The sequence below is a fragment of the Pseudomonas sp. GM30 genome (genome assembly GCF_000282275.2).
GTDB lineage: Bacteria > Pseudomonadota > Gammaproteobacteria > Pseudomonadales > Pseudomonadaceae > Aquipseudomonas.
In genome coordinates this window covers 1-56,361 of sequence record NZ_AKJP02000004.1, presented here as the reverse complement: position 1 = coordinate 56,361, position 56,361 = coordinate 1, and the positions used below count along the sequence as shown (strand labels likewise).

Here is a 56,361-nt window from a genome sequence, read left to right as displayed (position 1 = left end):
ATCGGCTCTTTAGCGATCTTCAATACCTTGCGGATCTTGTCCTCAGGCATTTCCATGCGTTCGCCCAGCTCTTCCGGGGTCGGTTCGCGACCCATTTCCTGCAGCATCTGGCGGGAAATGCGGTTGAGCTTGTTGATCGTCTCGATCATGTGCACCGGAATACGGATGGTGCGGGCCTGGTCGGCGATCGAGCGAGTGATCGCCTGACGGATCCACCAGGTGGCATAAGTCGAGAACTTGTAACCACGACGGTATTCGAACTTGTCCACCGCTTTCATCAGACCGATGTTGCCTTCCTGGATCAGATCGAGGAATTGCAGGCCGCGGTTGGTGTACTTCTTGGCGATCGAGATCACCAGACGCAGGTTGGCTTCAACCATCTCTTTCTTCGCGCGGCGGGCCTTGGCCTCACCGATCGACATGCGACGGTTGATGTCCTTGATTTCAGCGATGGTCAGGCCGGTCTCGGTTTCCAGCGCAATCAGCTTCTGCTGGCAACGGATGATGTCCGGCTGTACGCGACCAATGGCTTCGGCGTATTTGCTCTTGCCTTTGGCCAGGGCGTCGGACCAGCTTTCGTCGACTTCGTTGCCCGGGAACTGACGCAGGAAATCGGCGCGTGGCATACGTGCATCACGTACACACAGTTGCATGATCGCGCGCTCTTGCTGACGCAGACGATCCAGGGCACTGCGAACACGCTCGACCAGGGCTTCGAATTGCTTCGGCACCAGTTTGATCGGCATGAACAGCTCGGCCAGGGCCAGCAACTCGGCAATCGCTGCCTTGTTGTGACGACCGTGCTTTTTCAGGGCCTTGCGGGTGATTTCCATCTGATCGGACACAGCGCCGAAACGCTGGGCAGCGATGACCGGATCCGGACCGCTTTCGGCTTCTTCTTCGTCATCCGAAGCTTCGGCGTCATCGTCATCGGTATCGTCGTCAGCCTTGGCGGCTTTCGCGTCGATCGGCGGTGGCACTTCGGCGGCCGGCGGCGCAATGCCGTCGTCCGGGTCGATGTAACCGCTCAGAACGTCGGACAGGCGACCACCTTCGGTGGTGACGCGAGTGTACTCGGAGAGAATGTGGTCAACCGTGCCAGGGAAGTGCGCGATAGCGCTCATCACTTCACGGATGCCTTCTTCGATACGTTTGGCGATTTCGATTTCGCCTTCACGAGTCAGAAGCTCGACCGTACCCATTTCACGCATGTACATGCGCACTGGGTCAGTGGTGCGACCGATATCGGTCTCCACCGCTGCCAACGCGGCGGCTGCTTCTTCCGCAGCGGCCTCGTCGGTATCGGCGTCGGCCAACATAAGGGCGTCCGCATCCGGAGCACTCTCGTGTACGGGGATCCCCATGTCGTTAATCATGCGGATGATGTCTTCCACCTGCTCTGGATCTGAAATATCCTCGGGCAGGTGGTCGTTGACCTCGGCGTAAGTCAGATACTTCTGCTCACGACCCAGTTTGATCAACTCAATAATACGAGACTGCTGTTGCGCTTTTCCGGACATAACACCCTATCCACTGAAGGTCTTGGCGGGCAAAAAACAAGCCGAGGATTATACCTGAGCTATGACCTCACGCGCCAGTTGAGGTCGGGTTTGATGCGGAAACATTGCGACTTAAAAGGTCGCGCAGTTGATTTTTCTCTTCGGCGCTCAGTTCGCTTTGACGCGCTTTCCTGAGCAACTGTTCCAGATTTCGCTCGCGTTGGCGGGCTGACAAGCTAGTAATGGTGTCGAAAAACTGTTGTTCAAGGTTTTCTCCGTCAATCAGCCACTCCTTTTCCGCCAGTGCCTTGAGCAGGCGACCCTGTTCAGTGCCGTGCCATCGCGCGATCAACTGAAATGAGTTTAGCTTGGGATTCTTCTGTACGGCTTCGAGCAGTGCCACAAGCAACTGTGCGTTGGTCTGATTTTCATCCGCAATGTGCCCGGCGTCCTCGACGCGCTCGGCCAGTTGCGGGTGATGCAGCAATGTTCGTAGCGCGGTCAGGGTCGGTGACTCGACGCCAATCGGCGTGCGCGGGCGTTGTTGATCGCGATCGCCGCCACGCTTGCCATTCTTGTCCCAGGGTTTCTTGTCCCATTTTTTGCCGCCGGCGCCGGGTTTCTTCGGCGTCCACTCCTGCTGCGGCACATACATGTCCTGTGCCTGCGGCTGATGGTAGTCGCTGTAGTCCGGCATTGCGTCGTAATCGATGCCCGGATCGTACGCGGGCGGCGCTTCCTGCGGCGCGCTTTGCGCCAGCTGGCTGACGGTTTCGCTGCTCAGGCCGGTGATTTCGGTCAGGCGCTGACGCATCAGAATGCGCAGGTTCGCGCCCGGCACTTTGTCGATCAGCGGCGCGGCGAGGGTAGCCATGTGAGCCTTGCCTTCGAGCGAGCGCGGATCGGCTTCTTCGGTCAGTTGCTGGAAAAAATAGTCCGCCAGCGGCTGCGCATGTTGGTTGATTCGGGCCTTGAAGGCGTCAGTGCCTTCGGCGCGAACCAGGGTGTCCGGGTCTTCGCCTTCGGGCAGGAACAGGAAGCGTGCACGGCGCCCGTCCTGCAGGCACGGCAGTGTCGCTTCCAGCGCGCGCCATGCAGCGTTGCGGCCGGCCTGGTCACCGTCGAAGCAGAACAATACGTTCGGCACCACGCGAAACAGGCGTTTGAGGTGTTCTTCGCTGGTCGCTGTGCCCAGGGTCGCGACGGCATTGCGCAAGCCTTGCTGGGCGAGGGCGATGACGTCCATATAACCCTCGACGACGATGATTTCGTCGAGGTTGCGGTTGTTCTTGCGTGCTTCATAGAGGCCGTAGAGTTCCTGGCCTTTATGAAAGACCGGGGTTTCCGGCGAGTTCAGGTATTTCGGCTTGTCGTCACCCAGTACCCGGCCACCGAAAGCGATGATCCGGCCGCGGGTGTCGCGAATCGGGAACATCACGCGATCGCGGAAGCGGTCATAGCGTTTGCCGGTTTCGGCGTTCTCGATCAGCAGGCCGGCGTCGATCATGGCCTTCTGCTGCAAAGTGTCGCTGCTCAGGTGTTTGAACAGATTGTCCCAGCCCGGTGGCGCGAAACCGAGACCGAAGTCCCGGGCGATCTCACCGGTCAGCCCGCGGCCCTTGAGGTAATCCACCGCAGCCTTGCGCGCCGGATGGCTCTTGAGCGCCTGCCGGTAAAAATCGGCGGCGGCGGTGAGCAGCGGATACAGCGGCGAATCGGTCGGCTGCCGCGGTTTGTGCGGGCGGCCGCTTTCTTCACGCGGGATTTCCATGCCGGCGGCTTTGGCCAGATCCTCGACGGCCTGGGGGAAATCCAGGTTGTCGTGATCCATGAGAAAGCCCAGGGCGTTGCCACCGGCGCCGCAGCCGAAGCAGTAATAGAACTGCTTGTCGGGACTGACGCTGAACGACGGGGTTTTCTCTTTATGGAACGGGCAGCAGGCAGTGTAATTCTTGCCGGCCTTTTTCAGTTGCACGCGCGAGCTGACCACATCGACGATGTCGGTGCGGTTCAGGAGGTCGTCAATAAAGCTCTGGGGAATCAGCCCGGCCATGGCGTTCTCGTCTGTGCTGTAATGAGTCCGATGCGAAGGGCGGCCGGACGCAGGTCTTGAGTGAAGCGCACAAAATGGGCGGCTCGACCGGTGTCGTTTGCGTGATCGCTGTCGGGAAGTGTATCTGCCGAAAATCCACTGACGTTAGTACCAATCAGTCTTCGACTATTTGAAAGTGTTGCGCTGAATCCGCTGACGGCCGATAAATGGCCTCGGATAGCTCAATAAAGCGGGCACGCATGCAGGTGCCTTGGGCTGATCGTCGTGAGAGGAATCAGTGGGTGTGCTCGTCAGTAGCCTTGAAAGGCTCGTCAGAAAAGACGTGCACCGCTGGCAAAAGAGCCAGGTCTGACGCGTGAAGCGGATTTGTCTCGGTCGCGTGTGCGGCTTCGACGGTGAAGCATCAAGCGTTTTACGCAAATGCCATTAGCCCGGCTGAGGGCCGGGCTTAGGCAAGAAGCTTGCTACGATCGTCTGTGTATTAGTACAGACGAACGGCGCGGCGCTGTTCGCGCTGAACTTTCTTGGCGTGACGCTTAACAGCGGCTGCTGCTTTGCGCTTACGCTCAGAAGTTGGCTTCTCGTAAAATTCGCGGCTACGAACTTCAGCCAGTACACCGGCTTTTTCGCAGGAGCGCTTGAAACGACGCAGAGCTACGTCGAAGGGTTCGTTCTCTTTAACTTTGACGGCTGGCATCCAGAGCTACCTTCATTCATTACCGGGGTCAACATCCTCGCGGCAAAAGAGCACTTGAAGACGTCGGTTTTTAAGGGTTGCGGATGTTAACCCCTCATCGCTCGGAATGCAAAGCCTCTGATCGAAAACCGCTAGTCGGGGCATCGCGTGGCGACTATTATGCGCGCCTTCGAATTCAGCCTAAACAAGGCGCAAACCCATGCTAGTACTGGGATTAGAAACCTCCTGCGACGAAACCGGCGTCGCATTATACGACAGCGAACGCGGCCTGCTGGCCGACGCGCTGTTCAGCCAGATCGACCTGCACCGCGTCTATGGCGGTGTGGTGCCGGAGCTGGCCTCGCGTGACCACGTCAAACGCATGCTGCCCTTGATTCGTCAGGTGTTGGCCGAGGCTGACTGCGTGCCGACCGAGATCGACGCGATCGCCTACACCGCGGGCCCGGGCCTGGTCGGGGCGCTGCTGGTGGGAGCTTCGTGCGCCCAGGCGCTGGCGTTTGCCTGGGGCATTCCGGCGCTCGGTGTGCACCACATGGAAGGCCACTTGCTGGCACCGATGCTGGAGCCAAAACCGCCGGAATTTCCGTTCGTCGCTTTGTTGGTTTCCGGGGGGCATACGCAGCTGGTTCAGGTCGATGGCATTGGCCAATACAGCCTGCTCGGCGAGACCCTCGACGATGCCGCGGGTGAAGCGTTCGACAAAACCGCGAAAATGATGGGCCTCAATTATCCGGGCGGGCCGGAAATCGCCAAGCTGGCCGAGAAGGGCGTCGCAGGACGTTTCACCTTCCCGCGTCCGATGTGCGATCGCCCGGGCCTGGATTTCAGCTTCAGCGGCTTGAAAACCTTCGCCCTCAATACCTGGCAGCAATGCGTCAGCGCCGGGGACGACAGCGAGCAAGCCCGTTGCGACATCGCGCTGGCGTTCCAGCAGGCCGTGGTGGAGACTTTGACCATCAAGTGCAAACGCGCCCTTAAACAGGCGGGCATGAAACGCCTGGTGATCGCTGGCGGCGTCAGCGCCAACAAGGCCTTGCGCATCTCCCTTGAGAAAATGCTCGGCGACATGCAGGGCGATGTGTTCTACGCCCGTCCCGAGTTCTGCACCGACAATGGCGCGATGATCGCGTTTGCCGGTTGCCAGCGTTTGCAGGCCGGTCAGCAGGAAAGTCTGGCGATCAGCGTGCAGGCACGCTGGCCGATGGAGCAGTTGTCGGCGCTGTGATGAGCGGCGTTCACGGACGGTATTTAAAAATGCCGTTCGCGCCCGGCAAACAGGTCGCGTAAATTGCCGCGGTGGCGCCAGACGATCAGCAGTGTCAGGGCGCTCATCGGCAGCAGCGCTTCCGGCTCTTGCCAAGCCAGCAATGGCAAGGTCAGGGGCGTGGCGATCAGCGCCGCCAGCGAGCTGGTGCGGGTCAGGTAGAACGTCAGCAGCCAAGCGCACACTGCCAGCAGCGCGGCGGGTGGATACAGGCCCAGCAGCATGCCGGCCGCCGTGGCGACGCCTTTGCCGCCGCGAAAACGGAAATACAGCGGGAACAGGTGACCGATCACGGCGCACACGCCGATCCAGGCCTGATCCTGCAGCGAAAGCCCCATGGCCGCTGCGACCAGCACCGGTACAAGGCCTTTGCACAGATCACCCAGCAGGGTCAGGATCGCCAGCTTGCGACCGGCCAGGCGCAGCATGTTGGTGGCGCCGGCATTACCCGAGCCACTCATTCGCGGATCCGGGTTTCCGGTCAGGCGGCTGAGCAAAATGGCGAAGGACAGAGAGCCGAGCAGGTAGGCGAGGGTCGCCAGTAACCAAAACATGCTAACTATTCCGGGCGAGGACGCCCTGATTCTAACGGCGCATTGCGCCCTTGTCGTGCAGCGGAGAAAAGTGCTTGGACAGAGTGTTTATCGAGGGCCTGGAAGTCGACACCGTAATCGGTGCCTACGACTGGGAGCGCGACATCCGACAGTGCCTGCGTCTTGATCTGAGCTTCGCCTGGGACAATCGCCCGGCTGCGGCTGGTGATGACCTGACCCTGGCGCTCGATTACGCCAGCGTTTCGACGCGCATCCAGGCCTTTGCCGAGCAATCCCGGTATCAATTGGTAGAAACCTTTGCCGAGCGTCTGGTCGAAGTGCTGATGACCGAATTCAAGATCACCTGGATCCGCCTGAAACTGACCAAGCCTGGCGCTGTGCCGGCGGCCAAGGGTGGCGTGGGCGTGGAGATCGAGCGCGGATGTCGCTGACTCAGGTGTATCTCGGGCTCGGTAGCAATATCGAGCGCGAAACCCATTTGCGTGCCGGACTCGACGCTTTGGCGACTTTTCTGGTGGATATCCGCTGTTCGGCGGTGTTCGAGAGTCAGCCGGTAGGGATCAAAAGCGGGCCGTTCTTCAATTTCGTGGTCTCGGCGTTTACCGATCTGCCCTTGATGGAGCTGGATCGGCGCTTGAAATTCATCGAAGCCGACAATGGCCGCTATGCACCGGATCGCAAGGGGCTACCGCTGGATATCGACGTTTTGTTGTACGGCGATCTGACCGGTAATTTCGACGGCTTGATTCTTCCGCGCGCCGAAATTCTGAAAAACGCCTTTGTGCTGTGGCCGCTGTCGCTGATTGCGCCGGAGCGGGTGCATCCGGGCGTGGGAAAAAGCTTCGCGACGTTGTGGGCCGAGGCGCAGATTGATCAAGTGTTGGCGCCGGTTGGATTTGAATGGCGTGGCGAACAGCTCACGCCTTCGAACCTTTAAAGCAAAAGATCGCAGCCTGCGGCAGCTCAGGGAAATCCGAATCCCTGTGTAGGAGCTGCCGCAGGCTGCGATCTTTTGATCTTGCTTCAGCGGGCTTCCCTATACGCCTTCAACGCCTTGAGCCGCTCACGCTTGAGCGCTTCCCCAAGCTCCGGCCCTTTAAAACCCTTCTCCAGCAGCGGCTGCACCGCCACCCCGCGCGCCACATTGGCTGCTCCACGCAGATAATCGGCCTGTGGATAACTGCGCTGTTCCAGCCCCTTGCGTCCGCGCGCATCCATCTCGCACGCGACGATGAATTCCTCGAAGCGCTGCGGTCGGCGATACACATCAAAACTCTGCAGCAGCTCCAGCAAGGTCGACGCCTTCAGCTCCAGAGCGCGATGGCCATGGGTGTGATACTGGCCCACCAGCAAAGCCAGCTCCTGACAATCCTTCGGTGCCTTGAAGCGTTCGTTGACCGCCTTGATCAACTTCAACCCGGTGTGTTCATGGGCGATGTGCCGCGGCCACTCTTCTTCCGGGGTCAGGCCTTTGCCGAGGTCGTGCAGCAGGCAGGCCCAGCGTACCGTCAGCGGTTGTTTGTGCAGTGCCGATTGCTCCAGCACGCTGAGGGTGTGCAGCCCGGTATCGATTTCCGGGTGATGCGCCTCCGGTTGCGGCACACCAAAAAGCGCTTCCACTTCCGGCATCAGTACGTTCAGCGCGCCACAGTCGCGAAGCACCTGAATGAACACCTGCGGTTGATCTTCCATCAGCGCGCGGGAGATTTCTTTCCAGCTGCGCTCGGCAGTGAGCGCCTCCAGTTCGCCGGATTCGCTGAGCTGGCGCATCAGTTCCAGCGTTTCTGCTGCCACAGTGAACCCCAGTCCGGCATAGCGCGCTGCAAATCGGGCAACTCGTAGTACACGGAGCGGATCTTCTGCAAACGCCGGGGATACGTGGCGCAGAATACGTTCTTCAAGGTCGCGTTGGCCATGATAGGGATCGGTCAGATTGTGCTGATCATCCTCGGCTATCGCGTTGATCGTCAGATCGCGGCGAACAAGGTCTTCTTCAAGGGTGACGTCGGGGCTGGCGTGAAAAGTGAAGCCGCCATAGCCACGACCGCTTTTGCGTTCGGTGCGGGCGAGGGCGTATTCCTCACCGGTTTTCGGGTGAAGGAAGACTGGAAAATCCGCGCCGACCGGGCGATAGCCCCGGGCGAGCATCTCTTCGGTGGTGGCCCCGACCACCACCCAATCGACATCGGTAACCGGTAGCCCGAGCAAGCGATCACGTACCGCGCCGCCGACCTTGTAAATCTGCATAAAAAACCTCCGTTGGCCCGACAGGATAACCCTTGTGCCGGACTTTCGGAGGTCAGAACCAGATCAAAGATGAATGACGGCCAGATCAAGCCTGCCGTAATCGCCCTCACTGTGTTCACTGCGTGGCGGTACGTGGTGGGTTTTCATGATCTGGTCACCCTGCAGGGTCTCCAGATGAATGTCGAAGCCCCACAAGCGGTGCAGATGTTTCAGTACCTCGTCGGTGGAATCGCCCAAGGGTTTGCGGTCGTGTTGCTGATGACGCAGGGTCAGCGAGCGGTCGCCGCGCCGATCGATGCTGTAGATCTGCACGTTCGGTTCACGATTCCCGAGGTTGTACTGTGCGGCGAGAGTTTCACGGATGATCCGGTAACCGGTTTCGTCATGAATCGCCGGGACCAGCAAATCGTCTTTCTGATCATCATCGAGGATGCTGAACAGCTTCAGGTCGCGGATCACCTTGGGTGACAGGTACTGCAGGATAAAGCTTTCGTCCTTGAAGCTGCTCATCGCGAACTTGATCGTCGACAGCCAGTCCGAGCCAGCGATGTCCGGAAACCAGCGGCGATCCTCCTCGGTAGGTTCTTCACACATGCGGCGGATGTCGCGATACATCGCAAAGCCCAGTGCGTAAGGGTTGATCCCGCTGTAATAAGGGCTGTCGAAACCCGGCTGGAACACCACGCTGGTGTGCGAGGTGAGGAATTCCATCATGAATCCGTCGGTCACCAGGCCTTCGTCATACAGATCGTTCATCAGCGTGTAATGCCAGAACGTGGCCCAGCCTTCGTTCATCACCTGAGTCTGACGCTGTGGATAAAAATACTGGGCGATCTTGCGCACGATCCGCACGATCTCCCGTTGCCACGGCTCCAGCAACGGCGCGTGCTTCTCGATGAAATAAAGGATATTTTCCTGCGGCTCGGCCGGAAACCGGGCGTTGTCCTTGTCGCTGTACTTGTCCGCGCCTTTGGGGATGGTGCGCCACAGATCGTTGATCTGCTTTTGCATGTGTTCTTCACGATCCTTCTGCCGCCGTCGTTCTTCCTCGGCGGAAATCGGGTACGGGCGCTTGTAGCGGTCGACACCGTAGTTCATCAGCGCATGGCAGGAGTCGAGCAGGTCCTCCACCGCATCGATACCGTGGCGTTCCTCGCACTGCATGATGTACTGCTTGGCAAATACCAGGTAATCGATGATCGAACTGGCATCGGTCCAGGTGCGGAACAGGTAGTTGCCCTTGAAGAAACTGTTGTGGCCATAGCACGCGTGCGCCACCACCAGCGCCTGCATGCAGATGGTGTTTTCTTCCATCAGGTAGGCGATGCACGGGTCGGAGTTGATCACGATCTCGTAGGCCAGCCCCATCTGGCCGCGGCTGTAGGACTTCTCGGTGCTGAGGAAGTGCTTGCCGTAGGACCAGTGGTGATAGCCCAGTGGCATGCCGACCGAGGCATAGGCATCCATCATCTGCTCGGCGGTGATCACTTCGATCTGGTTGGGATAGGTGTCCAGGGCATAGCCGGCCGCGATGCGGGCGATCTCGCGGTCGTAGGCCTGGATCAGCTCGAACGTCCATTCGGAGCCGGTGGAAATGGGTTGGCGTTTCTGCTCTTTGGCGGTCATGTCACTAACCTGCGCTGGAAGAGTTCACGGAAGACCGGATAGATATCCCCGGCCGAGACCAGTTGCTGCTGGGCAAACGTGTCGGAAAAGGCTTCGGCGATGCGTTCGTATTCGTACCAGAGGGCCTGGTGTTCGCGCGGGGTGATCTCCACATAAGTGTAGTACTGCACAAACGGCATGATCTGATTGATCAGGATGTCGCGGCAGATCGGCGAGTCATCGTTCCAGTTGTCACCGTCGGAAGCCTGTGCGGCGTAGATGTTCCACTCGTTGCTCGGGTAGCGCTCGGCCATGATCTCCTGCATCAGCTTCAGGGCACTGGAGACGATGGTGCCGCCGGTTTCCCGTGAATAGAAAAACTCTTCCTCGTCCACTTCCCGGGCGCTGGTGTGGTGGCGGATGAACACGACGTCAATCTTGTCGTAGTTCCGTTTGAGGAACAGATACAACAGGATGAAAAAGCGCTTGGCGATGTCCTTGGTCGCCTGGGTCATCGAGCCGGATACGTCCATCAGGCAGAACATCACCGCTTTCGAGCTGGGGTTGGGTTGCTTGATCAACAGGTTGTATTTGAGGTCGAACGTATCGAGGAACGGCACGCGGTGGATGCGCGCGCTGAGTTTTTCGATTTCTGCTTCAAGTTCCTGGATATCGCCGAAGTTGTCCGGCTCTTCGCGCTTTAATCGCGCCAGTTCCTCTTTGGCTTCGCGCAGTTTGGCGCGGCTGCTGCCGGACAGTGCGATGCGCCGGGCGTGGGCCGAGCGCAGGGTGCGGATGATGTTGATCCGCGACGGGTTGCCCTCGTTGCTGATCCCCGCGCGCACGGTCTTGAAGGTGTCGGTGCCGCTCAGGTTGCGTTTGACCAGGTTCGGCAGTTCGAGGTCTTCGAACATGAACTCGAGGAATTCTTCCTGAGTGATCTGAAAGACGAATTCGTCCATGCCTTCGCCGGAATTGCCGGCCTTGCCTGGCCCGCGTCCGCCGCCACCACCGGGCGGCCTGGCGATGTGCTCGCCGGCGGTGAATTCCTTGTTGCCGGGATGAACCACGGTCTGCTTGCCGCCGCGGCCATGGTGAAGCACCGGTTCGTCGATATCGCGACCGGGAATGCTGATCTGTTCGCCGTGCTCCATGTCGGTAATGGAGCGGCGGCTGACCGCCTCTTCGACAGCCTTCTTGATGTGGTCACGGTAACGCCGCAGGAAGCGCTGGCGGTTCACCGTGCTCTTGTTCTTGCCATTGAGACGTCGGTCGATCACATAGCTCATACGTGGCCCTCCGGGCAGCTTCAAGTTGTGAGCTGCGAGCCGCAAGTAGAAGCACAGCGTTCACATGCCTTTTCTTGCAGCTCGTAGCTAGAAGCTTGTAGCTGTTTTACTGCGATTTCCGGACCCGTAGGTACCATTCGGACAGAAGTCTTACCTGTTTGTCGGTGTAGCCGCGTTCGACCATTCGAGTAACGAAGTCGTTGTGTTTCTGTTGATCCTCTTTGCTGGCCTTGGCGTTGAAGCTGATGACTGGCAGCAGGTCTTCGGTGTTCGAGAACATTTTCTTCTCGATGACCACCCGCAGTTTCTCGTAGCTGAGCCAGGTCGGGTTCTTGCCGTTGTTGTTGGCCCGGGCACGCAACACGAAGTTGACGATTTCGTTGCGGAAGTCCTTCGGATTGCTGATGCCGGCCGGTTTCTCGATTTTCTCCAGCTCTTCGTTCAAAGCGACGCGGTTGAGAATCTCGCCGGTTTCCGGATCGCGGTATTCCTGATCCTGAATCCAGAAGTCCGCATACAGCACGTAGCGGTCGAAGATGTTCTGCCCGTACTCGCTGTAAGACTCGAGATAAGCGGTCTGGATCTCCTTGCCGATGAATTCGATATAACGCGGCGCCAGGTACTCCTTGAGGTAGCGCAGGTAGCGCTCGCGGGTCTCGGCCTGGAACTGTTCCTGCTCGATCTGCTGCTCCAGCACGTACAGCAGGTGCACCGGGTTGGCGGCGATTTCGTGTGGATCGAAGTTGAACACCTTGGACAGGATCTTGAAGGCGAAGCGGGTCGACAGACCGTTCATGCCTTCGTCGACGCCGGCCGAGTCGCGGTATTCCTGGATCGACTTGGCCTTTGGATCGGTGTCCTTGAGGTTTTCCCCGTCGTAGACCCGCATCTTCGAATAGATGTTGGAGTTCTCCGGCTCCTTGAGGCGCGACAGCACGGTGAACTGCGCCAGCATCTTCAGGGTGTCGGGTGCGCAATGGGCCTTGGCCAGCGAACTGTTGAACAGCAATTTGTCGTAGATCTTCACCTCGTCACTGACCCGCAGGCAGTACGGCACTTTGACGATGTAGATCCGGTCGATGAACGCTTCGTTGTTCTTGTTGTTGCGGAAGGTGTGCCATTCCGATTCGTTGGAGTGCGCGAGCAGGATCCCGGTGAACGGAATCGCCCCCAGACCTTCGGTACTGTTGTAGTTGCCTTCCTGGGTGGCGGTCAGCAATGGATGCAGCACCTTGATCGGTGCCTTGAACATTTCGACGAATTCCATCAGGCCCTGGTTGGCCCGGCACAGCGCACCGGAGTAGCTGTAGGCGTCGGCGTCGTTCTGAGGATATTCCTCCAGTTTGCGGATGTCGACCTTGCCCACCAGCGCCGAGATGTCCTGGTTGTTTTCGTCGCCCGGTTCGGTCTTGGCCACGGCGATCTGGTTGAGGATCGACGGGTACAGCTTGACCACACGGAACTGACTGATGTCGCCGCCGAACTCGGCCAAGCGTTTGGTCGCCCACGGCGACATGATGGTGTTCAGGTAGCGCCGTGGGATGCCGAAGTCTTCCTCGAGGATCGCGCCATCTTCGGTGGCGTTGAACAGACCCAGAGGCGATTCGAATACCGGCGAGCCCTTGATCGCGTAGAAAGGCACTTTTTCCATCAGCTGTTTCAGCTTCTCGGCCAGGGACGATTTACCGCCACCGACGGGGCCGAGCAGGTAGAGAATCTGTTTCTTTTCTTCCAGGCCCTGAGCGGCATGGCGGAAATACGAGACGATCTGGTCGATGCATTCTTCCATCCCGTGGAAGTCTTCAAAGGCCGGATAGCGACGTATCACCTTGTTGGAGAAGATCCGCGAAAGCCGCGAGTTGGTCGACGTGTCGAGCAGCTCGGGTTCGCCAATAGCCATCAATAGACGCTCGGCGGCGGAAACGTAAGCGCTGCGATCCTTTTTGCACAGCTCCAGGTACTCCTGCAGCGAAAGTTCTTCCTGGCGTGTGGACTCGAAGCGTTGTTGGAAGTGGCTAAAGATACTCATGACGTCACCTCGCTCGATACGTGGAGCCGACGCCGGATCACTCAGTCGATGCTGGCAAGCAGCCGCGGTGGCCGCTTGTTTACCCCCCAGAACACTTTCGCGGTCGACAACCTTGAAAGTCACTCCCGATGACCCGTGCGCCGGTGTACCGGCTCTCCCCTGTTTTGGATGGCCTGGGCTTAAGGATAGTTGGGAATTCGAGAGGTAAAGGCGAGATACGTAATTAGTTGTGGCAGACCGTTCGTCTGCCCCGCGCAGGCCCACGGCAGCCGGGGCCTGCACGTGACAAAAAAATTATTCGGCGGTGCCTTGCGCGGTTTCCGACGGATAAGTCGTACGCCACAGCTCGAAGCCACCGTCCATGCTGTAGACGTCGGAGAAACCCTGACTGATCAGGTAGGCGGCCGCGCCCTGGCTGGAATTGCCGTGGTAACACACGACCACGGTCGGAGCATCGAGGTCGGCACCTTGAATGAAAGCGTGCAGCGAGTGGTTGTCCAGATGCTTCGAGCCGCTGATATGCAGGGTGGCAAAAGTTGCAGGATCACGGACATCGACGACAACGGCGCCTTGCTCACGCAGGGCCTGGGCCTGTTCCGGGGGGATACGTTTGAATTCGCTCATGGCGGGTTCCTGTAGCTCGGCAGAATGTGCAGTCTAACGCGGTGCGCTGACTGGCGAAGTTTCGGGGATAAGTGGTGCGACTGATGGTGCAAGCCCGCCGTGTTCATCGCATTTGCATGACACGCGCTCGCCGCTGTCGACGTTCATCAGGGTCAGGCTGCCGCCCCAGACACAGCCGGTGTCCAGCGCCGAGATCCCCGGTTCGTGAACATCGCCTTCCAGCGCGGCCCAGTGGCCGAAGATGATCCGCAGACCGCGGGTCTTGCGCTCTTTGTGCTGGAACCATGGCTTGTAGCCAGGCGGTGCGCTGTCGAGGTCTTCCTTGCTCTTGAGATCGAGCTTGCCGTCGGCGGTGCAGAAGCGCATGCGGGTGAAATAGTTGGTGATGACGCGCAGGCGGGTGACGCCTTTGAGATCGTTGTCCCATTTCGCCGGTTCGTTGCCGTACATGCCGTCGAGGAAGGCAGGAAACAGGTTGTCATCGCGCAATGCGGTCTCGACTTCGCCTGCGCACTTCAACGCGCGACGAAGCGACCATTGCGGCGGGATGCCGGCATGAACCATCACGACATCGCGCTGGTCATCGTAGTGCGCAAGCTTTTGCTGACGCAGCCACTCAAGCAGCTCAGGGCCATCGGGTGCTTCAAGGATTTCGCGCAACGTGTCGGACTTTTTCAGGCGCTCGACGTGCCTGCTGACAGCCAGCAAATGCAAGTCGTGGTTGCCCAGCACGCAGACCAGTGACTCGCGCATGCCATAAAGGAAGCGCAGGGTCTCAAGCGACTGCGGGCCACGGTTGACCAGATCGCCGACCAGCCACAGCCGATCGAACTTCGGGTCGAAAGCCACTTGCTTGAGCAGACATTTGAGCGGTTCGAGGCAGCCTTGCAGGTCGCCCACGGCGTACGTCGTCATCAGTGCAAGGCTCCGGGGACGGCGAGGCGGAAGGGCTTGATGATCGCGTCGAAATGTTTGCCGTCGGTAGCGACCATTTCGTAGGTGCCCTGCATGGTGCCGACTTTGGTGGTCATCACCGTGCCGCTGCTGTAGGTGTGGCTTTTGCCAACGTCGATCAACGGTTGCTGGCCGACCACGCCGGCGCCGCGAACCTCTTCGACATGCCCGTCACCGTCAGTGATCACCCAGTGTCGCGACATCAGACGGGCGGGCTGCTCGCCATTGTTGTGCACGGTGATGGTGTAGGCGAAGGCGAAGCGGTCATGTTCGGGTTGCGATTGGTCTGCCAGATAGCGGGTGACGACACTGACATCGACCTGATAACGAGGATCGGACATGCAAAAGGGCCTTAAGCAAAGCGGAACGCGAGGCGTAGCTGATGGGGAATCAGTCTAGGCAAGTATCGGGCAGTAAACCAGAGTGGCGGCCTGCCCGATAGCGTTCATCGCCGGTCAGTCGGCGGCTGGGGAGGCCGGGACTTGTATGGCGAGCTGGTCAGCCAGGCGTACGAACGCGGCCAGATCCAGTTGCTCCGGACGCAGGCTGCCATCGACACCGGCGGCTTCTATCTCGGCATTGCTGAGCAGTTGCTTGAGGGTGTTGCGCAGGGTCTTGCGGCGTTGGTTGAACGCCTCGCGCACAACACGCTCCAGCAACTTGTGATCCTTGGCTGGGTGCGGAAGCACGGCGTGCGGCACCAGGCGAACGATCGCCGAGTCGACTTTCGGCGGCGGGTTGAACGCGCCCGGGCCAACGTTGAACAAATGTTCCACGCGGCAATGGTACTGAACCATGATCGACAGACGACCCCAGTCGCCACCACCGGGGCCCGCCGCCAGCCGCTCGACCACTTCCTTTTGCAGCATGAAGTGCATGTCGCGAATGATGCCGGCGTTGTTCAGCAGGTGGAAAATCAGCGGCGTGGAGATGTTGTACGGCAGGTTGCCGACCACGCGCAGGCTGTTCGGCGCGGCGTTGAGGGTGTTGAAGTCGAACTTCAACGCATCGCCCTGATGCAGGTTGAAGTTGCTCTTGCCGGCGAACTGCTGGTTGAGGATCGGGATCAGGTCCTTGTCCAGCTCGACCACGTCGAGTTGCGCACCGGAGTTGAGAATGCCGGCGGTCAGCGCGCCCTGACCCGGTCCGATTTCCAGCATGCGGTCGTCAGGCTTGGCGCTGATGGAGCGCAGGATGCGGTCGATGACGCCGGCATCGTGCAGGAAGTTCTGGCCAAAGCGTTTGCGCGCCTTGTGTTGGTATTGCTCGGTCATAAACGGGTCTCGGCCATCTGGTAGGCGGTTTCCAGGGCGACCTGCAGGCTGCCGGTGTCGATCTTGCCGCTGCCGGCCAGATCCAGGGCGGTGCCGTGGTCAACCGAGGTGCGGATGATCGGCAGGCCGAGGGTCACGTTGACCGCAGCGCCGAAACCTTTGTACTTCAGCACGGGCAGACCCTGGTCGTGGTACATCGCCAGCACTGCGTCGCAGTGCTCCAGATATTTGGGGGTAAACAGAGTGTCGGCAGGCAGCGGGCCACGAAGGTCCATGCCCTCGCCGCGCAGGCGCTCTAATGTCGGTTCGATGATGTCGATTTCTTCATGGCCCAGGTGTCCACCTTCACCGGCGTGCGGGTTGAGTCCGCAGACCAGGATGCGTGGCCGGGCGATGCCGAATTTGTCTTGCAGGTCGGCGTGCAGAATCCGCGTGACTCGTTCCAGCCGCTCCGGCGTAATTGCATCGGCAATCTCGCGCAGGGGCAGGTGAGTGGTGACCAGTGCCACGCGCAGGCCGCGAGTAGCCAGCATCATCACCACTTGGGCGGTATGCGTCAGGTCGGCGAGGAATTCTGTGTGTCCGGAGAAAGCGATGCCCGATTCGTTGATCACACCTTTGTGTACAGGCGCGGTGATCATCCCGGCGAAGTCGCCGTTCAGGCAGCCGTTGCCGGCGCGGGTCAGGGTTTCCAGAACGAAGGCAGCGTTAGCCGTGTCCAGTTGCCCGGCAACCACGGGTGCGCTCAGCGGGGTGTCCCAGACGTACAGGCTGCCGGCGGGTGCCGGCATGTCCGGCCACTGGCCGGGTGCCACCTCCAGCAAAGTGATGGCCAGCCCCAGCTGCGCGGCCCGCTCGGTGAGCAGGTCGCGGCTGGTGATGGCAATCAGGGGATGTGGCTGGGCTTGCGAGGCGAGCAGCAGGCACAGGTCGGGACCGATGCCGGCTGGTTCGCCGGGTGTCAGCGCGAAACGCTGGGGTTTCACTGCGCTGCCTGGTCTGCACCAGGGAGTTTGATTTCTACGTAGGCTTCTTCACGAATCTGACGCAGCCAGTTTTGCAGCTCTTCATCGTATTTTTTGTTACGCAGAACGGTCATCGCTTGTTGCTCGCGAGCCTGCTCGGTGCTGTCGGTGGCGCGGCGGCCAAGGACTTCCAGCACGTGCCAGCCGTACTGGGTCTGGAACGGCTTGGACAGCTGACCTTGTGGGGTCTTGGCCATCACTTCGCGGAATTCCGGTACCAGTGCGTTCGGATCGACCCAGTTCAGGTCGCCACCGTTGAGCGCCGAACCCGGGTCTTCGGAGTAGTTCTTCGCCAGTTCAGCGAAGTCTTCGCCAGCCAGGATGCGCTCGTACAGCGATTGCACCAGGGCCTTGGTCTTGGCTTCGTCACGGATCGGGCTTGGCTTGACCAGGATGTGGCGCACATGCACCTCATCGCGCATCTGCGCTTCGCCACCGCGCTTGGCCAGCAGCTTGAGGATGATGAAACCACCCGGGGTGCGTGCAGGCTGAGTGATGTCGCCAACCGCCATGCTGCTCAGCTCGCGGTCGAACGGCGGTGGCAGTTGCGCAGCTTTACGCCAGCCCATGTCGCCGCCTTCCAGGGCGTTATCGCTGCCGGATTTGGCAACGGCCATTTGACCGAAGTCGGCGCCTTGCTTGAGCTTCTGGTAAACGTCCATCGCCTGACGGTATGCGCTCTGAATCGCATCAGAGTTGGCGCTTTCCGGCGTCGGGATCAGGATGTTGGCCAGGTGCAGTTCTTCGGACAGTTGCATCTTGCCCAGGTCGGAGGCGAGGAAGTTCTTCACTTCCTGCTCGGAGACCTGGATGCGCTCTGCCACACGGCGCTGACGTACACGGCTGATGATCATCTCGCGCTTGATCTGGTCACGGGCGTCGTCATAGGACAAACCGTCGTGTGCCAGGGCGGCGCGGAATTGATCCACGGTCATGTTGTTGCGCTGGGCGATCGTGCCGACCGCCTGGTTCAGTTCTTCATCGGTAATGCGGATGCCGGAACGCTCGCCGATCTGCAGTTGCAGGTTTTCGACGATCAGGCGCTCGAGCACCTGCTGATCCAGCACGCCTGGAGGCGGCATGCCGCCGCCACGCTTGGCGATGGTCTGCTGAACTTCGTGGACGCGCTGGTCCAGTTGGCTCTGCATGACCACGTCGTTATCAACGATCGCGACCACTTTATCGATGGACTGTACTGCGGCGTTTGCCGCAGTACCCAGGAACAGCGCGCCCAGCAGCAGCGGGCGCAGAGAATCAGAAAGCTTGGTCTTCACGTTGACGATAACCTTGGATGCCTTTGTCGAGGAAGCTCTCTACCTTGGCGCCAGTCAGGCCGCCGAGTCCCTTCAGAACAATTTGGAGGAAGACGCCGTGGTCGCCTTTTTCGTTTTGCGGAGCTTCCTGACTGAATTCGTCGTAGGAAACCCAGTAACGGTTGATCAGGCGCAGTTTCCAGCAGCAGTTGTCGTATTCGAAACCACCGAAGGCTTCCAGCGTACGGTTGCGGTTGTAGTCGTACTGCCAGCGGCTGATCGCGCTCCACTGCGGAACGATCGGCCAGATGACCGAGAAGTCATGCTGCTGGATCTTGTAGTAGTCCTTCACGTAGCCAGGTTGGCCCGGGGTGCCATAGTCGCCACCACCCACCGACCATTTACCGGTGTTCTGATCGTAACGAACCTGGTCGTTGCGATAGCGATAACCGACGTTGACCACCTTGTTCGGGTTGTCTTCAGGCTGGTAGTGGAACATTGCGCTGCCGGAGCGTGGGCTGCGGCTGTCCGGATCCCAGTTGTAGTCGGCAGTGGTACGCCAGTCGCGGTTCCAGCGGTATTCGTATTCCAGCGCGTATGGCGATACGTCGGACTGGGCGTCCTTGCGATCCTTGAACGCGATGCCTGGCAGTTGGACTTCACGATCCTTGAAGTAGTAGGCCTGACCGACGCTGATACGCTGGCGCTCGAAACCGTCGTCTTCGATCCAGCGGCTGGTCACACCCAGCGACAGTTTGTTCTCGTCGCCGACGCGGTCGGAGCCGGAGAAGCGGTTGTCACGGAACAGAGACGCGTAGTTGAAGGTGTATTCACTGGTATCGAATACCGGAATGTCTTCCTGATCAACCTTGGGTACATACAGGTAGAACAGGCGCGGTTCCAGGGTCTGGCGATAGTTCTTGCCGAAGTACGACGTGTTGCGGTCAAAGTACAGACCGCTGTCGACACTGGCGATCGGTACGCCGCGGCTCTGGTTGCTGTCGAAGGTGCCGTTGAGCTTCTGGTTTTCCGGCGACATTGCAGCAATCTGCGATTTGCCAGTGCCGTCCAGATCCAGTTGGTACTGGGTGTACTGGTACTTGAGCGACGGCTTGAGGAAACCATAGGTCCAGTTCATCGGCAGGCTGACGCCTGGCTTCAGATTCAGACGGTCGCCGTTGGCGCGGGCCAGGCCCTGTACGTTGGTGTCCAGGCGCGGCGTAACGGTGCCATCTTCATCCGTGAAGTTGCCGTTTTTCAGATCACGATCAAACCGCACGATCTCGGTCTCGTAATCGAAATTCAGACCTTCCGGGTGATACGGCAACTGACCATTGAAGGTGATCTGTGGCAGACGACCGTAAGGCGTGATGTTCGAAACGGTCGCGAGCTGGTACTGCTGAGCGTTCAACATGGCGGTATACGAGTCGCCACGATAGGTCACCGAACCCTGCTGGTTCACGAAGTCAGCGCTCTTCACACCGATCTGATCGGTGGTCAGGTCCTGGAAGTAGTACGGGTCGCTGATCTTGGTGTAGTCAACCTGAGTCATCACACGGGAGTCGAGACCGCCCTTGTGCTGCCAGTTGTACATGTAGCGATTTTTTTCGTAATCGGACTGCTTGCTGCGATCGGTATCTTCGTCGTTCAGATACGCCGCACCGAACTGGCCTTCGCTGGACTTGGTCAGGTAACGGAACTCGCCTTCGACCAGCATGCCGCGCTTGCTCATGTAACGCGGGTACAACGTGGCGTCGTAGTTCGGCGCCAGGTTGAAGTAGTACGGGGTGACCAGCATGAAGCCGGTATCGCTGCCGGTGCCGATGGTCGGCGGCAGGAAGCCCGATTGGCGACGGTCGTCGATCGGGAAGTAGATGTACGGCGTGTACAGGATCGGAATGTCCTTGACCCGCAGCGTCACGTTGGTCGCGGTACCGAAGCCGGTGGCAGGGTTCAGGGTGATGTTGTTGCCCTTGAGCTGCCAGGCGTTGCTGTTCGGTTCGCACGTGGTGTACGTGCCGTCCTTCAAGCGGATGATCGCGTTCTCGGCACGCTTGGCGTACAGCGCGTTACCGCGGATGCGCGATTTGTGCATCACGTATTCGGCGTTGTCGACCTTGGCTTCACCGGTGTCGAGCTGCACATCGGCGTGGTCGCCGACGATCAGTGCACCGTTGTCGCGAATGCGCACGTCGCCATTGAGTTCGGCGCGGCTCTCGGCCTGGTACAGGCTGGCCTCGTCGGACTCGACTTGCATGCTGCCCTGACGCAGGACCACGTCGCCGGCCAGCGTACCCACCTGATCTTCGGTGTTGTAGCGCGAGGCCTTGGCGCCGATAAAGGTCGGTGCGTCACTTTTATTCGTCTTGTCATTCATGCCAGGACGAATCGGTTCGATATAGGAACCAGAGCAGTAAGGACCGGTCTCGGCCAATTGGGCGGCGGTGAGCTTCTCGCGCGGAACCCAGTCGAGGTGACTGTAGTCTTCGCTACGGGATTTCAGACCGCGGCCTTTGGCTTCGGTGACCAGCACAGGCTTGGCGCCGGTGTCGGATGTGGAACCGTTCTGGGCCGGGGCTTCGCCTGCGGCGCTGACGGCACTGCCGTCATGCACCGGACGCGGCGGCAATGCAGCGGCCGGCGTCTTGGGCGCACACGCCCAGCCACCCGTTGCCGAGACGGCGCAGTCATACTGCTCGGCGGCAACAACGAATTGACTGGCCAGAGGTTGCATAGCCAGCAGACTGCCGGTTACCAACAACGGAAATTTTTTACGAAACGCGGGGGATTTCAATGCCATCTTATTAGTCCGGGCTTCCTGCGTGCCATCTGCCCGCGGTGTGGGCCGCACGCCTCTCGATGGTCTGAAAAAGATGCTGGATAATAAAGCATGACCCGCTTGACGGCTAGCGCCGTCGGAGACCCTTGCAATGCCTGACCAAGATGTACGCTTGCAACACCTGAAAGTTTGGCTCGATGAGCAGTTGGCAATCCTGTTTGCAGATCAGGGCTGGGGCGCCGTGCCCCCGGCCACGTTGACCGCGGCCAGCAGCGACGCTAGTTTCCGCCGGTATTTCCGTTGGGAAGGCGCGGGTCGCAGTTTCGTCGTGATGGACGCGCCGCCACCCCAGGAAAACTGCAAACCGTTCGTGGATATCGCCTTTTTGCTGGCGAAATCCGGAATTAACGTGCCGAAAATTTATGCAGAAGACCTCGAAGGCGGATTTCTTTTGCTCAATGACCTGGGCAATAAGACCTATCTCGACGTTATCGACGGCGAAAATGCCGACGCTTTGTTCAACGATGCCTTGCAGGCACTGTTGGCGTTTCAGCAATTACCGATGGTCGCACCGCTGCCGAGTTACGACGTGGCGCTGCTGCGCCGTGAACTTGAACTGTTCCCCGAATGGTACGTGAAGCGCGAACTCGGCATCGAGTTCGACGCGGCACAGCAGCAACAATGGCAAGCCGTCAGCGATCTGCTGATCGACAGCGCCCTGGCGCAGCCGAAAGTGCTGGTGCACCGCGACTACATGCCGCGCAACCTGATGCTCAGCGAGCCGAATCCCGGCGTGCTCGACTTTCAAGATGCGGTCTACGGCCCGGTCACCTACGACGTGACCTGCCTGTTCAAGGACGCCTTCCTCAGCTGGCCTGAAGAGCGCGTGCGTGGCTGGCTGGAAAGTTACTGGCAGCAAGCCTCGGCGCTGGACATTCCGGTGCAGGCAGACTTCGAAGACTTCCTGCGCGCCAGCGACCTGATGGGCGTACAACGCCACCTGAAAGTCATCGGCATTTTCGCCCGGATCTGTCATCGCGATGGCAAACCGCGCTACCTGGCCGACGTCCCGCGTTTCTTCGCCTATATAGAGGCGGTAATTGCGCGTCGTCCTGAGTTGGCGGATCTGCAGGCGTTGCTCGCCAGTTTGCGTGGCGGAGTGAGCGCATGAAGGCGATGATTCTGGCGGCAGGCAAGGGCGAGCGCATGCGCCCGCTGACCCTGACTACCCCCAAGCCGCTGGTGCGTGCCGGCGGCGTACCGTTGATCGAATACCACCTGCGCGCATTGGCCGCAGCCGGTTTCAGCGAGATCGTGATCAACCATGCCTGGCTCGGTCAGCAGATCGAGGATTACCTGGGCGACGGTTCGCAGTTCGGCGTGAGCATCCGGTACTCGCCGGAAGGTGAGCCGCTGGAAACCGGCGGCGGGATTTTCCGCGCCTTGCCGTTGCTCGGTGACGATGCGTTTCTGGTGGTCAACGGCGATATCTGGACCGATTACGACTTCAGCGTGCTGCATCAGCCGATCAACGGTCTGGCGCATCTCGTCCTGGCGGACAACCCGGCTCATCATCCGACGGGCGATTTCATCCTGACTGACGGCCGGGTGAGCGATGCTCAGCCGGGTGCGCAAACCCTGACCTACAGCGGCATCGCCGTGCTCCATCCGCAGTTGTTCGATGGCTGCGCGGACGGCGCATTCAAGCTCGCACCACTGCTGCGCAAAGCCATGGCTGACGGACAGGTCAGCGGTGAGCGTCTGAAAGGGCACTGGGTGGATGTCGGTACGCATGAGCGTCTGGCCGAAGCTGAAGCATTGATAGAAGCGAGTCGTTGATATGTTGTGGCCAGGGACTCTGATTGGAGCCGGAGCGGGTTTTGCGATCGCCAGCATTCCGGGGGCCATGCTTGGGGCATTGTTGGGACAGGCGCTGGATCGGCGTCTGCACCTGCAGAGCTGGGGACACTTGCGGGAAAAACTCGGTGGCCGGCCGATGTTGCGCAACGACGAATTGTTGTTCGTGTTGCTCGGGCGTCTGGCCAAGAGTGACGGACGGGTGACGGACGGCCATATCCAGCAGGCGCGCCATGAAATGAATGCCCTGGAAATGAGCGAGCCGGCGCGGCGGCGGGCGATTGCTGCGTTCAATCGCGGCAAATCCGGCGGCGATCGCCTGCGCGGTTATCTGCGCCGCCTGAGTGCTCAGCCGCATGCCGCCGAGGGCGTGTTGCGCGCCTGCTGGCGGATGGTCTGGGCCGACGGTCGCGCGGGCGTCAGTGAGCGTGAATTACTGGCGCAGTGGGGTAAGTGGCTGGGCTGGACAACCCAGCAGATACAGGCGCTGGCCAGTGATTACGAGCCCAACAAGCGCCCGATTGTCAGTGCGGCGGTGAGTTATCAGGAAGCGATGCGCCTGCTCGGCGTGTCGGCGACCAGCGAACCGGCACAGATCAAGCGCGCCTATCGACGGCTGCTCAGTCGTCATCACCCGGACAAGATCGCCGGCAGCGGCGCAACACCGGAGCAGGTGCGTGACGCGACCGAGAAAACCCGCGAGCTGCACAACGCGTTTACGCTGATTCGGGCGCGGCGGGATTTTCGCTGAGCTGACAAAGATGGGTTGTTGGTAGGGGCCTCATCGCGAGCAGGCTCACTCCTACAGTTGATCGATCTCCTCCAGATGGAATGCGATCAACTGTAGGAGTGAGCCTGCTCGCGATTGCGGGCGACTCGGTCTGTCAGTCAGTCTTCTGCGGATTCAACCAGCCACGCACCCGCCGGAACAGCTGTTCCTGCTCAGCCTTCTTATCCGGTAACGCCTTGAGCGCCACCTGGCTGAAGGTCGAAGTTTTCAAGCGCTTGCTGGCCTGCATGCGCTCCAGCGCCGCGTTGCGGTCCAGCGCCTTGTCCATGTAGAAAATGTCCGCAGTCGGCAACTTCAGGGTCGGCGTCAGCTCGGCCAGTTGCGGCTTGGCTTTGGTCGGTGATTGCGCATCGACCATCACCAGTTTCTCGACCTGTGCGCTCTGCCGCTCGCTGAGGAAACGCGCCGCCCAGTAAGCGCCGGTGCCGTGACCGAGGACCACGACCCGGCGAGCGCTTTGTTGCTCGGCATAGGCGATTGCCGCGTCGATCCGCGCGAAGATCCGTTCGGCATCTGCCTTGGATTGTTCTTCAGTCGTTTCGGCGACCACCTGCTCCGCCACTTCCGCTTCACCGCCCGCCGCCTGTTCGATCGGTTGCGCGGTGGTGGAATCCTTGTTGCCACTTTCCGCGGCTTTCGGCGCGGCGGCGGGCGCAATCACCCGAGGTGCGATGGCATCGCTTTGCAGATCCGGCAAGGTGATACTCAGGCTGCTCCACTCGACATCGGGCAATTTGCTGCGCAGCGGGCCGATCACTTGCGGCCAGTCAGCGGTTTCGCCGGCGCCAGGGACAATAATCACCGCACCTTTGGGTTCGGCGGTGTTGGCCGGTTTCCACAGAGCGAGGAAAGTGTCGGCGCCGGCCTGCAACTGCTGCTGTTCTTGCGCCGGGACCTTACGTTCGAGTGCTGCGGCTTCTTCCTGACTACGCTCAAGCAGTGGCTGGCGTTCGGCCGGTTTTTCGGCGGCCGGTTGCTCGGCGTTGGAGGCGGGCGCCGGATCGGCGGCTTCGACGGAAAACGCACAAGGCAGGATCAGCGACAGGCACAATGCTGGCATTGCCAGGCGGTAGACAGAGGGCATCGGTTATTCCAGGCCAGAAAAGTATCCCGGCAGCCTAATGGGTTGGTCAGAATTTGTCAGTGCAAGAGATTTCAATGATGCGTTTTTACTGCCTGTGGGTTATCGGCTGGTTGTGTTTTCCCTTGATGGGCTGGGCCGCGTCTGCGCCGGCGGCACATGCAGCGCTGTTGACGCCCGGCGAGCAGCAATGGCTGGCGCAACACCGTGAGCTGCGCGTCGGTCTGGTGTTGCAGGCGCCGTACGCGCAATACGACCGGCGCTTGCAGCGACTGTCCGGGGCCAACGTTGAATTGATGAAGGCGCTGGCCAAGACCCTGAATGTCGAGCTGAGCTGGCGCAACTTTCAGGACCTGGCGCAACTGGAAGAGGCCGCCCGCGAAGGTGAAATCGACATCGCCCCGGGCCTGACCCAGACCCCGGGTGCGCTACGCCTGTGGCTGTTTTCCGATCCCTACATGCGTGTACCGCAACTGGTGGTCAGTGACCAGAAGAGCGGCGGCGTGGTCGAGCTGGAAAAACTCGACAGCCTGTCTCGCGTTGCCGTACGCATGCCCAGCGTCACGGCCGACTATTTGCGCAGCACTTATCCCCATCTGAATCTGCAAGGCGTGCCGCTGGAGCGTCAGGCACTGCAACTGTTGTTGACTCAACAAGCGTCCTACGCCGTGGTGGATGAGGCGCAACTCGGGCGCTTGTCCGCCGAGCCGGAGTTCGCCGGGCTGGTGGTGGTTGGCGATATCGGCTTGCCGCAGCTGTTGCGGGTTGCCACGCGGCGTGACTGGCCGCAATTGGCCGGGATCATCGAAAGCGCCTTGCGGGCAATTCCGGCCAAGGATCTGGAGCGCCTGCACAACCAGTGGCTGCAACCCAAGTACCCACGGCTGACGGAATCGCCGGGGTTCTGGCAGAACCTCAGCCTGTTGTTTGCGGTGTTGCTGCTCAGTTGTGCGGCCATCATCATCTGGCAACGCCGCCAGCAACACAGCCTCGAACAGCGTCTGCTGGCCGCCCGGGAAGACATTGCCCTGCGCGCGGCCAGCGAAGAAGCCTTGCGCCTGACCCAGTTTTCCATCGACCAAAGTACCGTCGGCATTCTCTGGGTCAACTGGGACAGCCATGTGCGCTATGCCAACCGCGCGGCGGAACACATGCTCGGTTATCCACAGGGCGCGCTGATCGAGCGGCCGCTGATCGACTTCGAACCCGGTCTGCACATGGACCGCTGGCTCAACCTGTGGAAACGCGCGCGGGCCAGTGAAGAGGGGCCTTTGAGTTTTGAAACCAGTTGCGTGCGCGCCGATGGCAGCGTCCTGCCGACAGATGTCTCGCTGAGTTTTCTGCGCTTTCGCGACAGCGAGTATCTGGTGGTTTATCTCACCGACGTCACTGAGCGTCGCCGCGCCCTGGCCGCGTTGCAGGAAAGTGAAGCGCGCCTGCAAGGCATTGCCGCTAACGTACCGGGGCTGGTGTTCCGCCTGGAGCGGGCGCCAGTAACCGGGCAGATCGATTTTGCCTACATCAGCGAGGGCAGCGAGAGTCTGGTCGGCTACGCGCCGGCCGCCATTGCCCACCGCGACATGGGCTTGCGCAGTCTGGTGCATCCGGACGACAAGGCCAGTTACCACCAGACCCAGGATCAGGCGCTGGACACAGACAGTGACTGGTCCTGGCAAGGGCGGATTCTCACCCGTCAGGGCGAGCAGCGCTGGGCCGAGATCAAGGCAATCACCCGACAGCTGGAGGATGGCGCCTATGTCTGGGACGGCATCGTCTGGGACATCAGCGAAAGCAAACGTATCGAGTTGGAGCTGGCCGCCTCCCGCGAGCAACTGCGCGAATTGTCGGCGCACCTGGAAAGCGTGCGTGAAGAAGAAAAGGCGCGGATCGCCCGCGAAGTGCACGATGAGCTGGGGCAGATGCTCACGGTGCTGAAACTGGAAACCTCGATGTGCGAACTGGCCTACGCGCAACTCGACCCGGGGCTGCACGAGCGGTTGAACAGCATGAAGCGATTGATCGCCCAGTTGTTCCAGTTGGTACGCGATGTGGCGACAGCGCTGCGACCGCCGATTCTCGATGCCGGGATTGCTTCAGCGATCGAGTGGCAGGCGCGGCGGTTCGAGGCGCGCACGCAGATTCCGTGTCTGGTGCAGGTGCCGGACAATCTGCCGGCGCTCAGCGATGCCAAGGCGATCGGGTTGTTCCGCATCCTGCAGGAGGCGCTGACCAACGTCATGCGCCATGCTCAGGCGCATACTGTGGAACTGACACTGGCGCTGGAAGGCGACGAATTGTGCCTGACGGTCAGCGACGATGGCACAGGCTTTGTCGCTGCGGCGGACCGGCCGACGTCTTTTGGTTTGGTCGGTATGCGCGAGCGGGTGTTGATCATGGGCGGGCGCTTGCAACTTGAGAGTGAGCCGGGGGAGGGCACCAGTCTGCATGTGTGGGTGCCGGTGAGTGAGGTTTGAAGGTTTGTGGTGTTTGAACTGACGCTGTCGCGAGCAGGCTCGCTCCCACAGGGTTTGGTGTGTACCTGAAATCTGGAGAAAAAATTTGATCCGCGTACTTGTAGCCGAAGACCACACCATCGTCCGTGAAGGCATCAAGCAACTGATCGGCCTGGCCAAGGATCTGCAAGTGGTGGGGGAGGCGAGCAATGGCGAGCAGCTCCTCGAAACCTTGCGCAGCGTGCCGTGTGAAGTGGTGTTGCTGGACATCTCGATGCCTGGCGTCAATGGGTTGGAGGCGATTCCGCGGATTCGCGCGCTGAACAATCCTCCGGCGATTCTGGTGCTGTCGATGCACGACGAGGCGCAAATGGCCGCCCGTGCGCTGAAGGTCGGCGCCGCCGGCTATGCGACCAAGGACAGCGATCCGGCATTGCTGCTGACGGCGATTCGCAAAGTGGCGGCCGGCGGACGTTACATCGACCCGGAACTGGCCGACCGGATGGTCTTCGAAGTCGGCCTGACCGACACGCGTCCGTTGCATTCGCTGCTGTCCGAGCGTGAGTTCTCGGTGTTCGAGCGCCTGGCCCAGGGCGCCAACGTCAACGACATCGCCCAGCAACTGGCGCTGAGCAGCAAGACCATCAGCACCCACAAGGCGCGGCTGATGCAGAAGCTCAACATCACCTCGCTGGCCGAACTGGTCAAATACGCGATGGAGCACAAACTCCTCTAAAGATCACCGCAATCAAAACTGTAGGAGTGAGCCTGCTCGCGATAGCGTTCCGTCAGGCAACACTTCAGTGATTGAGCCACCGCTATCGCGAGCAGGCTCACTCCTACAGGGGTTCGGCATAGCGCCCGAAATTTCGGGCATATCCATTAGCGACAACCGCTTTTGCCTGTTCTTGCAGCTCGCAGCTGGTCACTTGCCGCTGCGTTTGCCAAAACGCGCCATCCTTGTAGGGCAATCCCTACCCCCAACCTTCCATCCGGCTGAGGCTATTCTCTCCTGCGCCCCGATTTGCGCGGCTGGCGCCAGCCACTAGGCTTAATCCACAGCAGTTACCAATAACAAAGGTGTGGGTATGAGCCAGGTCGATTCAAACGCAGGGGCCAGTGACGTGCTGGTCAGCTTTCGTGGAGTGCAGAAGAGCTACGACGGCGAGAACCTGATCGTCAAAGACCTCAACCTGGACATTCGCAAAGGCGAGTTCCTGACCCTGCTCGGGCCGTCCGGCTCGGGCAAGACCACCAGCCTGATGATGCTCGCCGGGTTCGAAACCCCGACCGCCGGCGAAATCCTCCTGGCCGGCCGCGCCATCAATAACGTACCGCCGCACAAGCGTGACATCGGTATGGTGTTCCAGAACTACGCGTTGTTCCCGCACATGACCGTGGCCGAGAACCTGGCTTTCCCGTTGACCGTGCGCGGCCTGAACAAGAGCGATGTCAGCGACAAGGTCAAGAAAGTCCTGAGCATGGTCCAGCTCGACGCCTTCGCTTCGCGCTATCCGGCGCAACTCTCCGGCGGTCAGCAGCAGCGCGTGGCACTGGCGCGGGCGCTGGTGTTCGAACCGCAACTGGTGCTGATGGACGAACCGCTGGGCGCACTCGACAAGCAATTGCGCGAACACATGCAGATGGAGATCAAGCACCTGCACCAACGCCTCGGCGTGACCGTGGTCTACGTGACCCACGATCAGGGTGAAGCGCTGACCATGTCCGATCGCGTCGCTGTGTTCCATCAGGGCGAAATCCAGCAGATCGCCCCGCCGCGCACGCTTTACGAAGAACCGAAAAACACCTTCGTCGCCAATTTCATCGGCGAGAACAACCGCCTCAACGGGCGGCTGCTCAGCCAGAGCGGCGAGCGTTGCGTGGTTGAGCTGGGGCGGGGCGAGAAGGTCGAGGCGCTGGCGGTCAACGTCGGCCAGACTGGCGAACCGGTGACCCTGTCGATTCGCCCGGAACGCGTCAGCCTCAATGGCTCGAGCGACCAATGCGTCAACCGCTTCTCAGGGAGGGTGGCGGAATTCATCTATCTGGGCGACCACGTCCGGGTGCGCCTGGAAGTCTGCGGCAAGACCGACTTCTTCGTGAAACAGCCGATTGCCGAGCTCGATCCAGCGCTCGCGGTCGGGGACGTGGTTCCGCTTGGCTGGCAGGTCGAGCACGTTCGCGCACTCGATCCTCTTCTAGAGGCGCACTAAGCGCCCCGGCAATACCAACACCAACCCTGCACGTGGAGAGAACAATAAATGTTGAGATCCCTGAAGTTCACCGCCCTGACCCTGGGCCTGATGGGTGCGGCCAGCGCGATGGCCGCCGGTCCCGATTTGACTGTGGTGTCGTTTGGCGGGGCGAACAAGGCGGCGCAAGTCAAAGCCTTCTACGCACCGTGGGAAGCGGCGGGCAATGGCAAGATCGTTGCCGGTGAGTACAACGGCGAAATGGCCAAGGTCAAAGCCATGGTCGATACCAAGAGCGTGTCGTGGGATCTGGTGGAAGTCGAATCGCCAGAGCTGTCCCGTGGTTGCGATGAAGACATGTTCGAACAACTCGACCCGGCGCTGTTCGGCAAAACCGAGGATTACGTCAAAGGCGCAATTCAGCCATGCGGCGTAGGCTTCTTCGTCTGGTCGACCGTACTCGCGTACAACGCCGACAAGCTGAAAACCGCGCCAACCAGCTGGGCCGATTTCTGGGATACCAAGAAATTCCCGGGCAAGCGTGGCCTGCGCAAGGGTGCCAAGTACACCCTTGAGTTCGCGCTGATGGCCGACGGTGTTGCACCGAAAGACGTCTACAAAGAGCTGGCGAGCAAGGGAGGGCAGGATCGCGCGTTCAAGAAGCTCGATGAGCTGAAACCGAACATCCAGTGGTGGGAGGCCGGCGCACAACCGCCGCAATACCTCGCCTCCGGTGACGTGGTCATGAGTTCGGCCTACAACGGCCGTATCGCCGCCGTGCAAAAAGAATCCAACCTGAAAGTGGTGTGGAATGGCGGCATCTACGACTTCGATGCGTGGGCCATCCCGAAAGGTCTGGACGCCAAGCGCGCCGAAGCGGCGAAGAAATTCATCGCCTACTCGGTCCAGCCGCAGCAGCAGAAGACCTACTCGGAAAACATCGCCTACGGCCCAGCCAACACTCAAGCAGTACCGCTGCTGAGCAAGGACGTCCTGAAAGACATGCCGACCACCCCGGAAAACATCGCCAACCAGGTACAGATCGACGTCAGCTTCTGGGCTGACAACGGCGAGCAACTGGAACAGCGTTTCAATTCCTGGGCTGCGAAATAACCAAAACTCCAACTTCAGGAGCGAACTGTTGTGGCGAGGGAGCTTGTGTGGTGAGGGGATTTATCCCCGATGGGTTGCGAAGCGGCCCCGAAGCCATACCCGCTCGGTGTGTCAGATAAACCGGATTCTCAGGTTTTACGACTGCTGCGCAGCCGATCGGGGATAAATCCCCTCGCCACAAAGGTTCGCTCTCTCTGGAAGGCTCGCTCCCACAGGTAGCTGTGTTTCAACACAACAGAGGTGGTTCGCCACTTCTGTAACGATCAAAGATTTGCGGAGTACGTCATGGCCATCGCCGTTCCCCTGAACGAGGGCGCCAGCCCCACCTTGAAGCAGAAGCTCAAGCGCGCCGAGCGGGTCAACCGCTGGAAGGCCCAGGCGTTGATTGCGCCGCTGGTGCTGTTTCTGTTGCTGGTGTTCCTGGTGCCGATCGTGGCGCTGCTCTACAAAAGCGTCGGCAACCCGGAAGTGGTCGGCGGCATGCCGCGCACCGTGGCGGCCATCGCCAGTTGGGACGGCCGTGGCCTGCCCGCTGAACCGGTGTACAAAGCGGCCGGCGAAGACCTCGCCGAAGCCCGCAAAAACCAGACGCTGGGCGATCTGTCCAAACGCTTGAACATGGAGTTGGCCGGCTATCGCAGCCTGCTGACCAAAACCGCCCGGGCACTGCCGTTCGCCAGCGAACCGGCCTCCTATAAAGAAGCACTCGAAGGACTCGATGAGCGTTGGGGCGATCCGGCCTACTGGCAAGCGGTCAAACGCAACACCAGCAGCATCACCCCGTTCTATCTGCTGGCAGCGGTGGATCACCGTATCGACGATCTCGGCGAACTGGCCCCGGCCACCCCGGATCAGGCGATCTACCTCGACATCTTCGCCCGCACGTTCTGGATGGGCCTGATCATCACCGTGATCTGTTTGTTCCTCGCCTATCCACTGGCTTACCTGCTGGCGAACCTGCCATCGCGGCAGAGCAACCTGCTGATGATTCTGGTGCTGCTGCCGTTCTGGACCTCGATTCTGGTGCGGGTCGCGGCGTGGATCGTGTTGCTGCAGTCGGGCGGACTGATCAACAGCGCGCTGATGGCGATGGGCATCATTGATAAGCCGCTGGAACTGGTGTTCAACCGCACCGGGGTCTACATCTCGATGGTGCACATCCTGCTGCCGTTCATGATCCTGCCGATCTACAGCGTGATGAAAGGCATCTCGCCAACCTACATGCGCGCCGCCATCTCGTTGGGCTGCCATCCCTTCGCCAGTTTCTGGCGGGTGTATTTCCCGCAGACCTACGCCGGTGTCGGCGCCGGTTGCCTGTTGGTGTTCATTCTCGCCATCGGCTACTACATCACTCCGGCGCTGCTCGGCAGCCCGAACGATCAGATGGTCAGTTACTTCGTCGCGTTCTACACCAACACCAGCATCAACTGGGGCATGGCCACTGCGCTCGGCGGCTTGCTGCTGCTGGCGACCGTGGTGCTGTATCTGATCTACAGCTGGCTGGTGGGCGCCAGTCGCCTGCGCCTGAGCTAAGGAGAATTTGAAATGCTGAGTCCTTACATGTCGCCCATCGAACGGGTGTGGTTCTACAGCTTGCGGATTCTCTGCGGCCTGATCCTGCTGTTCCTGATTCTGCCGGTGCTGGTCATCGTGCCGCTGTCGTTCAACTCGGGCAGTTTCCTGGTGTATCCGCTGCAGGGTTTCTCGCTGCACTGGTATCAGGACTTCTTCGCCTCGGCCGAATGGATGCGCTCGCTGAAGAACAGCATCATCGTCGCCCCCGCCGCGACGGTGCTGGCGATGGTCTTCGGCACACTGGCCGCCATCGGCCTGACCCGTGGCGACTTCCCCGGCAAATCGCTGGTGATGGCGCTGGTGATTTCGCCGATGGTGGTGCCGGTGGTGATCATTGGTGTGGCGAGTTATCTGTTCTTCGCACCGCTGGGACTGGGCAACAGCTTCTTCTCGTTGATCGTGGTGCACGCGGTGCTCGGTGTGCCGTTCGTGATCATCACCGTGTCGGCGACGTTGCAGGGGTTCAACCACAATCTGGTGCGGGCGGCGGCCAGCCTAGGGGCATCGCCGCTGACCACCTTCCGCCGGGTGACTCTGCCGTTGATTGCGCCGGGGGTGATTTCCGGGGCGCTGTTTGCCTTTGCGACGTCGTTCGATGAAGTGGTGGTGACGCTGTTCCTCGCCGGCCCCGAGCAAGCGACCTTGCCTCGGCAGATGTTCAGCGGCATTCGCGAGAACCTCAGCCCGACGATTGCGGCGGCGGCCACCTTGCTGATCGCCTTCTCCGTCATCCTGTTGCTGACCCTTGAATGGTTGCGTGGTCGTAGCGAGAAACTGCGTACCGCCCAGGTCTGACGCCCAGATCAAAAGCCACCCCTCACCCCAGCCCTCTCCCCCAAGGGGGCGAGGGGGAAAGGGGGCAGATCTTCATGCTGTTCAGAATCTCAGTTCGACTCGGTATTGCACGTCGATGGACTTCGAGAGTGCAGCTCGGTCAATCCCCTCTCCCTCCGGGAGAGGGTTAGGGTGAGGGGCTTTGCTCTTGATTATTCACCAACTGAATACCAGCCAACCGCAAACCCTCAGCTACGCTTGTGCTCAGCTCCCACACCTATAAGAGGCTGCGCACGATGAGTCTGTCCCAGTTCAAAATTGCTCACAAACTGATCACCGGCGCCGGGGCCATCGAGCAACTGGCGGCGGAACTCACGCGGCTGGATATCGACAACCCGTTGATTGTCACCGACGCCGCGCTGGTCAAGTCCGGCACCGTGGAACTGGCGCTGTGCCAATTGGGTGGGCGCGAGTACGAGATTTTTGACCGGGTGCTGCCGGACCCGGAAATCGCCATCGTCGAAGATTGCATGCGCGTGTACCGCGAGGGCGGGCATGACGGCTTGATCGGCCTGGGCGGTGGCAGTGCCATCGACATCGCCAAGAGTGTCGCCGCGTATGCCGGATACCACGGCGCGCTGGAAGACCTGTTCGGCGTTGATCAGGTGCCGCGCAAAGGCCCGCCGCTGATCGCCATCCCGACCACCGCCGGCACCGGCTCGGAAGTGACCAACGTCGCCATCCTCTCGGACAAGGTCGCGCAACTGAAGAAAGGCATCGTCAGCGATTATCTGTTGCCGGACGTGGCGCTGGTCAGTCCGCAAATGACCCTGACCTGCCCGCGCAGCGTCACCGCCGCCAGTGGCGTCGATGCGCTGGTGCATGCCATCGAATCCTATCTGTCGGTCAACGCTTCGCCGATCACCGATTCGCTGGCGCTCGGCGCAATCAGGTTGATTGCCAGGTCGCTGCCCAAGGCCTATGCCAATGGCGCCAATCTGCAGGCCCGTGAGGACATGGCCACCGCCAGTCTGATGGCCGGGATGGCGTTCGGCAATGCCGGGGTCGGCGCGGTGCATGCGTTGGCCTATCCACTGGGCGGGCGATTCAACATTGCCCACGGCGTAAGTAACGCCTTGCTGCTGCCGTATGTCATGACCTGGAACAAGATGGCCTGCGTCGAACGCATGCAGGATATCGCCGAGGCCATGGGGGTGAAGACCGCTCATCTGAGCGCCACCGAGGCGGCGGACAAAGCCGTGCAGGCCATGACCGAGCTGTGCGCGGCGGTGGAAATTCCGGCCGGGCTGCGCAGTTTCGGTGTGCCGGAAGAGGCGATCCCGGCCATGGCCGTGGAGGCCGCGGGGATCGAGCGTTTGATGCGCAACAACCCGCGCAGGCTCAGCGCTGCGGATATCGAGAAGATCTACCGAGCGGCGTACTGATCATCGCGGTCACGGTGCGCGCACGGAAACTTGAGGTATACAATGCGCGCCATCGTGATTTAGCTCAGAAAAGGTGCGTCATGCAGCCCTTCGTAATTGCTCCGTCGATTCTCTCCGCCGACTTCGCCCGCCTCGGCGAGGAAGTGGACAACGTTCTGGCCGCCGGTGCCGACTTCGTCCACTTCGATGTCATGGACAACCACTACGTGCCGAACCTGACCATCGGCCCGATGGTTTGCGCCGCACTGCGCAAGTACGGCATCACCGCGCCGATCGACGCGCACCTGATGGTCAGCCCGGTGGATCGCATCGTTGGCGACTTTATCGAGGCCGGCGCGACCTACATCACCTTCCACCCGGAAGCCACGCTGCACGTTGATCGTTCGCTGCAACTGATCCGTGAAGGCGGGTGCAAATCCGGCCTGGTATTCAACCCGGCAACCCCGCTGGACGTGCTCAAATACGTGATCGACAAGGTCGACATGGTCTTGCTGATGAGCGTCAACCCGGGTTTTGGCGGGCAGAAGTTCATCCCCGGCACCCTCGATAAGCTGCGCGAAGCGCGGGCGATCATCGATGCTTCTGGGCGTGACATCCGTCTGGAAATCGATGGTGGCGTCAACGTCAACAACATCCGCGAAATCGCCGCCGCCGGTGCGGACACCTTTGTGGCTGGCTCGGCGATCTTCAATGCGCCGAACTATCAGGAAGTCATCGACAAGATGCGTTCCGAACTGGCGCTGGCGCGCCCATGAGCGGTTTTGAGCAGCTGTTCCCGGGGCAACTGCCACGGTTGGTGATGTTCGATCTGGATGGCACGTTGATCGACTCGGTTCCCGACCTGGCGGCGGCGGTGGACACCATGCTGCTCTCCCTCGGCCGCAAGCCTGCCGGCATCGAAGCGGTGCGCGAGTGGGTCGGCAATGGCGCACCGGTGCTGGTGCGCCGGGCGCTGGCCGGTAGCATCGATCATTCGGCAGTGGATGACGTTGAGGCCGAGCACGCGCTGGAAGTATTCATGGAAGCCTATGGCGCGAGCCACGAGCTGACCGTGGTCTACCCCGGCGTGCGCGACACCCTCAAGTGGCTGCACAAGCAGGGCGTGGCCATGGCGCTGATCACCAACAAGCCGGAGCGCTTTGTCGCGCCGCTGCTGGATCAGATGAAGATCGGCCGTTACTTCAAGTGGATCATCGGTGGCGACACCCTGCCGCAGAAGAAGCCTGATCCGGCCGCGCTGTTCTTTGTGATGAAGATGGCCAACATCCCGGCCTCGCAATCGCTGTTCGTCGGCGATTCGCGCAGCGACGTGCTGGCGGCGAAAGCGGCGGGGGTCAAGTGCGTGGCGCTGAGCTACGGCTACAACCACGGTCGACCGATTGCCGAGGAATCCCCGGCACTGGTGATCGACGATCTGCGCAAGCTAATTCCCGGTTGCCTCGGTACAGCCGCTGAGATAACGTTGCCCGACGCATCTCAATCCCATTCTGGAAACGCCATCGTGGTGGTCACCCGCAAACTCTGGATGAAAGTCATCAAGGCCCTGGCCCGCTGGCGTTGGCGCGCCTGACTGGTTCCTGGCCGGCTTGCCGGCGCGTTTGCACACCTGACTGATTTGCCCCTCACACCACGAGGCACCCCATGATCCGCGAAGAATTCCTGCGCCTGGCCGCTGATGGCTACAACCGCATTCCGTTGGCCTGCGAAACCCTGGCCGACTTCGATACGCCACTGTCGATCTACCTGAAACTGGCCGACCAGCCCAACTCCTACCTGCTCGAATCGGTGCAGGGCGGCGAGAAGTGGGGCCGTTACTCGATCATCGGCCTGCCGTGCCGCACCGTGCTGCGGGTGCACGACCATCATGTGAGCATCACCGTCGATGGCATCGAGACCGAAAGCCATGACGTCGAAGACCCGCTGGCCTTCGTCGAAACCTTCAAGGCCCGCTACAACGTGCCGACCATCGCCGGTCTGCCGCGTTTCAATGGGGGGCTGGTCGGTTACTTCGGTTACGACTGCGTGCGTTATGTCGAGAAGCGTCTGGGCAAATGCCCGAACCCGGATCCACTGGGCGTACCGGACATTCTGCTGATGGTGTCCGATGCGGTGGTGGTGTTCGACAACCTCGCCGGCAAGATGCACGCGATCGTGCTGGCCGACCCGGCGCAAGCCGACGCCTACGAGCAGGGCCAGGCGCAATTGCAGGAGCTGCTGGAAAAACTGCGCCAGCCGATCACCCCGCGCCGTGGCCTGGATTTCAGCAAGCAACAAGCGGCTGATCCGCTGTTCCGCTCCAGTTTCACCCAGAGCGACTACGAAAAAGCCGTCGACACCATCAAGGAATACATCCTCGCCGGTGACTGCATGCAGGTGGTGCCGTCGCAGCGCATGTCGATCGACTTCAAGGCCGCGCCAATCGATCTGTACCGCGCCCTGCGTTGCTTCAACCCGACGCCGTACATGTACTTCTTCAACTTCGGCGACTTCCACGTCGTCGGCAGTTCGCCGGAAGTGCTGGTGCGGGTTGAAGACAACCTGATCACCGTGCGCCCGATTGCCGGTACGCGGCCGCGTGGCGCCACCGAGGAAGCGGATCTGGCGCTGGAAGAAGACCTGCTGTCCGACGACAAGGAGATTGCCGAACACTTGATGCTGATCGACCTCGGTCGTAACGACACCGGGCGGGTCTCGGAAATCGGTTCGGTGAAGCTCACCGAAAAAATGGTCATCGAGCGTTATTCCAACGTGATGCACATCGTCTCCAACGTCACCGGCCAGTTGAAGGCCGGGCTGACCGCGATGGACGCGCTGCGGGCGATTCTGCCGGCGGGCACCTTGTCCGGCGCACCGAAGATCCGTGCGATGGAAATCATCGACGAACTGGAGCCAGTCAAGCGTGGCGTGTATGGCGGTGCGGTCGGTTACTTTGCCTGGAACGGCAACATGGACACCGCGATTGCGATTCGTACCGCGGTGATCAAGAACGGTGAACTGCACGTGCAGGCCGGTGGCGGCATCGTCGCCGACTCGGTGCCGGCGCTGGAATGGGAAGAAACCCTGAACAAGCGCCGCGCGATGTTCCGCGCCGTGGCCCTGGCCGAGCAGACCCCGGACGCCTGATCCACGCAAAACCCTTGTAGGAGTGAGCCTGCTCGCGATTTCGGTCTGACATTCACCTTTAATGTTGTCTGTTCCACCGCCATCGCGAGCAGGCTCACTCCTACATTGGATTGTGTTCAGCCATAAAAAACGCGGCGCCCGTGAGGGCGCCGCGTTTTTTATGCCTGCGCTAACCCTGTAGGAGCTGGCGCAGCCTGCGATCTTTTGCTTTTCCGCCTCAGAAATCGAGACTGACCCCGACGTTCACCCCCTGCTGGGTAAAGTCATCATCCTTGCGCACGTTGTAGCTGGCGCGCAACGCCAAATCCTGCGTGAGCTTATGGCTCACGCCCAGGTTCAGGCGATTGAGGTTGGTCTGCGGCTCGTAGCCTTCGAGCGTGAAACGGTTGCCCGGCAAGCTGTTGAGGTTGATGGTCAGATCCTGGCGGTCGTCGTTGTACTCACGTTCGTGAGCGAACTCACCGAACACTTCAGTCTGCGCGGTGATCTGGTACTTGCCCTGGATACCCACGCCCAGACGCCGCGAGTTGCGCGACTGGTCGTCAAAAGTCAGCGCCGTGGAGTCCGCGCCCTTTTCCGAATAACCATCCACTTCGGTCTTGCCAAAATCGGCGCTGACGAACGGCGACAGGTGCCACGGGCTGCTGGCCTGCTGCGCGATGTCGTAGCCGAGGCGGCCGCTGATCGCCAGCACGTAACCGTCGGTATCGCCTTTCTCTCCGCGCTCGTTGACCCCGAGCTGGAATTTACGCTTGAGGCTGTCGTAGTCGAGTTTGCCCGCGGTCATCGCCAGATCGCCCCACCAGCGGTTTTGCTGGTACTGGGCGAACGCGGTGCCCATGTAGGAATTGAGTTTGTATTCCGAATCGGCGTCGCCGGCTTCGAGTTTCTGGTGATAGAGACCGGCGGCCAGACCCACACGCCAGGCTTCGTTGACGCGATAGCTGCCGCCGATGTTCAGGTTGTAGCCGTTGCCATCGGCACTGGCGGCGCTGTGCTGGCCGTCGAAGTCCTGATGTTGACCGCCGCCGGCAACGATGGCGCGCCATTGGCCCACGGCCTGCCAGTTTTCCCAGTCGGCCAGCCATTGATTGCGCAGTTCATCCTGATGCGCGCGCAATGAGCCCTGGGCCATTTCCGGGAGCAGGGTCAGCTCCCACGGGGCCGCCAGCAGCGAGTAGGCGTAGTCGGCAATCAGACGCTGGCCAGCTTCGGTGGGGTGAACCGAATCGTTGTAGATCAGCTTGGTCGGATCCGGTGTGGCGCTGTTGATGCCGTACCGGGCGTTCTCGGTGCAACTGTTACCGCTGAAGCAGGTGGCCGTCAGGTTCTGGTCGGTCGCGAGGCCGAATTGCGCCGGGTTGGCGAAAGCCTCTTTGAGCAGCACCGGAATGTTCAGTGGAATGATTTCGGCGTTGATGCCCTGCAGCTGGCTGACCAGTTCGGTGTTGAACTGGGCGCTGAGCTGCGAGGTGAAACCCTGCAGCGGCGAGCCGTTGATGGCCGGCGTCAGGCCGATGTCCGGTAACAGCCAGACCATGATGTATTTGGCGCCGGCGCCTTGCAGCGTGCGGGCGCTGTCGGCCAGGCGATCGGCCGCGGCGCTGGCCTGATCGAGACTGAGTACGCGGCCCTGAAGGAAATCGTTGCCGCCCCCGGACAGGTAATACAGCGCGTTCGGATCGGCACGGAAGCCGTTCGACGGCAGATAACCGCTGCGGGTGCGTTCGCCGGTGGCGGACTGCGTGGTGATCGAGTCGAGAATCTGGTCAGTCCGGTAACCGCCCACCGCCCAGTTGTTGCCATCGGCCAGGCCTTCGCCGGCACGCACGGCCGAGGATGAGGAGGCGGTCTGATCAGGGCTGAAACCCAGTTTGCCGCCGATGATCTGGGTGGCGTTGAGGTCGCGGTTTTCCCCGGTGCCGTCCTTGTACAGCGGGCCAGTGCGGTTGGTGTAGCGCTGCGTGGCGCCGGCCGGGCCGCCGGTATCCCTGAAGGTTCCGGCGTCGTTCAGGCTGTCGCCGAACACGATGAAATTCGAATAGGGAGCGGGTGCTGCGTAGGCCTGGGCGCAGGCCATGGCGAGCAGGCAACCGGCAAGCGGTACAAACAACGTCTGTTTGATCATGAGCAAGTCCGTTTATTTATTGTTGTAGGTGAACGAAACGACAGTACCAAAAACTCCCGGCGTTTTGCCATCGGTCGCGAAGCCTCCCTTAGTTTTGTCCCCCGTCAGCCCCGCCATATTGCACGCTCCGCCCAGCTAAGTTACTGTGCCGGAACGTATGAACGAGACCTTCCCCGTGTTGATCGTCAGCAAACTTCTGGATCAAGTCATCAAGGCACACGCCCGTTGGCGTTGGCGCGCCTGAATCTTTTCTGCCGGCCCGGCCGGATCTGTATCGCTTTGCCTTCCTTACCCGTTTGAAATGCCGCTGTGCCGACGCCACCTGCGCGTCCGACATCGTGCAGCGCCCTGCGGGCAAGTCATTCGAAGGCTGTCTTCAAGTCAGAATTCAAGAGGTTCGAAACGCCATGTTGCTGATGATCGACAACTACGACTCCTTTACTTACAACGTTGTGCAGTACCTGGGCGAGCTGGGTGCCGAGGTCAAGGTGGTGCGCAACGATGAACTGACCGTCGCCGAAATCGAAGCGCTCAACCCCGAGCGCATCGTGGTCTCCCCAGGCCCGTGCACACCGACCGAAGCCGGCATTTCCATCGAAGCCATCAAGCATTTCGCCGGCAAACTGCCGATCCTCGGCGTCTGCCTCGGCCACCAGTCCATCGGTCAGGCCTTCGGCGGCGATGTGGTGCGTGCCCGCCAAGTGATGCACGGTAAGACTAGCCCGGTATTCCATGAGGACAAGGGCGTTTTTGCCGGTCTGAATCATCCGCTGACGGTCACCCGCTACCACTCGCTGATCGTCAAGCACGATACTTTGCCCGATTGCCTGGAGCTGACCGCGTGGACGCAGCACGATGACGGCAGCGTCGATGAAATCATGGGCCTGCGGCACAAGACCCTCAACATCGAGGGCGTACAGTTCCACCCCGAGTCGATCCTGACCGAACAGGGCCATGAACTGTTTGCCAACTTCCTCAAACAAACCGGCGGCACGCGCTAAGGACTCCCATGAATATCAAGACAGCCCTGAGCCGTATCGTCGAACACCTGGACCTCAGCACCGAAGAAATGCGCGATGTGATGCGCGAAATCATGACCGGTCAATGCACCGAAGCGCAGATCGGCGCATTCATGATGGCGATGCGCATGAAGAGCGAGAGCATCGACGAAATCGTCGGCGCGGTTTCGGTGATGCGTGAGCTGGCCGATCAGGTCGAACTCAAGACCCTCGACGGCGTGGTCGATGTAGTGGGCACCGGCGGTGACGGTGCGAATATCTTCAACGTGTCGACCGCATCCGCGTTCGTCGTCGCGGCAGCCGGTTGCACCGTGGCCAAGCACGGCAACCGTGCGGTGTCGGGCAAGAGCGGCAGCGCCGACTTGCTCGAAGCCGCCGGCATCTACCTGAACCTGACGCCGGTGCAGGTCGCTCGTTGCATCGACAACGTCGGCATCGGTTTCATGTTTGCCCAGACTCACCACAAAGCCATGAAGTACGCCGCCGGCCCGCGCCGCGATCTCGGCTTGCGTACGCTGTTCAACATGCTCGGCCCGCTTACGAATCCGGCCGGTGTGAAACATCAGGTGGTGGGTGTGTTCACGCCCGCGCTGTGCCGGCCATTGGCCGAAGTCTTGCAACGACTGGGCAGCAAACATGTGCTGGTGGTGCATTCGAAGGATGGTCTGGACGAGTTCAGTCTTGCCGCGCCGACCTTCGTCGCTGAACTGAGGAACAACGAGATCACTGAGTATTGGGTCGAGCCGGAAGATCTGGGCATGAAGAGCCAGAGCCTGCACGGCCTGTCGGTGGATGGACCGGAAGCATCCCTGGCGCTGATTCGTGACGCACTGGGCAAGCGCAAGACCGAGAACGGCCAGAAAGCCGCCGAAATGATTGTGCTCAATGCCGGTGCAGCGCTGTACGCCGCCGACCTGGCCACGAGTTTGAAAGAAGGCGTGGCGCTTGCGCATGACGCTCTGCATACCGGCCTTGCTCGGGAAAAACTCGAGGAGCTGGGTGCCTTTACCGCGGTATTCAAAGTGGAGAATGAGGGATGAGTGTACCGACGGTTCTGGAAAACATTCTGGCGCGCAAAGTCCAGGAAGTCGCCGAGCGCAGTGCTCGCGTCAGCCTGAGCGAGCTGGAAAGTCTGGCCAAGGCGGCCGATGCACCCCGTGGTTTTGCCCAGGCATTGCTGGCGCAAGCGAAGAAGAAGCAGCCGGCGGTCATCGCTGAAATCAAGAAGGCTTCGCCGAGCAAGGGCGTGATCCGCGAGAATTTCGTGCCTGCCGACATCGCCAAGAGCTATGAGAAGGGCGGGGCGACCTGTCTTTCCGTACTGACCGACATCGACTACTTCCAGGGCGCCGATGCCTACCTGCAACAGGCCCGCGCCGCGTGCAAACTGCCGGTGATCCGCAAGGACTTCATGATCGATCCGTACCAGATCGTCGAAGCCCGTGCGCTGGGTGCCGACTGCGTGCTGTTGATCGTCTCCGCGCTGGACGACGTGAAAATGGCTGAGCTGGCCTCGGTCGCCAAAGGCGTCGGTCTGGACGTGCTGGTTGAAGTGCACGACGGCGATGAGCTGGAACGCGCACTGAAAACCCTCGACACGCCGCTGGTCGGGATCAACAACCGCAACCTGCACACCTTCGACGTCAGCCTGGAAACCACCCTCGACCTGCTGCCGCGCATTCCGCGCGACCGTCTGGTGATCACCGAGAGCGGTATTCTCAACCGTGCCGATGTCGAGCTGATGGAAATCAGCGATGTGTATGCGTTTCTGGTGGGTGAGGCGTTCATGCGCGCCGAAAGCCCGGGCACCGAACTGCAGCGCCTGTTCTTCCCGGAGCGTGGTGTGCCGGTCAGTGGTTCGACCCTGGACTGACTCAGTCAGACCTGTTAGACGCCATCGCGAGCAGGCTCACTCCTACACTTGGAATGCGTTCCCCCTGTAGGAGTGAGCCTGCTCGCGATGACGACATAAGATTCACCTCAGACTGAACGTCCTACGGAAACCTTATGATCCCTGCCTCCCTCACCATCGAAGCCGGCCTGCAAGCCGAACAAGACTTGTTGGCCTCGGTCTGCGCCGGCAACGCCGAATTCGGCCTGCTGTTCTGGCAACCCAGCGATCGCGCGCTGGTCATGCCACGCCGCCTCAATCGACTACCCGGTTTTGATCACGCCTGTGAAGTCTCCGCCGTTGCCGGTTGGCCAGTCTTGTTACGGGAAACCGGCGGCGAACCGGTCCCGCAATCCGCTTCAACCATCAACATCGCGCTGGTCTACGCGCCGCCCCGCAGCGAGGGTGATCTGAATCGCATTGAAACCGGTTACCGGCGCCTGTGTGATCCGATCTGTGAATTGCTCGATGAGTTGGGTGGTGTGTCGTCGCTGGGCGAAATCGACGGTGCGTTCTGCGACGGCCGCTTCAACGTCAATCTCGACGGTCGCAAGATGGTCGGCACCGCTCAGCGCTGGCGTCAGAGCCAGGGTGGTCAGCGTCCGGTGGGGCTGGTGCACGGGGCGATGCTGATGGATAACGAGCGCGAGTCGATGGTCGCGGCGGTCAATCGCTTCAACGAGGCTTGCGGTCTAGAGCAGCGGGTACGGGCCGAAAGCCACATCGCCCTGCATGAGAAGTTCGTTGCGCCAAATGCTTTGGCGCGTCTCGATGAACTGTTTCGGCTGATGCTGGCGCAGGTCTATAGCGCCTGAGTTGGGCGCTTAGCGCGTGCCGAAGACCACCATGGTCTTGCCTTTCACATCGACCAGGTTGCGTTCCTCAAGATCCTTGAGCACGCGACCGACCATCTCCCGTGAACAACCGACAATCCGCCCGATTTCCTGACGGGTCACCTTGATCTGCATGCCGTCCGGGTGAGTCATTGCGTCAGGCTGTTTGCACAACTCCAGCAGGCAACGGGCCACACGTCCGGTGACGTCGAAGAACGCCAGATCGCCGACCTTGCGCGTGGTATTGCGCAGACGTTGGGCGATTTGTCCGCTGAGGACGTAAAGAATGTCGGGATCCTGCTGCGACAATTCGCGGAACTTCACGTAGCTGATTTCGGCAATTTCACATTCGACTTTCGCCCGCACCCAGGCACTGCGTTGCTGTTCCTGGCCCGCCTGCTCGAACAAACCCAGCTCGCCGAAGAAGTCCCCGGCGTTGAGGTAGGCGATGATCATTTCGCGGCCGTCGTCATCTTCGATCAGGATCGTGACCGAGCCCTTGATGATGAAGTACAGCGTGTCCGAGCGATCGCCGGCGCAGATGATGTTGCTCTTGGCCGCATGGCGACGGCGCTGGCAATGCATCAACAGCTTGTCGAGGTTCTTGATTTTGGGTGTGGGGGTAATAGCAACCATGGTTGTATCCCGAAAAGACTGCACGGTGATGTTTGATTTTTTTATGAGGCGCTGAAGGCGGTCGCTACAGCTGACAATTGGCGCCAGCGAATTGGCGCCAGCTTACCAGACACTTCGTCGAAAATTCGAGAAATTACCTACGCAGCAGAGGCATCCGTCCTAGGAGCGGCGGGCGCTGTCAAAGCAAAGGCCTGTGCTAAGCTGGCGACCCTTTTTTCTACAGTGGAGTCTTGGCGATGAAGGCACGCATCCAATGGGCTGGCGAAGCCATGTTCCTCGGCGAGTCCGGCAGCGGTCATGTTGTGGTCATGGACGGTCCGCCGGACGCTGGTGGTCGTAATCTGGGTGTTCGCCCGATGGAAATGCTCCTGCTGGGCGTAGGCGGTTGCAGCAACTTCGACGTGGTCAGCATCCTGAAGAAGTCGCGCCAGGCGGTTGAAAGCTGCGAAGCGTTCCTCGAAGCCGAGCGCGCGACCGAAGATCCGAAGGTGTTTACCAAGATCCACATGCACTTCGTGGTCAAGGGCCGGAGCCTGAAAGAAGCCCAGGTCAAGCGTGCCATCGAGCTGTCTGCCGAGAAGTATTGCTCGGCCTCGATCATGCTCGGTGCGGCCGGCGTGGCGATCACTCACGATTACGAAATCGTCGAACTCGGTTGAACCGACATTCAACTATCATAAAAGCAGTGCAGACTCTGGCGATCCCTCGCTGACGTCTGCATAATGCGCCACTTTTTTCAGGGCAGTGATCGGTCAGCCGACGGGTCATCCGCCTGAACAGATAACCAAAATCGCCATCGCGAAGAGGTGTTAACCGTCCTACGCAGGTGCGTTGTTCGCACTTGACGGGCATGCTTGATCACGCGGCTGCGCCGCATACATAGAGAGTTTTTAACGGTGAAAAGCAAACTCAAGCTCCACGGGTTCAATAACCTGACAAAGACCTTGAGCTTCAACATCTATGACATCTGCTACGCGGAAACCCCGCAAGACCAGCAGGCTTACGTCGAGTACATCAATCAAGAGTACAACGCCGAACGCCTGACGCAGATCCTCACGGAAGTTGTCGAAATCATTGGTGCCAACATTCTGAACATCGCGAGTCAGAACTATGAGCCTCAGGGTGCCAGCGTCACGATTCTGATCTCGGAAGAGCCGGTGACCCCGACTGACAGCCAGATCGAAGAGTCCCCGGGTCCATTGCCCGAAATCATCCTTGCCCACCTCGACAAGAGCCACATCACGGTGCATACCTATCCGGAAATCCATCCGGACGCCGGTATTGCGACGTTCCGTGTGGACATCGACGTGTCGACCTGTGGTGTCATTTCACCGCTGAAAGCGCTCAACTTCCTCATTCACCAGTTCGATTCGGACATCGTGACTGTGGATTACCGTGTGCGCGGCTTCACCCGTGACGTTGAAGGCAACAAGCATTTCATCGACCACGAAATCAACTCGATCCAGAACTACCTTTCCGAAGACACTCGCGACGCGTATCAGATGACCGACGTGAACGTGTACCAGGAAAACCTGTTCCACACCAAAATGCTGCTGAAGAACTTCGAACTGGATAACTACCTGTTCGGCGACGCCACCAGCAATCTGTCCTCCGAGCAGCGTGCTCAGGTGACCGAGCGGGTGAAACACGAAATGCTGGAAATCTTCTACGCACGCAACATGCCGACGTAAGATTCCCGGGCACAAAAAAAGGCGACTTCGGTCGCCTTTTTTAATGCCTGCCGCATGACCTCTGTAGGAGCGAGCCTGCTCGCGAAGGGGCCTTCAGCAGCAATACCGATCTCAGATCCGATAAGTACTCTTGGTCATCACCTTCGCCAACAGACTCATCCCGAACTTCACCGGCGCCGGAAAACGGAAACCACCCGCATCCAGTGCACTCTCCGCATGATGTTCTTCATCAATGCGCATCTGCTCCAGAATTGCCCGGGACTTTTCGTCCTCGGCCGGCAATTGCTCAAGGTGCTCGTTCAAGTGCTTGCACACCTGATGTTCGGTGGCCGCGACGAAACCGAGGCTGACCTTGTCACTGATCAGACCGGCCACGGCGCCGATGCCGAACGACATTCCATAGAACAGCGGATTGAGCACGCTGGTGTGACTGCCCAGCTGGTGGATGCGCTGCTCGCACCACACCAGATGATCGATTTCTTCTTCGGCGGCATGCTCCATGGCGGCACGCACCTGCGGCAACTTGGCGGTCAGCGCCTGGCCCTGATACAGCGCCTGGGCGCAGACTTCACCGGTGTGGTTGATGCGCATCAGGCCGGCGACATGGCGGGTGTCTTCGTCGCTCATCTGCACTTCCGGCTGGACGATGGCGGGTGACGGACGGTACGGCTGGCCGCTGAAGGGCAGCAGGGTGCGCATCGCGGCATCGGCTTGCAGCAGAAGACGGTCAATCGGCGAGTAGTGACGTTGGGTAGTCATGCTGACCTCCGGAAAAAATCTCGACGGCCAGTTTAACCGAATCGGCCGGGGAAGGTTTGCGCTGGGTCATCAGTCGCACTGGATGTGCTTTTTGCTTTATGCAGGAGCAGCCGAAGGCTGCGATCTTTTGATCTTGTTTTGATACTCGAAGATCAAAAGATCGCAGCCTTCGGCAGCTCCTGTACGGGTTTGCGGTGAATCAGCCCGGCGGCCAGTTCATCTGACGCTGACCCAGTACGTGCATATGAATGTGATAGACGGTCTGCCCACCTTTTTCATTGCAGTTCATCACCACCCGGAAGCCTTCCTCGCAACCCAGTTCCAGCGCCAGGCGCTGGGCGGTGAACAGGATGTGCCCGGCCAGTGCCTTGTCGTCTTCGGTCAGGTCGTTGAGGGTGCGCACCGGTTTCTTCGGGATCACCAGAAAGTGCACCGGAGCCTGAGGGGCGATGTCGTGGAACGCCAGAACCTGGTCGTCCTCGTAGATGATCTTGGCCGGAATCTCCCGGTTGATGATCTTGGTGAACAGAGTATCCACTGCTGTTTTCTCCGTTGTGGGGGCTGGCCTGAGTGTACTCATGGGGAATGACCCCGCCCAGTGTTTTGCCGTAGACAGTTCAGCGCGGGCAGTAAGCCTTGTTGACCATGCCGACGACGGTGCGATTGAGCCAGCGCGAGCCGAGGCGCGGCAGGAAGGCCAGCCAGCGATTGCGCCGTCCCGGAATGATGATGGCGCGGTTTTTCTCCAGCGCACGCACGGTGTATAGCGCGACTTCCTCGGGACTCATCAGCAGTTTGCTGTCCTTGAGTTTGTCGCTGTCGAGCTGTGCGGTGCGGAAGAACGCGGTGCGGGTCGGCCCGGGGCAGAGCACCGACACCTTGACCGCGCTCTGTTTCAGCTCAACCCGCAGCGCTTCAGAGAAGTGCAGCACATAGGCCTTGCTGGCGTAGTAGGTGCTCATCCACGGGCCGGGATTGAACGCTGCCATCGAGGCGACATTGAGAATCTGCCCGCCGCCCTGCAGCGCCATGCTGTTGCCAATGGCGTGGCACAGGCGGGTGAGGGCGAGGATGTTGACTTCGATCAGGTCCTGCTCGGTCATCCAGTCCTGGGCCAGGAACGGCCCGCAGGTGCCGATGCCGGCGCAATTGACCAGCAGATCAATCTGCCGGTCGCCTTCTTCCAGTTCCAGCAAAAAGCCGGACAGGCGCAAAGGTTCGCCAAGGTCGCAGGCACGAAACAGGACTTCCACGCCAAAGCGCTGGGTCAGTTCGATCGCGATGCTTTCCAGCTGATCACGCTGTCGGGCCACCAGAATCAGGCTGCGGCCGCGGCGGGCCAGAGCTTCGGCCATGGCCAGGCCGATGCCACTGGAGGCGCCGGTGATCAGAGCGTAACGGGTCATGCAATTCTCCATCGCAACAGCTCCGCGCCAGCGACGCAGGTGTCACGGCGGGGAGCGTTGTTCATTCTTTCGCAGAGTCTACAGGGGCCGGGGGCGCTTCGGCTGCATCGTCCACGGAATTCGCCGGTTCAGTCTCGACCTCGACTTCATCGGTGGTGACCGAGCCGCTTTCATAGCTGCTCTCGAGGTTGGTTTCATATTCTTGCTGAATGGCTGAAATACCGCCGAGCATGCCGCCGGCAAACACCAGGGCGAAGAACACGATCCAGAGCGAGCACAGCACTTTGACCGCGGTGCTGTTGGGTGGCGGTGGCGGGCCGTAACGGTTGGCGCCGGTGTTGCCCGGCACGACCATGATCACCAGCGGGAAGAAGCTACCCACGAACGGTACCAGGTTCAGCAGCCAGAGCCAGCCGGACCAGCCGATGTCGTGCAGGCGCTGCACGCTGAACAGAATGCTGACAATGATGAAGCCGAGGAACAGGAAGAACGCGAATATCCCACCGATGATCAGGCCGGTGGTGGTGTCACCGCTGACCAGTCCCAGACCGATAAATGCGAATATCGCCACGATTGGCAAAGTCACCAGACTCAGCACCATGGTCCAGGCCAGAAAGCGCAGGCGACCGATCCGGCCTTCGACGCTGAAGGGCTTGAGGGCAGCGAATGCTGGCAGGTTCTCGCCAACGTTGGCCCGAGGGGGCGCGTAAGGTGAGACGGGGTCGTTGAAGGTCGCCCGTTGTTCATGTACGTCCGACAGGCTTAATTCGATCGCCGTTTCAGTTTCGATCCGCGCGTCGATCCCGGTCTTGCTCAGTGCCTGCAGATAAGTCTGGGCGTCACTGTGGCTCAGGTCGCGCTTGAGGGCCACGGTATTGCCGTTGAACAGGCGCTCGATGGCCGTGACATCGCTTTTGAACAGGGCCGCCAGATTGAGCTTGGCGGTGGTGAGGTCGACACCGGGCTGTAGAGCACCGTCGAAAACGATCTTGTAACGAGGTTCGCTCATGGCCGAGGCATCCTTGTCGCGAATGAATTGAAGGTCAGCAAGTGTAAGGCCAGTCCGTCGATGACTGGCCTGATTTTTCTCAGCGTGGCCAGCGTTTTGGCAACTGCGCCGCGCGTTCCAGCGCCTGACGATATTCCGCGTCGAGACGGGCGATCAACTGATCCACACTCGGCAGGTCGCCAATCTGGCCTACGCCCTGGCCGGCGGACCACACGGTCTTCCACGCCTTGGCTTCGTCGTTGATCGGTTTGAGCTTGTCGCCGAAATTGACCTCGCCCTTGCCTTGCAGCGCGGCCATGTCGAAACCCGCCGCCTCCAGGCTTTGACGCATGAAGCTGGCCGGTACGCCAGAGACTGCAGGAGTATGGATGATGTCCGCCGCCTTGGCCGTCAGCAGCATCTCCTTGTAGGCGTCGGGCGCATGACTTTCGGTGGTGCCGATAAATCGCGTGCCGAAGTAGGCCAGATCCGCGCCGAGCAGTTGTGCAGCCAAAATCTCATGGCCGTGGTTCAGACATCCTGCAAGCAACAGGGTTTTATCGAAGAACTCGCGGATTTCGGCAATCAGCGCAAACGGGCTCCAGGTGCCGGCATGGCCCCCGGCGCCCGCCGCAACCGCGATCAAACCGTCGACTCCGGCTTCGGCGGCTTTCTCGGCATGCCTGCGGGTGGTCACGTCGTGGAACACCAGGCCGCCGTAGCTGTGCACGGCATCAACCAGCTCCTTCACCGCGCCGAGGCTGGTGATGACAATTGGCACCTTGTGTTCGACGCAGATGTTCAGATCAGCCTGCAGACGCGGGTTGCTGTTGTGCACAATCAGGTTCACTGCATACGGCGCCGGGTTGTCCAGTGTCGCCAGGCCCGCTTCAATCTCCTCCAGCCAGGCCTTGAAGCCGCTGCTTTCACGCTGGTTCAGCGCCGGGAAGCTGCCAACCACGCCGTTACGGCAGCAGGCGAGCACCAGCTCCGGGTTGGAAATCAGGAACATCGGCGCCGCTACCACGGGCAGACGCAGACGTTGTTCGAGCAAAGCGGGCAGCGACATTGGAAATCCCCCGAGGTGTGATGCCTGTTATGAAATTAGAACGGCTTGACCACGACCAGAATTACGATAGCCAGCAATATCAGAACCGGCACTTCATTGAACCAGCGATAAAAGACATGGCTGCGGGTGTTCTCGCCACGGGCGAAGCGTTTTACCTGCGCGCCGCACATGTGGTGGTAGCCGATCAGCAGGACTACCAGGGTCAGCTTGGCGTGAATCCAGCCGCCCATGCTGAAGATGCCCGGGTTGAGGTAGATCAGCCAGCCGCCGAAAATCAGCGTGGCGATCATCGCCGGGCCCATGATGCTGCGATACAGCTTGCGCTCCATGACGCTGAAGCGCTCCTTGCTGAGCGTGTCTTCACTTTGTGCGTGATAAACGAACAGCCGCGGCAGGTAGAACAGCCCGGCAAACCAGCAAACGACGCTGACGATGTGAAAGGCTTTGATCCATAGATAGAGCATTTTTGGTTATTCCCAGGTTCACGGTAGTCGGGATAGTAGAGGCTTGAGCGTCCGCACGTCACCTTGACGGTTGTCGCAGGGGCGCGCGGCCCCTATTATCGACGGCTTTCCAGTGGGTTCGTTGAGGGCAGGTTTATGGTCAAGGTCGGTATCGTCGGCGGCACGGGTTACACCGGTGTCGAACTGCTGCGTCTGTTGGCACAGCATCCGCAGGCAGAAGTGGTGGTGATCACTTCCCGATCCGAGGCCGGTCTGGCCGTGGCTGACATGTACCCGAACCTGCGCGGTCACTACGACGGTCTGGCGTTCAGCGTGCCGGACATCAAGACGCTTGGCGCCTGCGATGTGGTGTTCTTCGCCACCCCGCACGGCGTTGCCCATGCGTTGGCCGGTGAACTGCTGGCGGCGGGCACCAAGGTCATCGACCTGTCCGCGGACTTCCGTTTGCAGGACGCTGAAGAATGGGCCAAGTGGTACGGCCAGCCACACGGTGCGCCGGCGTTGCTGGACGAAGCGGTCTACGGCCTGCCGGAAGTCAATCGCGAGCAGATCAAGAAGGCTCGTCTGATCGCTGTGCCGGGTTGCTATCCAACCGCCACGCAACTGGGTTTCCTGCCGCTGCTTGAAGCGGGTCTGGCTGACACTTCGCGTCTGATCGCCGACTGCAAATCCGGCGTCAGCGGTGCTGGGCGCGGTGCTTCTGTAGGCTCGCTGTACTCCGAGACGTCGGAAAGCATGAAGGCTTACGCGGTGAAAGGTCACCGTCATCTGCCGGAAATTCGCCAAGGCCTGCGTCGCGCTGCCGGCAAGGACGTCGGTCTGACCTTCGTGCCGCACCTGACCCCGATGATCCGTGGCATTCACTCCACGCTCTATGCGACCGTGGTCGATCGTTCGGTGGATCTGCAGGCACTGTTCGAAAAACGTTATGCCAACGAGCCGTTCGTCGATGTGATGCCGGCCGGCAGCCATCCGGAAACCCGCAGCGTGCGTGGCGCCAACGTCTGCCGCATCGCGGTCCACCGTCCGCAGGATGGTGATCTGGTGGTGGTGCTGTCGGTGATCGACAACCTGGTCAAAGGCGCGTCGGGTCAGGCAGTGCAGAACATGAACATTCTGTTCGGCCTGGATGAGCGCTTCGGTCTGTCCCACGCCGGTATGCTGCCGTAACACTTTCGGCAACACAGCAAAAAGGCCCGTCAAACGGGCCTTTTTGCATTCTGGGCAGTTGGTCGGGTTTATTGATATACCGTAACAATAGTTGACCGATTTTCTAGGACAAGCGGATAATGCGCGTCATCACGCATTATGGCGGCGTAACGCCGGGAGATAGTCAGCATGAGCGTCGAATCCTTCACCCCCACGGCTTTGCAATTCACTCAAGGTGCTGCGCACAAGGTGAAGAGCCTGGTCGATGAAGAGGGGAATGATCGCTTGAAGCTGCGCGTATTCGTTACGGGCGGCGGTTGTTCAGGGTTTCAGTACGGCTTCACCTTCGATGAAGATGTGGCCGAGGATGACACCATCGTCGAGCGCGAAGGCGTGAGCCTGGTGGTCGATCCGATGAGCTTCCAGTACCTGGCCGGTGCCGAAGTCGACTACCAGGAAGGTCTGGAAGGGTCGCGCTTCGTGATCAAGAACCCGAACGCCACCACAACCTGTGGTTGCGGCTCTTCGTTCTCGATCTGATCGCACCTCGCTGCACACAATAAAACGCCGCAGAGCCTTACGGTTCTGCGGCGTTTTTTGTTGCCTGTCTTTTGTTCAGTTGGGGTAGATGGCGCCGAGTACCCGCAGGCCTTTGGCGCCGGTGACGCTCGGGCGGTTGGCGGCAATGCCTTCGAGGCAGCAATGGGCCAGCCAGGCGAAGGCCATGGCCTCAACCCAGTCCGGATCGACGCCGTGAGTGGCGGTGCTGGCGACGGTGGCGTTAGGCAGCAGGTCGGCAAGACGTTTCATCAGCGTAGCGTTGTGAGCGCCGCCGCCGCAGACCAACATTTCCCGAGTATCGGATTGAGCGCTTTGCAGCGACTCGACGATGGTCAGTGCCGTCAGTTCGAGCAGTGTTGCCTGAACGTTTTCACTAGCAAAGGTCGGCAATTTTGCGAGGTGTTGTTCCAGCCATGGCAGGTTGAACACTTCCCGGCCAGTGCTCTTCGGGCCTTTGGTCACGAAGAACGGGTCGCTGAGCAAGGCTTTCAGCAAGGCTGGCTCGACCGTGCCGGTGGCTGCCCACTGGCCGTTGCGATCATAGTTCTCACCGCGTTGCTGATGAATCCAGGCATCCATCAGCACATTCCCAGGGCCGCAGTCGAAACCGGCTACAGGCTTGGTCGGCTCTATCAGACTGAGATTGCTGAAACCGCCGACATTCAAGACTGCACGGTTACCGCTACGCTCTTCGAACAAAGCCTCATGGAAGGCTGGCACCAACGGCGCACCCTGGCCGCCGGCAGCTACATCGCGGCTGCGGAAGTCGCTGACCACGGTAATGCCGGTCAGCTCTGTCAGCAGTGCAGGGTTGCCGATCTGCACGGTGAAGCCGCGAGCAGGCTCATGGCGAATGGTCTGGCCATGGCTGCCGATCGCGCGAATGGCTTCAGGCTTTAGATGCTGCTGATCGAGGAGGATATGGATGCCCTGTGCGGCGAGTTGCACCCAGTGCTGCTGGGCGATCGCCGAGCGGGCGATCTCGTCGGGGCCGCTGGCGCACAAGCCAAGCAGCTCGGCGCGCAGGGATTCAGGCATGGGGATGTAATGCGTGGCGATCAGTTTGATCGCCGAGGTCTGCTCGATCAGGGCGATGTCCAGCCCATCGAGACTGGTGCCGGACATCACGCCGATATACAGAGCCATGGCTTAGCGCTTGCTCGAAGCCAGCATGGTGGCCTTTTCCTGATCCATGCGTGCCATCAATGGCTGGCTTTGCGCAAGGAAGCGTGCACGCTCGGACTTGGCGATCGGATCCGCCATCGGCAGCTTCTGGCCCAGTGGGTCGACGTGAACGCCATTGACCTGGAACTCATAGTGCAAGTGCGGTCCAGTGGACAGGCCGGTAGTACCAATGTAGCCGATCACTTGGCCCTGCTTGACGCTGCCGCCGGTTTTAACGCCTTTGGCAAAGCCTTGCATGTGGCCATACAGCGTGCGGTAGGTGTTGCCGTGCTGGATGATCACCGTGTTGCCGTAGCCGCCGCGGCGCCCGGCCAGCAGCACTTTACCGTCGCCGGCAGCCTTGATGGGTGTACCGCGTGGGGCTGCGTAATCGACACCTTTGTGGGCGCGGATCTTGTTGAGGATCGGATGTTTGCGGCCCATGGAGAATTTGGAACTGATGCGGGCGAAGTCCACCGGGGTACGGATGAACGCCTTGCGCATACTGTTGCCATCAGCGGTGTAATAGCTGCTGTTGCCTTGTTTATTGGTGTAACGCACGGCGGTGTAAGTCTTGCCGCGGTTGGTGAAGCGCGCAGACAGAATCGGGCCAGTGCCCACGGCCTTGCCGTTGACCACTTTCTGCTCGTAGATCACGTCGAATTCATCGCCCTGACGGATGTCCTGAGCGAAGTCGACGTCGTAGCCGAATACGCTGGCCATATCCATGGTCAGGCTGTGGGACAGGCCTGCGCGAGCGGCGGACTGTGATAGCGAACTATTGATGACGCCGTGGACGTAAGCCGTGCGAACGGTTGGCTTGGCGGTAACGCGGTTGAACGCGTAGCCCTTGTCGTTCTTGGTCAGGGTAATGGTTTCGACGTCGCTGACTTTGCTGTGCAGGCTGGTCAGTTGACCTTCCGGGTTCAGTTCGAACTCGAGTTTCTGGCCGTGCTTGAGCTGGCTGAACTGTTTGGCTTGTTTGTCGCTGGCCAGCACTTCGTGCACAGCAGCGGCTGGCAGACCGACTTTCTCGAACAGTGTAGAGAGCGTATCGCCTTTGGATACGACAACTTCGCGGTGCCCCGGGGCTTTTGGTTTCTCGGCAACAGGAGTGGGCGCCGGTGCGGCTTCAGCGGTTTTCGGAGTGTCTTCGGCGCTGTTTTCGATCTGCGCGAACGGCGAGGTTACTGGCTCATTTGTGGCTTGAGCCGCATCAGCAGCGTCTTGATCTTGTGTCAGTTGTTCAGCAGGACTTTCCAGTTCAAGGCTCAGGGTTGTCTTTTTGGCTTCAACATCACTGGAAGGAAATACCAGGAGCGCCAGGCTGAGAAGCGCGGCGATTCCACTTGCGGCGAGCAGGTGGGTCTTCGGGTAAAGCGGTGGCGCTTTAGACGGTTCAGTGGTCATAAGTAATTTTGACTTTGAAAAAAGATGAATTGGAAAAGATGAATGACATGATGAAGATGAAATAACTGTATAAAATATAACCAAATCATCCCCGAAGCAAGTCTACAGACACCCTGTCTGCAGATTGGTGTCCGTGCGCCGGGCAAAACTTGTAATTGGTGCACGATCTTGTATGGTTGGTTCCCTTTGAATCTGAGCCTTGCGGGTCTGTTATGAAGTCGGTTGAAGAGCAGCTAGCGCTGATTAAACGTGGTGCGGAAGAACTATTGGTCGAGTCCGAGCTGATCGAGAAGCTCAAGCGCGGCCAGCCGCTGCGTATCAAGGCTGGTTTCGATCCAACCGCCCCGGATCTGCACTTGGGTCATACCGTGCTTATTAATAAGCTGCGCCAGTTCCAGGAATTGGGGCATCAGGTGATCTTCCTTATTGGTGACTTCACCGGGATGATCGGTGATCCAAGCGGCAAGAGTGCCACTCGTCCTCCCTTGACTCGCGAGCAGGTTCTGGAAAACGCCGAGACGTACAAGACTCAAGTGTTCAAGATTCTTGATCCGGCTAAAACCGAAGTTGCGTTCAACTCCACCTGGATGGATCAGATGGGGCCGGCGGACTTCATTCGTCTCACTTCGCAGTACACCGTCGCACGCATGCTTGAGCGTGATGACTTCGACAAGCGTTACTCCACTAATCAGCCGATCGCTATTCATGAGTTCCTCTACCCGCTGGTCCAGGGCTATGACTCGGTTGCTCTGCGCGCGGATGTCGAGTTGGGTGGAACCGATCAGAAGTTCAACTTGCTGATGGGGCGTGAGCTGCAGCGCAGTTATGGTCAGGAGGCTCAGTGCATTCTGACCATGCCGTTGCTCGAAGGTCTGGATGGCGTGAAGAAGATGTCCAAGTCGTTGGGCAACTACGTCGGCATCCAAGAGGCGCCAGGTGTGATGTACGGCAAGCTGGTCTCGATCCCGGATGCGTTGATGTGGCGTTACTTTGAACTGCTCAGCTTCCGTTCGATGGATGAGATCAATGCCTTCCGTGCAGATGTAGAGGCGGGGGCTAACCCGCGCGACATCAAGATAAAGCTGGCGGAAGAGATTGTTGCGCGCTTCCATGGTGAGGAGGCTGCGGCCAATGCTCATCGCGCTGCGGGTAACCGTATGAAGGATGGTGAGTTGCCTGATGATCTGCCAGAGATTGAGCTGGCTTCTGCTGAGGATATGCCGATTGCGGCTGTCCTTAATAAAGCAGGCCTGGTGAAGAACTCGGCGGCGGCGCGTGATCTGTTGGCTTCTGGCGGTGTGCGTGTTGATGGTGAGGTGGTTGATCGCTCCTTTATATATGTACTGGGCGCGACTCACGTTTGCCAGGCGGGCAAGAAGGCATTTGCACGTATCACGCTGAAAGCTGAATAAAGTTTGAAATAAGGGTTGACGGCGAATTCTAGAGGTCTATAATTCGCCCCACTTCCGGCGCAGTCGAAACGGAAAACTCCTTGAGATTCAATGGGTTACGCAGTTTTCGACAGCGGCTTGCTTCAGTTCATCGAGGCCTGGAAGGAGTTGAAAGAGCGGTGATGTTTGGCTCTTTTGACGGTTCGATCCTCTCGGTCGAAAGCGGAGAAAAAGAGGTGTTGACAGCAGCGTT

51 protein-coding genes (1 of these 51 only partly in view) are annotated in these 56,361 nt (G+C 60.0%); 25 read left to right on the top strand and 26 right to left on the bottom strand.

Annotated features, from left to right (window positions below; all coding sequences use genetic code 11):
* The 3 genes from rpoD to rpsU all read right to left on the bottom strand — a co-directional run.
* Positions 1-1,520: the 5' portion of an RNA polymerase sigma factor RpoD gene (gene rpoD, locus PMI25_RS03425; protein WP_007966497.1), read on the bottom strand. The gene continues 328 nt to the left of window position 1, outside the view; 1,520 of the gene's 1,848 nt are visible here — the first part of the coding sequence; its start codon is at positions 1,518-1,520; its stop codon lies off the left edge, out of view.
* 67 nt (positions 1,521-1,587) lie between these two features.
* Entirely contained in the window at positions 1,588-3,552 is a 1,965-nt protein-coding gene (gene dnaG, locus PMI25_RS03420; protein WP_007966496.1) for a DNA primase, read from the bottom strand.
* A 481-nt stretch (positions 3,553-4,033) separates the two neighbouring features.
* Complete coding sequence (gene rpsU / locus PMI25_RS03415; RefSeq protein WP_002551877.1) at positions 4,034-4,249, bottom strand: 30S ribosomal protein S21; 216 nt, start codon at positions 4,247-4,249, stop codon at positions 4,034-4,036.
* 199 nt (positions 4,250-4,448) lie between these two features.
* Between rpsU and tsaD the strand changes: the two genes are divergently transcribed.
* Positions 4,449-5,474: a tRNA (adenosine(37)-N6)-threonylcarbamoyltransferase complex transferase subunit TsaD gene (tsaD, locus tag PMI25_RS03410; protein ID WP_007966493.1), complete on the top strand. Its 1,026-nt coding sequence runs from the start codon at positions 4,449-4,451 to the stop codon at positions 5,472-5,474.
* A 23-nt stretch (positions 5,475-5,497) separates the two neighbouring features.
* Here tsaD and plsY read toward each other — a convergent pair whose 3' ends face one another.
* Entirely contained in the window at positions 5,498-6,067 is a 570-nt protein-coding gene (gene plsY / locus PMI25_RS03405; RefSeq protein WP_007966491.1) for a glycerol-3-phosphate 1-O-acyltransferase PlsY, read from the bottom strand.
* A 74-nt stretch (positions 6,068-6,141) separates the two neighbouring features.
* On the opposite strand from plsY, the gene folB reads away from it, so the two are divergent.
* The gene (gene folB, locus PMI25_RS03400) at positions 6,142-6,498 is read left to right on the top strand and encodes a dihydroneopterin aldolase (protein WP_007966489.1); all 357 of its coding nucleotides are present in this window, start codon (positions 6,142-6,144) and stop codon (positions 6,496-6,498) included.
* A complete protein-coding gene (folK, locus tag PMI25_RS03395; protein WP_007966487.1) occupies positions 6,489-7,004 on the top strand; it encodes a 2-amino-4-hydroxy-6-hydroxymethyldihydropteridine diphosphokinase in 516 nt (171 codons plus the stop codon). The genes folB and folK overlap by 10 nt, the downstream gene beginning before the upstream one ends.
* Before the next feature lie 86 nt (positions 7,005-7,090).
* On the opposite strand, the gene PMI25_RS03390 is transcribed toward folK, so the two are convergent.
* The 11 genes from PMI25_RS03390 to PMI25_RS03340 form a co-directional block, all read right to left on the bottom strand.
* On the bottom strand, positions 7,091-8,314 hold the full coding sequence (locus tag PMI25_RS03390; protein ID WP_007966485.1) for a multifunctional CCA addition/repair protein: 1,224 nt from the start codon (positions 8,312-8,314) through the stop codon (positions 7,091-7,093).
* A gap of 63 nt (positions 8,315-8,377) precedes the next feature.
* A complete protein-coding gene (locus tag PMI25_RS03385; RefSeq protein WP_007966482.1) occupies positions 8,378-9,940 on the bottom strand; it encodes a SpoVR family protein in 1,563 nt (520 codons plus the stop codon).
* Positions 9,937-11,208 (bottom strand): YeaH/YhbH family protein, encoded by a 1,272-nt coding sequence (locus PMI25_RS03380; RefSeq protein WP_003228849.1) that lies wholly within the window; start codon positions 11,206-11,208, stop codon positions 9,937-9,939. Before PMI25_RS03380 ends, PMI25_RS03385 begins: the two co-directional genes overlap by 4 nt.
* 106 nt (positions 11,209-11,314) lie before the next feature.
* Entirely contained in the window at positions 11,315-13,237 is a 1,923-nt protein-coding gene (locus PMI25_RS03375) for a PrkA family serine protein kinase (protein ID WP_003228848.1), read from the bottom strand.
* A 294-nt stretch (positions 13,238-13,531) separates the two neighbouring features.
* Positions 13,532-13,861, bottom strand: coding sequence for a thiosulfate sulfurtransferase GlpE (glpE, locus tag PMI25_RS03370; RefSeq protein ID WP_007966480.1), 330 nt, complete (start codon positions 13,859-13,861; stop codon positions 13,532-13,534).
* Positions 13,862-13,894: 33 nt separating this feature from the next.
* Positions 13,895-14,776 (bottom strand): symmetrical bis(5'-nucleosyl)-tetraphosphatase, encoded by an 882-nt coding sequence (locus PMI25_RS03365; protein ID WP_007966477.1) that lies wholly within the window; start codon positions 14,774-14,776, stop codon positions 13,895-13,897.
* Positions 14,776-15,156 carry a Co2+/Mg2+ efflux protein ApaG gene (gene apaG, locus PMI25_RS03360; protein WP_007966474.1) on the bottom strand — a complete coding sequence of 127 codons (381 nt, stop codon included), beginning with the start codon at positions 15,154-15,156 and terminating at the stop codon, positions 14,776-14,778. Before apaG ends, PMI25_RS03365 begins: the two co-directional genes overlap by 1 nt.
* Before the next feature lie 114 nt (positions 15,157-15,270).
* Positions 15,271-16,089, bottom strand: coding sequence for a 16S rRNA (adenine(1518)-N(6)/adenine(1519)-N(6))-dimethyltransferase RsmA (gene rsmA, locus PMI25_RS03355; RefSeq protein WP_007966472.1), 819 nt, complete (start codon positions 16,087-16,089; stop codon positions 15,271-15,273).
* Positions 16,086-17,075: a 4-hydroxythreonine-4-phosphate dehydrogenase PdxA gene (pdxA, locus tag PMI25_RS03350; RefSeq protein WP_007966471.1), complete on the bottom strand. Its 990-nt coding sequence runs from the start codon at positions 17,073-17,075 to the stop codon at positions 16,086-16,088. Before pdxA ends, rsmA begins: the two co-directional genes overlap by 4 nt.
* Complete coding sequence (surA, locus tag PMI25_RS03345) at positions 17,072-18,388, bottom strand: peptidylprolyl isomerase SurA (RefSeq protein WP_007966469.1); 1,317 nt, start codon at positions 18,386-18,388, stop codon at positions 17,072-17,074. Before surA ends, pdxA begins: the two co-directional genes overlap by 4 nt.
* Positions 18,369-21,167 (bottom strand): LPS-assembly protein LptD, encoded by a 2,799-nt coding sequence (locus PMI25_RS03340; protein ID WP_007966467.1) that lies wholly within the window; start codon positions 21,165-21,167, stop codon positions 18,369-18,371. The genes surA and PMI25_RS03340 overlap by 20 nt, the downstream gene beginning before the upstream one ends.
* Before the next feature lie 130 nt (positions 21,168-21,297).
* Between PMI25_RS03340 and PMI25_RS03335 the strand changes: the two genes are divergently transcribed.
* Genes PMI25_RS03335 through PMI25_RS03325 form a run of 3 tightly spaced genes read left to right on the top strand, consistent with a single transcriptional unit; the run spans position 21,298 to position 23,754 of the window.
* Positions 21,298-22,317: an aminoglycoside phosphotransferase family protein gene (locus tag PMI25_RS03335; protein ID WP_007966465.1), complete on the top strand. Its 1,020-nt coding sequence runs from the start codon at positions 21,298-21,300 to the stop codon at positions 22,315-22,317.
* Complete coding sequence (gene murU / locus PMI25_RS03330; protein ID WP_007966463.1) at positions 22,314-22,985, top strand: N-acetylmuramate alpha-1-phosphate uridylyltransferase MurU; 672 nt, start codon at positions 22,314-22,316, stop codon at positions 22,983-22,985. Before PMI25_RS03335 ends, murU begins: the two co-directional genes overlap by 4 nt.
* Position 22,986: 1 nt before the next feature.
* Positions 22,987-23,754 (top strand): TerB family tellurite resistance protein, encoded by a 768-nt coding sequence (locus tag PMI25_RS03325; protein WP_007966460.1) that lies wholly within the window; start codon positions 22,987-22,989, stop codon positions 23,752-23,754.
* A 133-nt stretch (positions 23,755-23,887) separates the two neighbouring features.
* On the opposite strand, the gene PMI25_RS03320 is transcribed toward PMI25_RS03325, so the two are convergent.
* The gene (locus tag PMI25_RS03320; RefSeq protein WP_007966458.1) at positions 23,888-24,877 is read right to left on the bottom strand and encodes an alpha/beta hydrolase family protein; all 990 of its coding nucleotides are present in this window, start codon (positions 24,875-24,877) and stop codon (positions 23,888-23,890) included.
* Between the two features lie 74 nt (positions 24,878-24,951).
* Between PMI25_RS03320 and PMI25_RS03315 the strand changes: the two genes are divergently transcribed.
* From PMI25_RS03315 to trpE, 10 genes are all read left to right on the top strand, one after another.
* Entirely contained in the window at positions 24,952-27,348 is a 2,397-nt protein-coding gene (locus tag PMI25_RS03315; RefSeq protein WP_007966456.1) for a PAS domain-containing sensor histidine kinase, read from the top strand.
* A gap of 85 nt (positions 27,349-27,433) precedes the next feature.
* On the top strand, positions 27,434-28,063 hold the full coding sequence (locus PMI25_RS03310) for a response regulator (RefSeq protein WP_003228820.1): 630 nt from the start codon (positions 27,434-27,436) through the stop codon (positions 28,061-28,063).
* Between the two features lie 352 nt (positions 28,064-28,415).
* The gene (locus PMI25_RS03305) at positions 28,416-29,540 is read left to right on the top strand and encodes an ABC transporter ATP-binding protein (RefSeq protein ID WP_007966453.1); all 1,125 of its coding nucleotides are present in this window, start codon (positions 28,416-28,418) and stop codon (positions 29,538-29,540) included.
* Positions 29,541-29,588: 48 nt separating this feature from the next.
* Positions 29,589-30,632: an ABC transporter substrate-binding protein gene (locus PMI25_RS03300; protein WP_007966450.1), complete on the top strand. Its 1,044-nt coding sequence runs from the start codon at positions 29,589-29,591 to the stop codon at positions 30,630-30,632.
* Positions 30,633-30,917: 285 nt separating this feature from the next.
* Entirely contained in the window at positions 30,918-32,165 is a 1,248-nt protein-coding gene (locus PMI25_RS03295) for an ABC transporter permease (protein WP_007966448.1), read from the top strand.
* Positions 32,166-32,177: 12 nt separating this feature from the next.
* The gene (locus tag PMI25_RS03290; protein WP_007966446.1) at positions 32,178-33,002 is read left to right on the top strand and encodes an ABC transporter permease; all 825 of its coding nucleotides are present in this window, start codon (positions 32,178-32,180) and stop codon (positions 33,000-33,002) included.
* Between the two features lie 275 nt (positions 33,003-33,277).
* Positions 33,278-34,426: an iron-containing alcohol dehydrogenase gene (locus PMI25_RS03285; protein WP_007966444.1), complete on the top strand. Its 1,149-nt coding sequence runs from the start codon at positions 33,278-33,280 to the stop codon at positions 34,424-34,426.
* A gap of 80 nt (positions 34,427-34,506) precedes the next feature.
* Entirely contained in the window at positions 34,507-35,181 is a 675-nt protein-coding gene (rpe, locus tag PMI25_RS03280; protein ID WP_003228808.1) for a ribulose-phosphate 3-epimerase, read from the top strand.
* A complete protein-coding gene (locus PMI25_RS03275; RefSeq protein ID WP_007966441.1) occupies positions 35,178-35,996 on the top strand; it encodes a phosphoglycolate phosphatase in 819 nt (272 codons plus the stop codon). Before rpe ends, PMI25_RS03275 begins: the two co-directional genes overlap by 4 nt.
* A gap of 71 nt (positions 35,997-36,067) precedes the next feature.
* Entirely contained in the window at positions 36,068-37,549 is a 1,482-nt protein-coding gene (gene trpE / locus PMI25_RS03270) for an anthranilate synthase component I (protein WP_007966440.1), read from the top strand.
* A gap of 217 nt (positions 37,550-37,766) precedes the next feature.
* On the opposite strand, the gene estP is transcribed toward trpE, so the two are convergent.
* Positions 37,767-39,677 (bottom strand): esterase EstP, encoded by a 1,911-nt coding sequence (gene estP / locus PMI25_RS03265; protein ID WP_007966438.1) that lies wholly within the window; start codon positions 39,675-39,677, stop codon positions 37,767-37,769.
* 407 nt (positions 39,678-40,084) lie between these two features.
* Between estP and PMI25_RS03260 the strand changes: the two genes are divergently transcribed.
* The 4 genes from PMI25_RS03260 (at position 40,085) to PMI25_RS03245 (ending at position 43,402) form a co-directional block, all read left to right on the top strand.
* Positions 40,085-40,678: an aminodeoxychorismate/anthranilate synthase component II gene (locus tag PMI25_RS03260; RefSeq protein ID WP_007966434.1), complete on the top strand. Its 594-nt coding sequence runs from the start codon at positions 40,085-40,087 to the stop codon at positions 40,676-40,678.
* A gap of 8 nt (positions 40,679-40,686) precedes the next feature.
* On the top strand, positions 40,687-41,736 hold the full coding sequence (gene trpD / locus PMI25_RS03255) for an anthranilate phosphoribosyltransferase (protein WP_007966433.1): 1,050 nt from the start codon (positions 40,687-40,689) through the stop codon (positions 41,734-41,736).
* Positions 41,733-42,569, top strand: coding sequence for an indole-3-glycerol phosphate synthase TrpC (trpC, locus tag PMI25_RS03250; RefSeq protein WP_007966432.1), 837 nt, complete (start codon positions 41,733-41,735; stop codon positions 42,567-42,569). Before trpD ends, trpC begins: the two co-directional genes overlap by 4 nt.
* Positions 42,570-42,703: 134 nt before the next feature.
* Positions 42,704-43,402: a lipoate--protein ligase family protein gene (locus PMI25_RS03245; protein WP_007966431.1), complete on the top strand. Its 699-nt coding sequence runs from the start codon at positions 42,704-42,706 to the stop codon at positions 43,400-43,402.
* A 9-nt stretch (positions 43,403-43,411) separates the two neighbouring features.
* Here the strand turns inward: PMI25_RS03245 and crp are convergent, their stop codons facing one another.
* Entirely contained in the window at positions 43,412-44,056 is a 645-nt protein-coding gene (gene crp, locus PMI25_RS03240) for a cAMP-activated global transcriptional regulator CRP (RefSeq protein ID WP_007966430.1), read from the bottom strand.
* A gap of 236 nt (positions 44,057-44,292) precedes the next feature.
* Here crp and PMI25_RS03235 point away from each other — a divergent pair, with 236 nt between their 5' ends.
* The gene (locus PMI25_RS03235) at positions 44,293-44,715 is read left to right on the top strand and encodes an OsmC family protein (RefSeq protein ID WP_007966429.1); all 423 of its coding nucleotides are present in this window, start codon (positions 44,293-44,295) and stop codon (positions 44,713-44,715) included.
* Between the two features lie 237 nt (positions 44,716-44,952).
* On the top strand, positions 44,953-45,747 hold the full coding sequence (gene speD / locus PMI25_RS03230) for an adenosylmethionine decarboxylase (protein ID WP_003228791.1): 795 nt from the start codon (positions 44,953-44,955) through the stop codon (positions 45,745-45,747).
* A gap of 111 nt (positions 45,748-45,858) precedes the next feature.
* Here the strand turns inward: speD and coq7 are convergent, their stop codons facing one another.
* From coq7 to hemJ, 6 genes are all read right to left on the bottom strand, one after another.
* The gene (coq7, locus tag PMI25_RS03225; protein ID WP_007966428.1) at positions 45,859-46,506 is read right to left on the bottom strand and encodes a 2-polyprenyl-3-methyl-6-methoxy-1,4-benzoquinone monooxygenase; all 648 of its coding nucleotides are present in this window, start codon (positions 46,504-46,506) and stop codon (positions 45,859-45,861) included.
* 199 nt (positions 46,507-46,705) lie between these two features.
* Positions 46,706-47,044, bottom strand: a complete 339-nt coding sequence (locus PMI25_RS03220) for a histidine triad nucleotide-binding protein (protein ID WP_003228789.1) — start codon at positions 47,042-47,044, stop codon at positions 46,706-46,708.
* A gap of 79 nt (positions 47,045-47,123) precedes the next feature.
* On the bottom strand, positions 47,124-47,912 hold the full coding sequence (locus PMI25_RS03215; RefSeq protein WP_045121966.1) for an SDR family NAD(P)-dependent oxidoreductase: 789 nt from the start codon (positions 47,910-47,912) through the stop codon (positions 47,124-47,126).
* Positions 47,913-47,973: 61 nt separating this feature from the next.
* Positions 47,974-48,921: a DUF805 domain-containing protein gene (locus PMI25_RS03210; RefSeq protein ID WP_007966426.1), complete on the bottom strand. Its 948-nt coding sequence runs from the start codon at positions 48,919-48,921 to the stop codon at positions 47,974-47,976.
* 79 nt (positions 48,922-49,000) lie between these two features.
* On the bottom strand, positions 49,001-49,969 hold the full coding sequence (locus tag PMI25_RS03205) for an NAD(P)H-dependent flavin oxidoreductase (RefSeq protein ID WP_007966424.1): 969 nt from the start codon (positions 49,967-49,969) through the stop codon (positions 49,001-49,003).
* A gap of 35 nt (positions 49,970-50,004) precedes the next feature.
* Complete coding sequence (hemJ, locus tag PMI25_RS03200; RefSeq protein ID WP_007966422.1) at positions 50,005-50,433, bottom strand: protoporphyrinogen oxidase HemJ; 429 nt, start codon at positions 50,431-50,433, stop codon at positions 50,005-50,007.
* Between the two features lie 135 nt (positions 50,434-50,568).
* Between hemJ and argC the strand changes: the two genes are divergently transcribed.
* Positions 50,569-51,603: an N-acetyl-gamma-glutamyl-phosphate reductase gene (argC, locus tag PMI25_RS03195; RefSeq protein WP_007966420.1), complete on the top strand. Its 1,035-nt coding sequence runs from the start codon at positions 50,569-50,571 to the stop codon at positions 51,601-51,603.
* 168 nt (positions 51,604-51,771) lie between these two features.
* Positions 51,772-52,122 carry an iron-sulfur cluster insertion protein ErpA gene (gene erpA / locus PMI25_RS03190; protein WP_003228776.1) on the top strand — a complete coding sequence of 117 codons (351 nt, stop codon included), beginning with the start codon at positions 51,772-51,774 and terminating at the stop codon, positions 52,120-52,122.
* Positions 52,123-52,197: 75 nt separating this feature from the next.
* On the opposite strand, the gene PMI25_RS03185 is transcribed toward erpA, so the two are convergent.
* A complete protein-coding gene (locus tag PMI25_RS03185; RefSeq protein WP_007966418.1) occupies positions 52,198-53,289 on the bottom strand; it encodes an anhydro-N-acetylmuramic acid kinase in 1,092 nt (363 codons plus the stop codon).
* 3 nt (positions 53,290-53,292) lie between these two features.
* Positions 53,293-54,717 carry a peptidoglycan DD-metalloendopeptidase family protein gene (locus PMI25_RS03180; protein ID WP_007966416.1) on the bottom strand — a complete coding sequence of 475 codons (1,425 nt, stop codon included), beginning with the start codon at positions 54,715-54,717 and terminating at the stop codon, positions 53,293-53,295.
* Positions 54,718-54,929: 212 nt separating this feature from the next.
* On the opposite strand from PMI25_RS03180, the gene tyrS reads away from it, so the two are divergent.
* Positions 54,930-56,129 (top strand): tyrosine--tRNA ligase, encoded by a 1,200-nt coding sequence (gene tyrS, locus PMI25_RS03175; RefSeq protein ID WP_007966414.1) that lies wholly within the window; start codon positions 54,930-54,932, stop codon positions 56,127-56,129.
* Positions 56,130-56,361 lie beyond the last annotated feature (232 nt).

What these genes read in the sequence shown, in the direction of transcription:
- dnaG (WP_007966496.1), bottom strand. Translation starts at nt 3,552, where the DNA reads ATGGCCGGGCTGATTCCCCAGAGCTTTATTGACGACCTCCTGAACCGC.
- rpsU (WP_002551877.1), bottom strand. Translation starts at nt 4,249, where the DNA reads ATGCCAGCCGTCAAAGTTAAAGAGAACGAACCCTTCGACGTAGCTCTG.
- tsaD (WP_007966493.1), top strand. Translation starts at nt 4,449, where the DNA reads ATGCTAGTACTGGGATTAGAAACCTCCTGCGACGAAACCGGCGTCGCA.
- plsY (WP_007966491.1), bottom strand. Translation starts at nt 6,067, where the DNA reads ATGTTTTGGTTACTGGCGACCCTCGCCTACCTGCTCGGCTCTCTGTCC.
- folK (WP_007966487.1), top strand. Translation starts at nt 6,489, where the DNA reads ATGTCGCTGACTCAGGTGTATCTCGGGCTCGGTAGCAATATCGAGCGC.
- PMI25_RS03390 (WP_007966485.1), bottom strand. Translation starts at nt 8,314, where the DNA reads ATGCAGATTTACAAGGTCGGCGGCGCGGTACGTGATCGCTTGCTCGGG.
- PMI25_RS03385 (WP_007966482.1), bottom strand. Translation starts at nt 9,940, where the DNA reads ATGACCGCCAAAGAGCAGAAACGCCAACCCATTTCCACCGGCTCCGAA.
- PMI25_RS03380 (WP_003228849.1), bottom strand. Translation starts at nt 11,208, where the DNA reads ATGAGCTATGTGATCGACCGACGTCTCAATGGCAAGAACAAGAGCACG.
- PMI25_RS03375 (WP_003228848.1), bottom strand. Translation starts at nt 13,237, where the DNA reads ATGAGTATCTTTAGCCACTTCCAACAACGCTTCGAGTCCACACGCCAG.
- glpE (WP_007966480.1), bottom strand. Translation starts at nt 13,861, where the DNA reads ATGAGCGAATTCAAACGTATCCCCCCGGAACAGGCCCAGGCCCTGCGT.
- PMI25_RS03365 (WP_007966477.1), bottom strand. Translation starts at nt 14,776, where the DNA reads ATGACGACGTACGCCGTGGGCGACCTGCAAGGCTGCCTCGAACCGCTC.
- apaG (WP_007966474.1), bottom strand. Translation starts at nt 15,156, where the DNA reads ATGTCCGATCCTCGTTATCAGGTCGATGTCAGTGTCGTCACCCGCTAT.
- rsmA (WP_007966472.1), bottom strand. Translation starts at nt 16,089, where the DNA reads ATGACCGAGCAATACCAACACAAGGCGCGCAAACGCTTTGGCCAGAAC.
- PMI25_RS03340 (WP_007966467.1), bottom strand. Translation starts at nt 21,167, where the DNA reads ATGGCATTGAAATCCCCCGCGTTTCGTAAAAAATTTCCGTTGTTGGTA.
- PMI25_RS03335 (WP_007966465.1), top strand. Translation starts at nt 21,298, where the DNA reads ATGCCTGACCAAGATGTACGCTTGCAACACCTGAAAGTTTGGCTCGAT.
- murU (WP_007966463.1), top strand. Translation starts at nt 22,314, where the DNA reads ATGAAGGCGATGATTCTGGCGGCAGGCAAGGGCGAGCGCATGCGCCCG.
- PMI25_RS03325 (WP_007966460.1), top strand. Translation starts at nt 22,987, where the DNA reads ATGTTGTGGCCAGGGACTCTGATTGGAGCCGGAGCGGGTTTTGCGATC.
- PMI25_RS03320 (WP_007966458.1), bottom strand. Translation starts at nt 24,877, where the DNA reads ATGCCCTCTGTCTACCGCCTGGCAATGCCAGCATTGTGCCTGTCGCTG.
- PMI25_RS03315 (WP_007966456.1), top strand. Translation starts at nt 24,952, where the DNA reads ATGATGCGTTTTTACTGCCTGTGGGTTATCGGCTGGTTGTGTTTTCCC.
- PMI25_RS03305 (WP_007966453.1), top strand. Translation starts at nt 28,416, where the DNA reads ATGAGCCAGGTCGATTCAAACGCAGGGGCCAGTGACGTGCTGGTCAGC.
- PMI25_RS03300 (WP_007966450.1), top strand. Translation starts at nt 29,589, where the DNA reads ATGTTGAGATCCCTGAAGTTCACCGCCCTGACCCTGGGCCTGATGGGT.
- PMI25_RS03295 (WP_007966448.1), top strand. Translation starts at nt 30,918, where the DNA reads ATGGCCATCGCCGTTCCCCTGAACGAGGGCGCCAGCCCCACCTTGAAG.
- PMI25_RS03290 (WP_007966446.1), top strand. Translation starts at nt 32,178, where the DNA reads ATGCTGAGTCCTTACATGTCGCCCATCGAACGGGTGTGGTTCTACAGC.
- PMI25_RS03285 (WP_007966444.1), top strand. Translation starts at nt 33,278, where the DNA reads ATGAGTCTGTCCCAGTTCAAAATTGCTCACAAACTGATCACCGGCGCC.
- rpe (WP_003228808.1), top strand. Translation starts at nt 34,507, where the DNA reads ATGCAGCCCTTCGTAATTGCTCCGTCGATTCTCTCCGCCGACTTCGCC.
- PMI25_RS03275 (WP_007966441.1), top strand. Translation starts at nt 35,178, where the DNA reads ATGAGCGGTTTTGAGCAGCTGTTCCCGGGGCAACTGCCACGGTTGGTG.
- trpE (WP_007966440.1), top strand. Translation starts at nt 36,068, where the DNA reads ATGATCCGCGAAGAATTCCTGCGCCTGGCCGCTGATGGCTACAACCGC.
- estP (WP_007966438.1), bottom strand. Translation starts at nt 39,677, where the DNA reads ATGATCAAACAGACGTTGTTTGTACCGCTTGCCGGTTGCCTGCTCGCC.
- PMI25_RS03260 (WP_007966434.1), top strand. Translation starts at nt 40,085, where the DNA reads ATGTTGCTGATGATCGACAACTACGACTCCTTTACTTACAACGTTGTG.
- trpD (WP_007966433.1), top strand. Translation starts at nt 40,687, where the DNA reads ATGAATATCAAGACAGCCCTGAGCCGTATCGTCGAACACCTGGACCTC.
- trpC (WP_007966432.1), top strand. Translation starts at nt 41,733, where the DNA reads ATGAGTGTACCGACGGTTCTGGAAAACATTCTGGCGCGCAAAGTCCAG.
- PMI25_RS03245 (WP_007966431.1), top strand. Translation starts at nt 42,704, where the DNA reads ATGATCCCTGCCTCCCTCACCATCGAAGCCGGCCTGCAAGCCGAACAA.
- crp (WP_007966430.1), bottom strand. Translation starts at nt 44,056, where the DNA reads ATGGTTGCTATTACCCCCACACCCAAAATCAAGAACCTCGACAAGCTG.
- PMI25_RS03235 (WP_007966429.1), top strand. Translation starts at nt 44,293, where the DNA reads ATGAAGGCACGCATCCAATGGGCTGGCGAAGCCATGTTCCTCGGCGAG.
- coq7 (WP_007966428.1), bottom strand. Translation starts at nt 46,506, where the DNA reads ATGACTACCCAACGTCACTACTCGCCGATTGACCGTCTTCTGCTGCAA.
- PMI25_RS03215 (WP_045121966.1), bottom strand. Translation starts at nt 47,912, where the DNA reads ATGACCCGTTACGCTCTGATCACCGGCGCCTCCAGTGGCATCGGCCTG.
- PMI25_RS03210 (WP_007966426.1), bottom strand. Translation starts at nt 48,921, where the DNA reads ATGAGCGAACCTCGTTACAAGATCGTTTTCGACGGTGCTCTACAGCCC.
- PMI25_RS03205 (WP_007966424.1), bottom strand. Translation starts at nt 49,969, where the DNA reads ATGTCGCTGCCCGCTTTGCTCGAACAACGTCTGCGTCTGCCCGTGGTA.
- hemJ (WP_007966422.1), bottom strand. Translation starts at nt 50,433, where the DNA reads ATGCTCTATCTATGGATCAAAGCCTTTCACATCGTCAGCGTCGTTTGC.
- argC (WP_007966420.1), top strand. Translation starts at nt 50,569, where the DNA reads ATGGTCAAGGTCGGTATCGTCGGCGGCACGGGTTACACCGGTGTCGAA.
- erpA (WP_003228776.1), top strand. Translation starts at nt 51,772, where the DNA reads ATGAGCGTCGAATCCTTCACCCCCACGGCTTTGCAATTCACTCAAGGT.
- PMI25_RS03185 (WP_007966418.1), bottom strand. Translation starts at nt 53,289, where the DNA reads ATGGCTCTGTATATCGGCGTGATGTCCGGCACCAGTCTCGATGGGCTG.
- PMI25_RS03180 (WP_007966416.1), bottom strand. Translation starts at nt 54,717, where the DNA reads ATGACCACTGAACCGTCTAAAGCGCCACCGCTTTACCCGAAGACCCAC.
- tyrS (WP_007966414.1), top strand. Translation starts at nt 54,930, where the DNA reads ATGAAGTCGGTTGAAGAGCAGCTAGCGCTGATTAAACGTGGTGCGGAA.